This window comes from Streptomyces sp. NPDC093984, assembly GCF_044764595.1.
Classification (GTDB): domain Bacteria; phylum Actinomycetota; class Actinomycetes; order Streptomycetales; family Streptomycetaceae; genus Streptomyces; species Streptomyces cynarae.
This window is the reverse complement of record NZ_JBIWIM010000006.1, coordinates 408,516-465,068: the sequence shown is the minus strand read 5'-3', so window position 1 is coordinate 465,068 and position 56,553 is coordinate 408,516. Positions and strand designations below refer to the sequence as shown.

Sequence of the window (56,553 nt, the reverse complement as noted above, 5' to 3'; positions counted from 1 at the left end):
GGGCTGGGGCAGGCACGGGGCAGCACAGCTTGCGGTGCGGGATCCCCGTCGGCTTAATTTCTGCAGCTCAGTGGGGTGGATGCCGTAGTTCCGCAACCGCCGGCCAGGCCGTCGCGTCCCATTCCTCGGGCACGCCGTACAAAGAATTGGACAGGCGGGCCGGGGTCGGCCGCATGATGGAAAAGTCTCGGTCAGGCAACACGCACGCAAAGATCACGAGAGGGAGTCGCCGTGAGGGTCGGAATCGTCGGAGCGACCGGTCAGGTCGGCACGGTCATGCGCAGGATCCTCGCGGAGCGCGACTTCCCGGTCACCGAGCTGCGGCTGTTCGCCTCGGCCCGTTCGGCGGGGACCATCCTCGACGGGGTGACGGTGGAGGACGCGGCGACGGCCGACTACACCGGCCTGGACATCGTGCTGTTCTCGGCGGGCGGCGCGACCTCCAAGGCGCTGGCCGAGAAGGTCGCCTCGCAGGGCGCCGTCGTGATCGACAACTCCTCCGCCTGGCGCAAGGACCCCCAGGTTCCGCTGGTGGTCTCCGAGGTGAACCCGCACGCCATCGCCGACCGCCCCAAGGGCATCATCGCCAACCCGAACTGCACGACGATGGCCGCGATGCCGGTGCTGAAGCCGCTGCACGAGGAGGCGGGGCTCGAGGCGCTGGTCGTCGCCACCTACCAGGCGGTGTCCGGCTCCGGCCTCGCGGGCGTGGCGGAGCTGCACGGGCAGGTGCAGAAGGTGGTCGCCGAGGCCGACAAGCTGACCCACGACGGTGAGGCGGTCGACTTCCCCGAGCCGCAGGTCTACAAGCGCCCGATCGCCTTCAACGTCATCCCCTTCGCCGGCAACCTCGTCGACGACGGCCTGAACGAGACCGACGAGGAGCAGAAGCTCCGCAACGAGTCCCGCAAGATCCTGGAGATCCCCGAGCTGAAGGTCTCCGGCACCTGCGTGCGCGTCCCGGTGTTCTCCGGCCACTCCCTCCAGGTCAACGCCCGCTTCACGCGTCCGCTGTCGGTGGAGCGCGCGACGGAGCTGCTGGCCGGCGCGCCGGGCGTGGCCCTCTCCGACATCCCGACCCCGCTGCAGGCGGCCGGCAAGGACCCGTCGTACGTGGGCCGCATCCGCCGCGACGAGACGGTGGAGAACGGCCTGGCCCTGTTCGTGTCCAACGACAACCTCCGCAAGGGCGCCGCGCTGAACGCCGTGCAGATCGCGGAGCTGGTGGCGGCGGAGCTGAAGAAGTAGGGAAAACCCTCACGCCGAGATGGGGCGCGCACCGCTGCCGGTGCGCGCCCCTCGCTGTGCGTCCGGTCATCGCTTCGCACGGCGGTGACGTGGAAGGATGACGGAACCGACACATCACGAGGAGATGACCGCGTGCCTGGCACAAACCTGACTCGCGAAGAGGCGCAGCAGCGGGCGAAGCTGCTCACCGTTGACTCGTACGAGATCGATCTCGACCTCTCCGGCGCGCAGGAGGGCGGCACCTACCGGTCCGTGACCACGGTGCGCTTCGACTCCGCCGAGAACGGCGCGGAGTCCTTCATCGACCTGGTGGCCCCGACCGTCCATGAGGTCACCCTCAACGGCGACGCCCTGGACCCCGCCGACGTCTTCAAGGACTCGCGGATCGCCCTGCCGGGGCTCCTTGAGGGCCCCAACATCCTCCGCGTCGTCGCCGACTGCGCCTACACCAACACCGGCGAGGGCCTGCACCGTTTCGTCGACCCCGTCGACAACCAGGCCTACCTCTACACCCAGTTCGAGGTGCCCGACGCCCGGCGGGTGTTCGCCTCCTTCGAGCAGCCGGACCTGAAGGCCACCTTCCAGTTCACCGTGAAGGCACCCAGCGGCTGGACCGTCATTTCCAACTCGCCCACCCCCGAGCCCAAGGACGACGTCTGGGTCTTCGAGCCGACGCCGCGGATCTCGACGTACGTCACGGCGCTGATCGTCGGCCCGTACCACTCCGTGCACAGCGTGTACGAGAAGGACGGCCAGAGCGTCCCCCTCGGCATCTACTGCCGGCCCTCCCTCGCCGAGTACCTCGACTCCGACGCGATCTTCGAGGTGACCCGGCAGGGCTTCGAGTGGTTCCAGGAGAAGTTCGACTACGCGTACCCGTTCAAGAAGTACGACCAGCTCTTCGTGCCGGAGTTCAACGCGGGCGCGATGGAGAACGCGGGCGCGGTCACCCTGCGTGACCAGTACGTGTTCCGCTCGAAGGTCACGGACGCGGCGTACGAGGCCCGGGCCGCCACGATCCTGCACGAGCTGGCCCACATGTGGTTCGGCGACCTGGTGACCATGGAGTGGTGGAACGACCTGTGGCTGAACGAGTCGTTCGCCACCTACGCCGAGGCCGCCTGCCAGGCGCTGCACCCCGAGTCGAAGTGGCCGCACTCCTGGACCACGTTCGCCAACCAGATGAAGACGTGGGCGTACCGGCAGGACCAGCTGCCCTCCACGCACCCGATCATGGCCGAGATCCGCGACCTGGACGACGTCCTGGTCAACTTCGACGGCATCACGTACGCCAAGGGCGCGAGCGTCCTCAAGCAGCTCGTCGCGTACGTCGGCATGGACGAGTTCTTCCGCGGCGTGCAGGCGTACTTCAAGCGCCACGCCTACGGCAACACGCGCCTGTCGGACCTGCTGGGCGCCCTGGAGGAGACCTCCGGCCGGGACCTGAAGACGTGGTCCAAGAAGTGGCTGGAGACCGCGGGTATCAACATCCTGCGGCCCGAGATCGAGACGGACGAGCACGGCGTCATCACGTCCTTCGCGATCCGCCAGGAGGCCCCCGCCCTGCCCGCCGGCGCCAAGGGCGAGCCGATCCTGCGTCCCCACCGCATCGCCATCGGCCTGTACGGCCTCGACGAGGACAGCGGCAAGCTGCTGCGCGACGAGGACGGCCGGATCGAGGTGGACATCGACGGCGAGCTGACCGCCGTGCCGCAGCTGTCCGGCCGGCGCCGCCCGGACGTCATCCTGCTCAACGACGACGACCTGTCCTACGCCAAGGTCCGCCTGGACGAGAAGTCGCTGGCCTTCGTCACCGAGCACCTGGGCGACTTCGAGTCGTCGCTGCCGCGCGCCCTGTGCTGGGCCTCGGCCTGGGACATGACCCGGGACGCGGAGCTGGCTACCCGCGACTACCTCTCGCTCGTCCTGTCCGGCATCGCCAAGGAGTCCGACATCGGTGTCGTGCAGTCGCTGCACCGCCAGGTGAAGCTGGCGATCGACCTGTACGCCGACCCGTCCGCGCGCGAGGCGCTGCTGACCCGGTGGACGGACGCGACCCTCGCCCATCTGCGCGCCGCCGAGCCGGGCAGCGATCACCAGCTCGCCTGGGCGCGCGCCTTCGCGGCGACCGCCCGCACCCCGGAGCAGCTGGACCTGCTGGAGGCGCTGCTCGACGGTTCGCAGTCGGTGGAGGGCCTGGTCGTGGACACCGAGCTGCGCTGGGCGTTCGTGGAGCGGCTCGCCGCGGTGGGCCGCTTCGACGAGGCGGAGATCGCGGGCGAGCTGGAGCGCGACAAGACCGCGGCCGGTGAGCGGCACGCGGCCACCGCGCGGGCCGCCCGCCCGACCGCGGAGGCCAAGGCGGAGGCGTGGGCGTCGGTCGTGGAGTCCGACAAGCTGCCGAACGCCGTGCAGGAGGCGGTGATCGCCGGCTTCGTCGACACCGACCAGCGGGAGCTGCTCGCCCCGTACGCGGAGAAGTACTTCGAGGTGGTCAGGGACATCTGGGACTCGCGTTCGCACGAGATGGCCCAGCAGATCGTGGTCGGTCTCTACCCGTCGATCCAGGTGTTTGAGGACACGCTGGCGAAGACCGACACCTGGCTGGCCTCCGCCGAACCGCCCCCGGCACTGCGGCGCCTGGTCTCGGAGGCCCGCGCGGGCATCGAACGGGCACTGAAGGCCCAGGCGGCGGACGCGGCCGCGGCCTGATCGCAGGCGGGAGGGGCGCCCGGCTCGTGCCGGGCGCCCCTTTTTTCAGTGGCCGGGTTCTCAGTGGCCGCGGTGGCCGGTCGGTCACGCCTCTTCGCTCGCCGGTACGGTCATCCCCGGCCCGTCCAGCTGACCAGCGCGGCCTCGACCTGCGCGGCGTCGGGCGCCTCGGCGGCCCAGGCGACATAGCCGTCCGGCCGTACCAGCACGGTCGTGCGCCGTCCGCCCGCCCAGTGCTCCACGGCCAGCCGGTCCTTGCGGCCGTCCGCGTCGTACGGGCCCGGGGTGATCAGCACGAACCGGCCGCCGCGCAGGGCCTCGTAGAGCCGGCCGCCGGTGAGGGCCACGTCCGGGATGCGCCTGCCGGTCAGGGGGTGAGCCCCGCGGGGAGCGGCGTAGGCGTAGCCGATGCCGGTGACCTGGCCCGTGACGCGCCGCCGGAGGGGGCCGACATGGGTGACGGCGGCGGCGAGCACGGTGCGCAGCGCGAGGGTCCAGGGGCGCTTGGCCATGGCGAGGCGCACGATGCCGCCGCTGCTGCGCAGCACCGACCTGCCGACGGGGTGCCGCTCGGACTGATAGGTGTCCAGGAGGGCGGGGTCGGCGTGGCCGCGCAGAACGGCGGCGAGCTTCCAGGAGAGGTTCGCGGCGTCCTGGAGGCCGGTGTTCATGCCCTGCCCGCCGGCCGGGGTGTGCACATGTGCCGCGTCCCCGGCGAGGAACACACGGCCGACGCGGTAGGCGGGCGCCTGGCGCTCGTCGCTGTGGAAGCGGGACATCCAGCGCGCGTCGCGCATGCCGTAGTCGCGGCCGAGCGCGAGGCGGACGGTTTCGCGGACCTCGTCGAGGTCGAGCGGCGCGTCGTCGGGGACGTCGCGGCCGCGCTGCCAGGCGATGATCCGGTGGTAGCCGTCTCCGAAGGGCGCGATGAAGGCGAAGGCGTCACCGACGGCGTTGGCGGTCAGGATGTGCTCGGGCCGCTCGTCGAGGAGGACGTCGGCGAGGACGACGGAACGAATGACGGACTTGCCGGGGAAGGGCAGGCCGATCGAGGCGCGTACGGCGCTGTGGATGCCGTCGGCCCCCACGGCGTAGGCGGCGCGCAGTTCGCCGGGCTCGCCGTCGGGGCGGCGGACGTGCAGCGTCACACCGTCGGCGTCCTGGTCGACGCCGGTGACCTCGGTCTCGTACAGGAACCGCACCCCGGCCTCGGCCGCGCGCCGCTCCAGCGCCTTCTCCACCTCGTACTGCGGCAGGACGAGCAGGTGGCGGAAGCGGGAGGGGAGGGTGTCGAGCCGGATGGAGAGCCCGCCGAAGAGCCGGATGTCGGAGAGCGGCTGTCCCTTGGCCTCGAGGTCGTCGGCGAGGTCGCGGGCGTCGAGTTGCTCCAGGGTGCGGGCGTGCAGGACGAAGGCGCGGGAGAGGTTGCTGATCTTGTGGGGGCGCCTCTCGACGAGGGTGACGGGGACGCCGGCGGTGGCGAGGTCACCGGCGAGGAGGAGACCCGTGGGGCCGGAGCCGACGACGAGGACGCCGGTGGGGGTGGCCTCGCCGTCGCCGCCGCCGGGAGCGGTGGTGACGGTGGTGCGGGGCGTCTGTGCCATGGCTGCCTCCTGATGCCAACGCGTGTGGGCCAACGCTCGTTTGCCAACATATGTTGACCATCACTGGACGGTCAACAGTTGTTGGCCTACGTTTGTTGGCATGCCCGAGAAGCCCCCGCCCCGCCGCTCCGACGCCACCCGCGGCGCGATCCTCACCGCCGCCCGGGAGCGCTTCGCCTCCGACGGCTACGAGCGCACCACCATCCGCGCGATCGCCCGGGACGCGCGGATCGACCCGTCCATGGTGATGCGCTACTACGGCTCCAAGGAGGGCCTCTTCGACGCGGTCCTCGACGTCGATCTGCGCCTGCCCGACCTGGGGGGAGTGCCCCGCCACGATGTGGGCGTGGTGCTGGCGAACCACTTCCTCACGCTCTGGGAGGAGAACTACGACGCGCTCACCGCGCTGCTGCGCGTCGGCGTCACCAACCCGGCGGGGGCCCGGCGGCTCCAGGAGATCTTCCGGGACCAGTTGCTGCCGGTAGCGCGGCAGACCTGTCCCGACCCCGAGCAGGCGCCCACCCGGGCCGGGCTCGCCGCCTCGCAGGTCATCGGGATGGCGTTCGCCCGGTACGTCCTGAAGATCCCGCCGGCCGTCGCCCTGGCCCGCGAGGAGGTGGTGGCCTGGCTGGCCCCTACGCTGCGGCGCTACCTCACCGCACCGCATCCGTAGACCCGAAGGCGTGGAGAACGGCAGGCCAGCGGAGCCGCGGGCCTACGGACACGCCGCGGGCCTGGAAACACGCCGAGGGAGCCCACGCACCCGCCCGGTGCGCGGACTCCCTCGGCGGAAATTACGACCGTGTGGGCGTCAGCCCTGCTTGGTCTCCTTGCGGGTCTTGTCGGTCATCATGACCAGACCCGCGATGACCAGGAACAGCACGATGGGCGCCGCCACGAACAGCCCCAGCGTGTCGGCCACGCTCAGGCCCTTGCCGGGGTCGTCGCCGTCGTCGCGCGTCAGCGCGAGCGCGGGGGACGACATGAGCAGCATCATCAGCGTCGTACCGGCGGCCAGGGCGCCGGCGCGAAGGGCGTTCTTCTTGTCCACGGTGCAAAAGTAGCGAACGCCCGAACGGCCCGCGCGCCCGGGGTGCCGTACCGGGGCCGCCGGGGTGCCGTAAGGGGGCCGCCCGGGGTGCCTTACCGCGGCCGCCCGGGATGCCTTACCGCGCCTACCGGCCCCGTACCACGTCCATCAGCGCGTACAGCCGCGGCGACGCCGCCAGGTCATCCAGCGTCACCGGGCGCCCCTGCGCGTCCGCGATCGGCAGGCGCCAGTTCGGGTACTGGTCCCAGGTGCCCGGCAGGTTCTGCGGACGGCGGTCGCCCACCGCGTCGGGCAGCCAGACGCCGATCAGCCGGGCGGGGGTGCGCAGCAGGAAGCGGTGGACGGCCTGGATCTCCCTCTCCTCCGACACCGCCGAGTTCCCGCCGCTGCCCCCTTCGAGCAGGCCGAGCCGCGACAGCAGGGCGAGCCACTGGCCGGTCTCGGCGGCGGCCTCGGCGCGCTCCTCGGCCAGGGGCCGGGAGAGCAGGCCGAGCCGGTCGCGCAGTTCGACGTGCTCTCCGCTGAGCCGGGCGGCGGTGGGCGGCAGGTCGTGGGTGGTGGCGGTGGCCAGGCAGTCGGCGCGCCAGCGTTCGGGCGGCAGCGGCTGCCCGTTGCCCTCCCAGTCCCGTTCGAACCACAGGACGGACGTGCCGAGCACCCCGCGCTCCTGCAGCGCCTCACGCACCCCGGGCTCCACCGTCCCGAGGTCCTCGCCGATGACCAGGGCCCCGGCGCGCGAGGCCTCCAGCACCAGGACGGCGAGCATGGCCTCGGCGTCGTAGCGGACGTAGGTGCCCTCCGTGGGCGGCTGCCCCTGCGGCACCCACCACAGCCGGAACAGGCCCATGACGTGGTCGATGCGCAGGGCCCCCGCATGCCGCAGCAGGGCGCGCAGCAGCCGGCGGTAGGGGGCGTAGCCGGAGGCGGCGAGCCGGTCGGGGCGCCAGGGCGGCAGGCCCCAGTCCTGGCCGCGCGGGTTGAAGGCGTCCGGTGGGGCGCCCACCGACATCCCGGACGCCAGGAACTCCTGCTGGGCCCAGGCGTCGGCACCGCCCGGATGCACGCCGACCGCGAGGTCGTGGATCAGCCCGATCGGCATTCCGGCGTCGCGGGCGGTGCGCTGGGCGGTGGCGAGCTGGGCGTCGGTGAGCCAGGCGAGCCGGCTGTGGAAGTCGACGCGGTCCATCAGCTCGGCGCGGGCGCGGCCGGTCGCGGCCGAGCGGGGGTCGCGCAGCCGGCTGGGCCAGGTGTGCCAGTCGGGGCCGTAGAGCTCGGCGAGCGCGTACCAGGTGGCGTGGTCCTCCAGTTCCTGGCCCTGCTCGGCGAGGAAGTCGGCGTAGGCGGCGCGCCGTCCGGGTCCGAGGGGGACGGCGTGCACGAGCTCCAGCGCCTCGCGTTTGAGCTCCCACACGGCGTCGCGGTCGATCAACTCGCCCTTGTCGAGGACGGATTCACGCAGCCGCGCGGCGCGCTCCAGCAGCGCCCGGATGCGGGAGCGGTCCTCGGCGTAGGGGAACTCGGGGATGTCCTCGACGCGCAGGTGCACGGGGTCCGGATAGCGGCGGGAGGAGGGGCGGTAGGGGGACGGGTCGGTGGGAGCGCCGGGTACGGCCGCGTGCAACGGGTTGACCTGTACGAAGCCCGCGCCGAGCGCACGTCCGGCCCAGGCGGTGAGCTCGGCCAGGTCGCCGAGGTCGCCCATGCCCCAGGAGCGGCGGGAGAGAAGAGAGTAGAGCTGGACGAGCAGTCCGTAGGCGCGTCCCGGCGGCGCGGGCAGCCGGGCGGGGGCGGCGATGAGGTGGGCCTCGGCCGTGCGGCCGTCGGGGGCGGTGACGTGGAGGGTGTGGACGCCGGGCGGGAGGCCGTCGGCAGAGGGGCGCGTCCCGCCCTGTTCGGTCTCGACGCGTAGCCGGGTGCCGTCCGGGAGGGCGGCGAGCGCGGCGGGCGGCTCGCCGCCCCAGCCGACCACGGTCGGGGGCAGCAGCCGTTCCCGCAGCTCGCTTTCGCGGGCGGCCAGTGCGTCGCGTACGGCGTCCGCGGTGCTCGCGTCCACGCCGAGCGCGGCGAGGGCGGCGGTGACCGCGGTGTCCGAGGCCGTGACCGTACGGTCCGGCGAGGGGCGGTAGGAGGTGGCGACGCCGTGCAGCGCGGCGAGCCGGGCCAGGGGCGTGTCGTCGCGCGCGGGGTCCGCCGGTGTCATCTAGTACCCCATGGGGTCCGGGCCGGCGGCCAGAGGCTCACTTGTCAGGGGGGCGACGTCGGCGAGCGGGGGTTCGCTGGTGAGGGGCTCGGCGTCGGGCAGGGGCGGCTCACTCGTCAGCGGCGCATGGGTGCGGGCGCCCTCCGCGCTGAGGACGCCGATCGGGGCCCGGGGGTCGGCGGAGCATGCGACGCGTTTGGACAGGGTGGGGAGCGGATGGTGTGCCGGTGCGGGTGCGGCCACGGGGGCCTCCTTGTCGTCGTGCGACGTTCTGCGGGTGAGTGCAGCCCTACCCAGTGGGCGCGTGCGCAGACGTGCGAGGACGGACAACGTGGGTCTGGTCACAAAACGTACTGCCGCGCCGTCTCCCCGGGTCGCCGACACCCCACAACAAGGTAAAGGCCAGGAAAACAAACGTTGTTGACAAGGTGAAGAAGTTAAGTGATCTTTAAGGGCCCCTCCGGACCCTGCCCGGTCCGAAGGGGCCAGGAGGCACACATCCGCCTCCTGAGCACATGATCCGCAACCTGGTGAGGACTAACAGACATGCGTTCCGTGACCACCATACGCCGGGCGGCTCTGGCCGCCGCCGCCGTGGCTTCCCTCGGCCTGATCAACGCGCCCTCGGCCGCCGCCAACTGGACCAGCTACATCAGCAGCTGGACCGACGGCAACGAGTCCCGCCGCTGGGCGGACGAGAGCTACTCGCAGGTCCAGTTCACCAACTGCTTCGCCCAGTACGGCACCCAGGACTCGGTCGTCGTCAAGATGTGGCAGGACAAGCCGCTGCAGACCGACCCGAGCTACGGCAGCAAGACGTTCACCAACTGCTTCAAGGGCTCGGGCTACACCAGCAACGGCGAGTGGACCGGCCTGCCGTCGGGTGACTTCTACTTCGAGGCGGACAAGATCGCCCAGGGCGGCTCCTGCTGTCTGCTCAACGTCAGCACCGTCTACGTCGACACCACCCAGGCGGACTGAACGGCCGACCACCCGAGGAGGGGAGGGGCGTTCACCGGGCACCACCCGGGGAGCGCCCCTCCCCCGCCCCCCCACCCAAGGACATCCGTGAGACTTCGCACGCGGCTGCGCGCCAGCAGCGCCTTGTGGGCCTCCCCCGTCGCGATCGCGCTGGCCCTCTTCTACTACTACGAGGTCACCGCCGGCCCGATCTCCGCGTCGAGCTACGCCTACGCCCCGACCCTGGTCGCCTACCCGCTGGCGTCCATGTACCCGTTCGCCTACGCCCTGGCCGCCGCCCTGGGCGCCTGGGAGAGCGGGCGTCTGACTCAGGGCGCCGTCTGGCAGCTCGCCCCGGCCCGCTCCCGCTACCGGATAGCCGCCGATGCGCTCGGGCCCGTGATCGCCGTGGCCTGGCTGCTGCTGCTCCTTCCGGTGGTCATGGCCTTCGCCCAGGAAGGTGCGACGCCCACCCTCGTGAGCCTGCGGCCGCTGCTGATGGCCATGCTCGTGTGCGTCGCGCACTCGGTGATCGGCTTCGCCGTGGGACTGCGGACGAAGCCCGTCTTCGCGGCTCCCGTCCTGGCCGTGGCGGTCTGGCTGCTGGTGGCGACGTCGGTCACCCTCGACACGTTCTGGTGGCGCCAGATCAGCGGCCAGTACCCCGCGACCCTGGGCTTCGGCGAAGCCGCGACCTGGACATCCATGCTCGCCCAGTCCCTGCCGACCTGCGGTCTGGCCCTGGCGGTCGCGCTCCTGTGGTCGTCCTGGTCCGCGCTGCGCCGGCCCGCGCTGCGCGGGGCACTCGCCGTCTGTCTCGCGGGCGCCTGTGCGGTGAGCGCCTTCTCCATCACCCGGGACTGGGGCCCCGTGCCCCCCTTGGCCAAGGGTGAGGTCGCCATGTCGTGCACGGGCACGGCGCCACAGGTCTGCATGCCGGAGGTGACGGCGGACGACCTGGACGCCGTGCACACCGACGTGGCGAGCGCCCTCGAGGACCTGGCCGCCGCGGGCATCACGCGGACCCCTCCGAAGCTGGTCACCGACACGCTCGCCGACGGACCCGACCACCCGGTCTCCGCCGGGAGCACCTGGCGGGTGGGGCTGACGAAGGGCGCCAAGCGCGGAACCGTCCGCTACCAGATCGTGCGCAGCGCGATCGCCTTCCCCTGCCGCCGGCCCGACCTCGCCACCACCCGAGTCGTGGTCGGATGGGCGGCCGAGCGGACCGGTGAGTCGAAGACGCTCGAGAAGCTCCTGGCGCAGGACCCGTTCTACGGCACCGAGCAGCGCTCCGCGCTCCAGCGGCAGGTGCGTGCCGTGCTCGGCAAGCCCGGGCCGGAGCAGACCCGCTGGTACCGCCAGCAGCTGACCGCGGCGTGCGCGAAGGCCGAGAACGGAGGGGCCGCATGATCTGGTGGCTCAAGGCGCGCCAGGCCCACGTGGTGCTTCCCGGGAGCCTCGCCGGACTGGCCGCACTGACGCTCGTCTTCCAGGACACGACGGCCCTACTGCCGTCGATCAGCCTGTCGGGCGGCACCCAGACCCAGGTGATGACCTTCGTCGCGATCGTGCCGGTCGCCGCGGTGGCACGCTGCCTGGACTCCCGGCTCCCGGCGCCGGAGGGCTCGGGGATCCGGCCGGTACGACGGCTGGACACCCTGCTGATCCTTTCGGTCGTCGCGGCCTCGTTGCTCGTCGGCTTCGCGATCGGCGCCCTCACGGGCTCCTCCGCCGCCTGGGCCGTGGGCCGCAACACCGCCTTCCTCACCGGTCTGATGCTCTGCTTCCACGCCCTGGTCGGCACGCCCGCCGTCATGGTGCCCGTCGCCTGGGTCATGGCCGTCGTCCTGGTGGGCTTCCGCACCTTCACGGACCCGTACCTCTGGGCGATCGTCCCGGAACCGCTCGGCGCTCCGCACGCCGCGATCGCCGCCGTCCTGGCCCTCGCCGCCGGCATCGCCGCCCAGCTCCGCTCCCCTAGGAATCAGCCATGACCCTGGTACTCGCCGACTGCACCTACTCCTACGGGCGGCGCAAGAGGCCCGTGCTCAGCGACTTCAGCTACGAACTGCCCGGCGGCCTGACCATCCTGCTCGGTCCCAACGGCGCGGGGAAGTCGACGCTGCTGAAGATGTCCGCCTCCGTCGTCGTCCCGGAGTCGGGCTCGGTCTCCTTCGGCCGGCTGCGCGCCGGCAGCAAGGAGTTCCGCAAGGCCGTCGCCTGGATGCCGCAGACCATCACCCCGCTCGCCTCCCTGACGGCACGGGAGTACGTCGCCTACATCGGCTGGCTCAAGGGGATGAACCGCGGCGACGCCTGGTCGCAGGCGCGCCGGGCGCTGCAGCGCGTGGAGCTGTCCGACAAGGCCGACGAGCGCACCACCCGCCTCTCCGGCGGCCAGCTGCGCAGGGTGGGGGTGGCGGCGGCCCTGGTGCACGACGCCAGGGTGCTCCTGCTGGACGAGCCGACGGCCGGCATGGACCCGCGTCAGCGCCGGGTCTTCCGGGACATCCTGGCCGGTCTGAGGGAGGACGTGCGCGTGCTCATGTCCACGCACGACGTCGCGGACCTCGCCGAGGAGGCCGACCACGTCACCGTTCTGGAGGCCGGCCGGATCCTGCACTCCGGCACCACCGAGTCCTTCCTCGCCCACACCCCGGCCGGCGTCCCCCAGGGACGTGCCGCGGAGGGCGCGTACACCGCTCTCCTGGGCCTCGGGGAGCCGTAGGGCAGGACAGCCCGGGGGCGGTCGACGGCATGCCGCCGCGGGTCGCCCCCGGGAACACGAAGGCCCGGATCCTCAGGCTGAAATGCCGTCGATCCGGGCCAAGGCGTCGTCCGCGCCGTACGGCTGCAGGTATGGCAGCCAGCGCGGGTCCCTATGGCCGGTGCCGATGATGCGCCAGGCCAGGCCGGTGGGCGGGGCGGGTTTGTGGCGCAGCCGCCAGCCCAGCTCGACGAGGTGGCGGTCGGCCTTGACGTGGTTGCAGCGGCGGCAGGATGCCACCACGTTGTCCCAGACGTGCTGACCACCGCGGCTGCGCGGGATGACGTGGTCGACGCTGGTTGCGACGCCACCGCAGTACATGCACCGGCCGCCGTCGCGGGCGAAGAGCGCGCGACGGGTGAGAGGAACGGGCCCCCGGTAGGGAACCCGTACGAATCGCTTCAGCCGGACCACGCTGGGTGCGGGGACAGTGACGGTCGCGCTGTGCAGGTAGGCGCCGGACTCCTCGAGGCAGACGGCCTTGTTCTCGAGGACGAGGACGAGCGCGCGGCGGAGCGGTACGACGCCGAGTGGCTCGTACGACGCGTTGAGGACCAGGACGTGCGGCACGGATGCCCTCCTTGTACGCCGGCGGCGCGTGGCTCGCGCCGGGACGATCTGAGAGCCAGTCTCCCCTCATGCCTGGTGGAAGCGCCACCATGTCCCGGTAACGGGCTGGGAGTGTTTTCGACCACACCCGGTGCGCCACCGGCCGCGCGCCCCCTGCTTCACCTGGTGAACCCCCAGGTGACACGGTCTCTCCACGGGACATCGTCATGATCCCCACACGATGCCCCGTTAGTGTGGTGCTCCTGCCGTCCGGTGACCTTTCCGTGACCTCGACGACCTTGACCGCCCCCGCCGGAGGCAGACGCACAGGAGGTACCCGCCGTGTCCCTGCCCGCCCTACTGGCCGCCGGAGCCACACCGGCTCCGTCCCCCACGGAGTCGACGGCCCCGGCGGTTCCCACGCTCCAGGACGCCCAGGAGAGCGCGAACCACGCCGCGAGCTGGGTCGAGCAGAACTGGTCGACCTGGCTCGCGATAGGCCTCAGGGTCATCCTGATCCTGGTCATCGCGGCAGTGCTCAGAGTGGCGGTACGGCGCGCGATCACCCAGCTCATCGAGCGCATGAACCGCACCACCGAGGCGACGGCGAACGGCACCTCGCTGGGCGGCCTGCTGGTCAACGCCGAGCGCCGCCGGCAGCGCGCGGCGGCCATCGGATCGGTGCTGCGCTCGGTGGCGAGCTTCCTGATCCTCGGTACCGCGGCGCTGATGGTGCTGGCGACCTTCCAGATCAACCTGGCCCCGCTGCTGGCCTCTGCGGGTGTCGCGGGTGTGGCGGTCGGTTTCGGCGCCCGCAACCTGGTCACGGACTTCCTGTCCGGCGTGTTCATGATCCTCGAGGACCAGTACGGCGTCGGCGACACCATCGACGCGGGTGTGGCCTCGGGCGAGGTGATCGAGGTCGGCCTGCGCGTGACGAAGCTGCGCGGTGCCGACGGCGAGATCTGGTACGTCCGCAACGGCGAGGTCAAGCGCATCGGCAACCTCTCGCAGGGCTGGGCGACGGCCGGGGTGGACGTCACCGTCCGCGCGAGCGAGAACCTGGACCGGGTGAAGGGGGTCCTGGACGCGGTGGCCGAGCGGATGAGCAAGGAGGAGCCCTGGAACGAGATCCTCTGGGGCCCGGTCGAGGTGCTCGGACTGGACAGCGTGCTGATCGACTCCATGGTGATCCGTCTCTCGGCGAAGACCATGCCGGGCAAGGCCCTGGCGGTGGAGCGGGAGCTGCGCTGGCGCGTCAAGCGGGCCTTCGACGAGGCGGACATCCGCATCGTGGGCGGCCTGCCCACCACCCTCACGGGGGAGGAAGCCGCCGACGCCGCGGTCCCGGTGGCACCCCCGTCGGCCCACGCGAACCCCGAGTCCCCGCAGTCGGAGGCCGCCTCACCGATCCCGCCACCGCGCCCGGCGGCCAAGTAGCACGGCCGACGGCTCGTACGACCCGCCCCAGGGCGCCCGGAAATCTCCGGGCGCCCTTTTCCGTGGGGTATTGACGCCTCCGGGACACGGCGCCTACCGTCCTCTCACCAATAGGAAACTTTCCTAACAGTGACCGGAAACGATCGCTCGGTGGACTTCCCCGCGCCCTCACTGAGAAGCTGGTCCGTCGAAAGGCAGGTGGCGACACGCATGGCAGGATCCGCCGGTACACCGGGCACCCCCCGGGTGCTGCGCGCCATGAACGACCGCGCCGCACTGGACCTGCTCCTGGAGCACGGCCCGCTCAGCCGCACCCGCATCGGCAAGCTCACCGGCCTGTCGAAGCCCACCGCCTCCCAGCTGCTGGCCCGCCTCGAGGCCGCCGGACTCGTCCTGATGACCGGCACCAGCGAGGGCCGCCCGGGCCCCAGCGCCCAGCTGTACGTCGTCAACCCGGCCGCCGCCCATGTCGCCGGCCTCGACGTCACCCCCGAGCGCATCCTCGCCGCCGTCGCCGACATCACGGGCCGGACGGTCGGCGAGTACGAGCTGCCCACCCCCGGCCGCCGCGCGGCGCAACCCGTCGTGCGGCAGGTCACCGACGCCCTCGACGGCGCCGTGAAGGCCGCCGGGCTCGCCGCCTCCGACGTGCACCGGGTGGTCATTGGCACCCCGGGCGCCTTCGACCCCAACACCGGCCGCCTGCGCTACGCCTCCCACCTGCCCGGCTGGCACTCCCCCACGCTGCTGGAGGAACTCGCCGCCGCCCTGCCGATGCCGGTCGAGTACGAGAACGACGTCAACCTCGTCGCCCTCGCCGAGCAGCGCCTGGGCGCGGCCAGGGGCCACGACGACTTCGTGCTGCTGTGGAACGAGGGCGGTCTCGGCGCCGCCCTGGTCCTCGGCGGCCGGCTGCACCGCGGCTGGACCGGCGGCGCCGGCGAGGTCGGCTTCCTGCCGGTGCCCGGCGCCCCGCTGGTCCGCCAGGTCACCAAGGCCAACAGCGGCGGCTACCAGGAACTGGCCGGCTCCCAGTCCATCCCCAAGCTCGCCCGCGAACTGGGCATCGAGGACCTGCCGACCGGCCCGTACGCCGAGGTCGCCGCCACCCTCGTCGCCCGGGCCGCCGACAGCGCCACCGGCCCCCACCGGCGGCTCCTTCAGACGTACGCGACCCGGCTGGCCACCGGTCTGGCCTCGCTCGTCTCCGTGCTCGACCCCGAACTCGTCGTCCTCAGCGGCGCCTCCCTCACCGCCGGGGGCGAGCCGCTGCGGGGCCTGCTCCAGGCCGAACTGGAGGAGCTGGCCGCATCCCGGCCACGCCTCGTCGTCGGCGACGTACGTGAACACCCCGTGCTGCGCGGGGCGCTGGAGAGCGCCCTAGCCACCACCCGCGACGAGGTCTTCGACACCTCGCGCTGAGTCCCCGGGTCCCCACCCCGGTTCCACCCCGCCCCGGCACCCGCTCCGGTCGAACCACGCCCCCGCCCGTCCCAGGGAGACCCCGTCATGCCCGAAACAGTCCGAAAAGTCGCCTTTGCCCTGACCGCCTCGGTCGCTCTCCTCACCACCGCCTGTACCGGCCAGTCCTCCTCCGGCGCGAGTGACGACGCGTCCAAGCAGACCACCATCAACTTCTGGCACGCCTGGAGCGCGCCGAACGAGACCAAGGCCGTGAACGCGCTGATCGCCGGCTTCGAGAAGGCGCACCCCAACATCCACGTCAACGTCGTCGCCAACATGACCGACGACAAGATCAACCAGGCGCTGCGCACCGGCGGCGACAAGGCCCCCGACGTCATCTCGTCCTTCACCACGAACAACGTCGGCAAGTTCTGCTCCTCCGGCGCCCTGGTCGACCTCAACCCGTTCTTCAAGAAGGCCGGCATCGACCCGGCCACGACGTTCCCGAAGGCGATGAACGAGTACACCCAGTTCGACGGCAACCGCTGCACGGTGCCGCTGCTGGGCGATGCGTACGGGCTCTACTACAACAAGACCGCCTTCAAGAAGGCGGGCATCACCGCCCCGCCGAAGACGTGGTCCGAATTCGAGACCGACGCCAGGAAGCTGACCCTCCCCGACGGGGACGGCTACAAGCAGCTCGGGTTCATGCCGGACTACCACGGCTGGGAGACCACGACCGAGCACTACTTCGCGCAGTTCTCCCCCACCTACTTCGACAAGAACGGCAAGTCGAACCTCGCCGAGGACCCCGCCTTCACCGCCGGCTTCACGCTCCAGAAGAAGCTGGTCGACGAACTCGGCGGCTACCGGAAACTGGAGAGGTACCGCTCGAAGCTCGGTGACGAATGGGGGCCCAAGCACCCCTTCCACACCGGTCAGGTCGCCATGCAGCTCGACGGCGAGTGGCGCCTGGGCATGGCCCTGGACGCCAAGCCGAACTTCGACGTCGGGGTCGCCCCGCTGCCCGTCCCCGACGACCAGGCCTCGCAGTACGGCAAGGGCTACATCACCGGCACGATCGCCGGTATCGCCGCCACCAGCACCAAGCAGAACGCGGCCTGGGAGCTGGTGAAGTACATGACCACCGACACGGACGCGGTGGTGAACTTCTCCAACGCCATCCACAACGTGCCCTCCACCCTGGCGGCCCTGAAGTCCCCGAAGCTGAAGTACGACCCGCGCTTCAAGACGTTCCTGGACATCGCCGCGAACCCGAACTCCACCACCACGCCCGCATCGGTCAACGGCGGCGTGTACCTCACGACGATCCAGCAGCTCGGATACGACTACGAGAGCGGCAAGGTCACCGATCTGAAGGCCGCTCTGCGGAAGACCGCCCAGCAGATCGACACAGACATCGCGCAGGCGAAGTAGCGATGAGCACGATCACTCTCGCGTCGAAGCGCCGCAAGGCCGGCCTCGTGGCGAAGCGCAGAAAGAGGGCACTGCGCACGGCCGCCTTCATGTCGCCCTGGCTGATCGGCTTCGCGGTCTTCTTCGCGTACCCGCTGATCTCGACGGTCTACTTCTCGTTCATGCACTACGACGGCTTCCGGCCGCCGACATGGAGCGGAACGAAGAACTGGACGTACGTCTTCGAGAACTACCCCTACTTCTGGCCCGCGTTGCGCAACACCCTGTGGCTGGTCGTCGTCATGGTCAGCCTGCGGGTCGTCTTCGGGCTCGGCGTCGGACTGCTGATCACGAAGATCAAGACGGGGACGGGCGTCTTCCGCACCCTGTTCTACCTGCCCTACCTCGCCCCGCCCGTCGCCGCCACCATGGCGTTCGCCTTCCTCCTCAACCCGGGTACGGGCCCGGTCAACTCGATCCTCGAGAAGATCGGCATCCCGGCACCGGGCTGGTTCAACGACCCCTCCTGGTCCAAGCCCGCCCTCACCCTGCTCGCCCTGTGGGGCATCGGCGACCTGATGGTCATCTTCATGGCCGCCCTGCTCGACGTGCCGCAGGAGCAGTACGAGGCGGCCGAACTGGACGGCGCGTCGGCCTGGCAGCGCTTCCGGTACGTGACGCTGCCGAACATCTCGCCCATCGTGATGTTCGCGGTGGTCACCGGAGTGATCCAGACCATGCAGTACTACACACAGCCCCTGATCGCCGGGAAGGTCGCCTCCGGTGTCATCCAGGGCGCCGGGACGCAGTTCGAGCCTGGCTACCCCGAGAAGTCCACGCTCACCCTGCCCCAGCTCGTCTACAACCTCGGCTTCCAGCGCTTCGACTACGGCTCCGCCTGTGTGGTCGCGCTCGTGCTGTTCGCCCTGTCCATGGTGTTCACCGCGTTCCTGATGCGGCGCCGGGGCGGCCTCAACCTGGCAGGTGACTGACCATGACCCAAGTACTCGACAAGCCGGTGGGGGTGCGGGCGCCCGTCTCGCCGGCCGCGCGCACCGCCCGCCGCAGGGCCGCCCTGGAGTGGGTCGCGGTCCACTCCCTCGGCGTGGCCGCCGCCCTCTTCTTCACGCTCCCCTTCGTGTTCGTGCTCCTGACCTCGCTGATGAGCGACACCCAGGCACTCAGCCGCGACCTGATCCCGCGCACCTGGGAGTGGGGCAACTACAAGAGCGTGCTCGACACGCCCGGCTTCCTCACCTGGTGGAGGAACACCCTCGTCTACGCCGGCCTCGGCACCGTCCTGACCGTCGTGTCGTCCGTTCCGGTGGCGTACGCGCTCGCCAAGTTCCGCTTCCGGGGCCGGAATCTGTCCCTCATGCTGGTGATCGCGATGATGATGCTGCCGCCGCAGGTGATCATCATCCCGATGTACCTGTTCTGGGCGAAGCAGCTGGATCTGGCGGGCACGCTGTGGCCGCTGATCATCCCGATGGCGTTCGGTGACGCGTTCTCCATCTTCCTGCTGCGCCAGTTCCTGATGACCATCCCGAACGAGTACCTGGACGCCGCGAAGGTCGACGGCTGCGGTGACCTGCGCACCCTGGTGAAGGTCGTGCTGCCCATGGCCCGGCCGGGCATCGCCGCCGTCGCGCTCTTCCAGTTCTTCTACGCCTGGAACGACTACTTCGGCCCGCAGATCTACGCCTCCGAGAACCCGGGCGCCTGGACGCTGAGTTACGGCCTGGAGTCGTTCAAGGGCGCGCACCACACCGACTGGAACCTGACCATGGCCGCGACCGTGCTGGTCATGGCCCCCGTGATCCTCGTGTTCTTCTTCGCCCAGCGGGCGTTCGTCGAGGGCGTCACGCTCACCGGAGTGAAGGGTTAGTCAGCCTCACATGAAACTCACCGTGGTCGGCGGAGGGTCGACCTACACGCCTGAACTCATCGACGGATTCGCACGGCTGAGGGACACGCTGCCGGTCGAGGAGCTGGTCCTCCTCGACCCGGCCGTCGAACGCCTGGAGCTGGTGGGCGGGCTGGCCCGGCGGATCCTCGCCAGGCAGGGGCACCCCGGGCGGGTCGTCACGACCGGCGCCCTGGACGAGGCGGTCGAGGGGGCCGACGCCGTGCTGCTCCAGCTGCGCGTCGGCGGCCAGGCCGCGCGGGAGCAGGACGAGACCTGGCCGCTGGAGTGCGGCTGTGTCGGCCAGGAGACGACCGGCGCGGGCGGCCTCGCCAAGGCGCTGCGCACCGTGCCGGTGGTCCTGGACATCGCCGAACAAGTGCGCCGCCGCAACCCGAAGGCCTGGATCATCGACTTCACCAACCCGGTCGGCATCGTCACCCGCGCCCTGCTGAAGGAGGGCCACCGGGCGGTCGGGCTGTGCAACGTGGCGATCGGCTTCCAGCGCAAGTTCGCCGCCCTGCTCGGGGTCACACCCGCCGATGTGCACCTGGACCATGTGGGCCTGAACCATCTCACCTGGGAGACCGGTGTGCGTCTGGGCGGCCCCGAGGGCGAGGACGTGCTGCCCAAGCTGCTCACCGAGCACGGCGAGGCGATCGCCGCCGATCTGCGCCTGCCCCGGGCCCTCGTGGACCGGCTCGGCGTGGTCCCGTCGTACTACCTGCGCTACTACTACGCGCATGACGAGGTCGTACGGGAGCTGAAGACGAAGCCTTCCCGCGCCGTCGAAGTCGCCGCGATGGAACGGGAGTTGCTTCAGATGTACGGCGACCCGGAGCTCGACGAGAAGCCCGCTCTGCTCGCCCGGCGGGGCGGCGCCTACTACTCGGAGGCCGCGGTCGACCTCGCGGCGGCGCTGCTCGGCGGGTCCGGGTCGCCGTACCAGGTGGTCAACGCGTACAACCAGGGCACGCTGTCCTTCCTTCCGGACGACGCGGTGATCGAGGTGCAGGCGGCCGTCGGCCCGCACGGACCGACCCCGCTGCCCGTACCGGCCGTGGACCCGCTGTACGCGGGGCTGATGGCGAACGTGACGGCGTACGAGGAGCTGGCCCTGGACGCCGCCCTGCGCGGCGGCCGGGACCGCGTCTTCCGCGCCCTGCTCTCCCACCCCCTGATCGGCCAGTACGACTACGCCGACGCCCTCACCGACCGACTGATCGCGCACAACCGGGAGCACCTCGCGTGGGCCTGACCGCAAGTGTCCTCGCCATCGACGCGGGCAACAGCAAGACCGACGTCGCCGTGGTGGCCGCCGACGGCGAGGTCCTCGGCACCGCGCGGGGCGGGGGGTTCCGGCCGCCGGCCGTGGGCGTGGAGACGGCGGTGGACGCCCTGGCGGAAACCGTCGAGCGGGCCTGCGCGGCGGCGGGGGTCGCCTCGGTCGCCCATGTCTCGGCCTGCCTGGCCAACGCCGACCTGCCGGTGGAGGAGGAACAGCTGGCCGCCGCGCTGCACGCGCGCGCGTGGGGCACGACGGTGGAGGTGCGCAACGACACGTTCGCGATCCTCCGGGCCGGGGTGGCCGAACCGAGAGGCGTCGCCGTGGTCTGCGGCGCCGGCATCAACTGCGTCGGCATGCGCCCCGACGGACGCACCGCCCGCTTCCCCGCACTCGGCCGCATCTCCGGTGACTGGGGCGGCGGTTGGGGCCTGGCCGAGGAGGCCCTGTGGTGGGCGGCGCGCGCGGAGGACGGCCGCGGCGGCCCCACCGCCCTGGCACGCACGCTGCCGGCGCACTTCGGCCTCGCCTCGATGTACGCGCTCATCGAGGCGCTGCACCTGGGGCACATAGCCCACGCCCGGCGCCACGAGCTGACCCCGGTGCTGTTCACGACGGCCGAGGAGGGCGACCCGGTGGCCCGCGCGGTCGTGGACCGGTTGGCGGAGGAGGTGGTCACGATGGCGACGGTGGCGCTGAGGCGGCTGGACCTCCTGGAGGAGGAGACGCCGGTCGTACTGGGCGGCAGCATCCTGGCGGCCCGGCACCCCCAACTGGACGACGCGGTAAGGGACCTCCTGGCGTCCAAGGCCCCGAAGGCGGTCCCCCAGGTGGTCACGGCCCGCCCGGTCCTGGGAGCAGCACTACTGGGCCTGGACCACGAGAACGCCCCGAGAGAGACCCAGACACGGGTACGGGCGTACTACGAGGGACCGCAACGCGGCTGAGCCGACGAGGAGTCGTACCTGCGCAGCTGCGGACGCCCGAGCACCGGGCGCCCGCCCACCCAGCCGCGGCAGCGAAGCCACCGGGCGGCGCCCAGCCACCGCGAGGCCGCCACCGCGGCTGTCGCGCCTGTCGTAGCCGCCGCGGCTGAGCAGCCGCGACAGCTGGCGCAGCCGCGGGCAGCCGCCATAACCGCCGCAGCCGCCCCGGCTGCGGGCAGTCGTGCCTCCCCCAGAGCCTTAACGCCCTGGGAGGTACCCCCAGGGGCGGCACGGGTGGGCGCAGCGGCACGCCGTAAGCGCCGGGCTGCGCAACCTCCCCCCGGCCCACCCCACCCCCGGGAACCGAACACCCTCACGACGCGTATTCAAGACCGGGGGGGCACCACAACGGCACAGCTCAGCAACAAGATCGCGTGAAGCCCTGTGCGGACAGCACCCCCGCGGCGATACTTGCCGCGACGGATGGCCAAGGGGGAGGTCAGGTGACACAGCTGCAGCACGGCGTCGCCCCACCGGCGACGCCCCTCGCACCCCGCCGCACCGCCTTCGCCGAGGGCGCCGACCGCCTGCGCGCCGCCGCCGCCACCGAACCCGGCCGGCTCCGCGTCATCGGCGCCGTCCTCGCCCTGCTCGTCGTCTCCTTCGGCGCCGTCACCGCCTGGCAGATGACCGACCGCGCGGGCGCCGCCGACGACGTACTGCACCGCAGCCAGCCGCTCAGCGCCGGCGCCGCCGACATCTACCGCTCCCTCGCCGACGCCAACACCGCGGCCTCCAGCGGCTTCCTGGCGGGCGGCCAGGAACCCCCGGCGACCACCCTCCGGTACGAGAAGGACATCCGGACGGCCGCCGCCAAGCTGGTGACCGCCGCGGCCAACGCCGAGCCCGGCTCCCCCTCCGCGGCCACCATCACCAAGCTCAACACCCTGCTCCCGGAGTACAAGGGCCTCATCGAACGCGCCCGCGCCAACAACCGCCAGGGCTTCCCGGTCGGCGGCGCCTATCTGCGGGCGGCGAACGAGAAGATGCAGCGGGAGATGCTGCCGGCCGCCCAGGACCTGTACACCAAGGAGAACCAGCGGCTGCGCTCCGACTACAAGAGCGCCACTCCGTATCCCTGGTTCGCCCTCGCCCTCGGCGTCCTCGCGCTCGCCGCCCTCGGCTGGGCCCAGCGCCGCCACTACCTGCGGACCAACCGGGTGCTCAACCACGGTCTGGTCGCCGCCACGGCCGCCTCCGCGATCGTCCTGCTGTGGCTGGTGGCCGGCCACAGCGTCGCCCGCGCGGGCCTGAACTCCTCGTACGCGCACGGCATCCGCTCGCTGGACGTGCTGCACGACGCCCGTATCGCGTCCCTGAACGCGCGCGGCAACGAGAACCTGACCCTGGTCAGCCGCGGCGCCGAGACCAAGAAGCTGCCTAGCGGGGCGGTCGAGGACGCCTACGACTACGCGTTCCAGCAGGACATGGACGCACTCGGCACGACCCTCGCCAAGGCGGCCTCCCTCGCCGACGACCGGGCGGGCGAGCAGCCCGTGAAGGCCGCCACCGGCAACATGAAGGTGTGGCAGGAGCGCCACAGGCAGGCCCGGGCGGCCGACGACGACGGCAACTACCAGGCGGCCCTGAACAAGATCATCGGATCCAGGGCGGACCAGCCCACCGGCGAGTGCTTCGACAGCGTGGACGCGAACCTGGCGAAGGCGCTGGACCACGAGGAGAGTGAGTTCGTGCAGGCGGCGAGCGGTGGCCGGGACGCCATGACCGGGCTCCCGGTGGGCGCGGCCGTCCTCGCCGTGCTGGGCGCCTCCGGCGCGGTGCTCGGCATCGGGCGCAGGCTGTCGGAGTACCGGTGAGAGGGGGAGCGGTGAGAGGGGGAGCGGCGATGATCGCACGGCGTCTGAGGGCGAGCCTGAAGGGCTGGGGCGGCGTGGCGGCGATGCTCGTCGCCTGCGCGCTCACCCTGGTCCTCGCGCTGCTGCTGCCGCTGACCCACCCGCCCGGGAGCGGCTCCACGGCCACCGGCGGCCCGGGCCTCGCCCGGGCCACCCAGGCCAAGGACGACTCCTGCGGCGGCCACCCGGAGCGGATGAGCCCGCCGCCGTCGAGCGACGAGAGCGGCCCGGCGGTCACCGCCATCAAGCAGCGCGGCTATCTCTCGGTGGGCGTCGACCAGAACAGCTACCACTGGGGCTACCGCGACCCCAACACCAAGGGCAGCGACCTCGAGGGCTTCGACATCGACCTCGCCCGCGAGATCGCCCGGCAGATCATCGGCAGCCCGGACGCCGTCCGCTTCCACGCCATCCCCACCAACCAGCGCATCCCGGCGATCAAGAACCACCAGGTGGACATGGTGGTGCGCACCATGACGATCACCTGCGCCCGGCTGGCGGACGTCTCCTTCTCCGAGCCGTACTTCACGACCGGGCAGCAGGTGCTCGCGCCCAAGTCGTCCCCGATCACGGGCTATGACACGTCGCTCGCCGGCAAGAGGATCTGCTCGGCCCAGGGTTCGACCGCGGGCGCGAAGCTGACCGAGGACAGGAAGTCCGGCCGGCTCGCCGCGTCCGCCGACATCTCCACCACCGTCCCCAACCAGCTCGACTGCCTGGTGAAACTGCAACTCGGCGAGGTCGACGCGGTGGTCACCGACGGCGCGCTCGCCGCGAGCCAGGCCGCCCAGGACCCGACCGTCGAGCTCAAGGGGAAGCCCTTCACGACCGAGTACTACGGCGTGGCGATGAACAAGGATGACAAGGATCTGGTACGCCGGGTCAACCAGGTGCTCGAGGACTACCGCAGGAACGGCTGGCAGGCCTCGTACACCAGGTGGCTGTCCCAGACGCTGGGCAAGGACTCGACGCCGTCACAGCCGCCTTCCACCTGAACCGGCACAACCGACCTGGTACCACTGGAGAGTTGCCCCGGCGCACCGGACACGCGCGCGGGGAACGACGAGAGCGAGAGGTGATCGATGGGCGTCACGGGACCCACCGGGCCGGTGCTGGACCGGGACGAGGTGGACCGTGCGCTGGCGCGGCTCGGTGCGGAGCACGAGGCCATAGAGACCTCGCTCCTCGCCCTGCAGGACCACGCGGGCCGCAGACTCCTCGAGGGCGCCGAACTGACCGGCGTCACCAAGGAGCGGTGGGCGTCGGCGGAGGCGTCGATCACCCTGCTGTGGGCGTACTTCGACGCCTACACGGACACGCTGCGCACCGCGCGGGAGATCCGCTCCCGCAGGCGCTGGTCGAGCCGCGAGGACCTGGCCGAGCTGACCGAACTGCTGCGCGGCCCGAGCGTCACCGTCGCGGGCGGCACCACGGCGACGGCGAACGCGCCGACCCTGGCGGGCACCGGACGGCTCAGCGAGCAGTTCACCCTGGAGCAGCTCGTGGACCGGATGAACGACCTGTACGCGTCCTCCCTGGACATGGTCGTCGCCGCCGACGCGGTGTGGTCGGCGCTGCCCGCCCGGATCGATTTACTGGCCGCGGAGTTGCAGCGCACGCGTCAGCTCGCCCACTCGGTGGGCGTACGCCCCGGCGAGCATCCGGCGGGTGACGACCTGGAGCGCATCACCCGCACGCTGACCAGGCTGCGCGAGCAGGTGGTCTCCGACCCGCTGGCCTACTGGGTCCCTGCCCAGGGGAGTTCGGCGCCCGGCGGCGGCAGGCCGGACACCACGGTGTACGACCGCCAGGCACGCGCCCTGGAGGACGTACGCCGGGAGATCGACGCCGTGCTGACGGTGCGCCAGGACGCGGAGCAGCGGCTCGTCAGACTGCGCGACCTGCTCAGCCGCGCCGACCGCACCCTGGCCGAGGCCCGCAGCGCGCGCGGTGAGGTGCTGGCGAAGATCGCCGCCTCGGAGGTGCCCGCCGTCAGCGGCCCGCCCACCGCGCTGCAGGAGCAGCTGGCGACGGCCGCCGAGTACCGCAGGCACGCCCAGTGGCACCGTCTCTCGCCGCTCCTGGACTCGCTGGAGCAGAGGGCGGAGGACGAACTCCAGCGCGCCCGCGAGTCGCTGACGGCGGTCACCGCGCCGCTCGCGGTCCGCGCCGAGCTGCGCGGCCGCCTCGACGCGTACAAGGCGAAGGTGGCCCGGCACGGCCTGGCGGAGGACCCGCTGCTGGTCGAGCGGTACGACACGGCCCGCCGCATGCTGTGGAGCGCGCCCTGCGACCTGAGGGCCGCCGAGCAGGCGGTGCTGCGCTACCAGAGGGCGGCCGCGGAACTGCTCGGCGCGCGCGTGCCCGAGCCGGGCGCACCGGCCGACCGGAGGGGGGAGGCATGAGCCAGGCGGGGCGGACGTGCCAGCGGCCCGGCTGCGAGGGGGCGTACGAGGACGTGGGCGGCGGCGAGCTGTACTGCGACACGTGCGGGCTCGCGCCGGTCGTCTCGGCGAAGGGCGCGGAGGGCTCGCCGCCTGCGGGGGGCACCGCGGACGGCAAGGGCTCCCAGGGTTCGGGAACCGGCGGCGCGCGGCCCGGTTCCGGGGCGTCGTCGCGGTCGTCGCAGTCGAGGCGGTCCTCGCAGTCCCGGCGGTCGGTGTCGGGCCGGCTGTCCGGGAAGTCCACCGGCCGCTCGGTGTCGGTGCGCAGCTCCGGTTCCACGGCCGGGAGTTCGGGTCGCAGCCGGCTCGGCCTGGGCCTGGTGCAGGTCCCGGCGGTGCCACGGCCCGACCCGCGGGCCATGGTGCTGGAGCGCGCGGAGGTGCCCGAGCGCAAGCGGTTCTGCTCGCGCTCCGACTGCGGGGCCCCGGTGGGGCGGGGGCGCGGCGACCGGCCCGGGCGCACGGAGGGCTTCTGCACCAAGTGCGGCCACCCCTATTCGTTCGTCCCGAAGCTGAAGGCCGGCGACATCGTGCACGGCCAGTACGAGGTCGTGGGCTGCCTGGCGCACGGCGGGCTCGGCTGGATCTACCTGGCGGTCGACCGTGCCGTCTCCGACCGCTGGGTGGTCCTCAAGGGCCTGCTGGACACCGGCGACCAGGACGCGATGGCCGCGGCGATCTCCGAGCGGCGCTTCCTCGCGGAGATCGAGCACGCCAACATCGTGCGGATCTACAACTTCGTCGAGCACCTGGACCAGCGCACCGGCTCGCTCGACGGCTACATCGTGATGGAGTACGTCGGCGGCAAGTCGCTGAAGGAGATCGCCAACGAACGTCGCGCACCGGACGGGCGACGCGATCCGCTGCCGGTAGAGCAGGCGTGCGCGTACGGCATCGAGGCGCTGGAGGCGCTCGGTCATCTGCACAGCCGGAACCTGCTGTACTGCGACTTCAAGGTCGACAACGCCATCCAGACCGAGGACCAGCTCAAGCTGATCGACATGGGCGCGGTGCGCAGGATGGACGACGACGAGTCGGCCATCTACGGCACGGTCGGCTACCAGGCGCCCGAGGTCGCGGAGGTCGGCCCGTCGGTGGCCTCCGACCTGTACACGGTCGCGCGCACCCTGGCGGTGCTCACCTTCGACTTCCAGGGCTACACGAACGCCTACGCGGACTCCCTGCCCGACCCCGACACCATCGAGGTGTTCCGCCGGTACGAGTCCTTCTACCGGCTGCTGGTCCGCGCCACCGACCCCGACCCGGCGCGCCGGTTCGCGTCCGCGCAGGAGATGTCGGAGCAGCTGACGGGGGTGCTGCGCGAGGTCGTCGCGCTTCGGACGGGCCGTCCGAGGCCCGCGCTGTCGACACTCTTCGGTCCTGAACTCAAGGTCACGGACACGGAGTTGTTCCCGAAGCAGGCCGGTGAGGTGTCGCGGCTGGGTGCACGGGTGGTGCCGGCGCGCCGCCTGCGCCGGGCGGCCGGGGGTGCCCTGCCCGCCACACCGGGAACGCCGGGCTCCGGCACCGGGGGTGCGCTGCCCGCCACGCCGGGCTCCGGAACCGGGGGTGCCCTGCCCGCCACGCCGGGCACGCCTGGCTCCGGCGCCGTGGGAGCCGCGTCCGCCCCTGCCGTCGCAGCCCCTACCCCCGCCGCCCCTCCCGCCGTCTCCGGCTCCCCCGCCGCCGGGAGAAGTCCGGGAGCGGCCGGGAGCACGGGTGGCGGGGCCGCCGCCGGCGCCCCCGCCGTGGTCAAGCCGGTCGACGCTCCTGCCGCCGCGCTCGCGCTGCCCGTCCCGCATGTCGACCCCGGCGACCCCAACGCCGGTTTCCTGGCCGGTCTCATGGCCTCCGCCCCCGCCGAGCTGATCGTCGCTCTGCGGAGCGCACCCGCCGCCTCCCCGGAGCTGCGGCTGCGCGAGCTGCGCGCCCGGCTCGATATGGGCGAGACGGCAGGTGCCGGGCAGGCTCTCGCGGCCCTGGAGGCGGACCACGCCGACGACTGGCGGGTCGTGTGGTACCGGGGCGTCACCGCGCTCGTCACGGGCGACCACGAGGCCGCCGCGCTCTCCTTCGACGCGGTCTACGACGCCTTCCCCGGCGAGCCCGCGCCCAAGCTGGCCCTCGGCCTGTGCGCGGAGGTCCTCGGCCAGCTCGACAACGCCGCCGAGTACTACCGACTCGTCTGGACGACCGACCCGAGCTACGTCAGCGCGGCGTTCGGTCTGGCCCGCGTCCAGTTCGCCGCCGGTGACCGCCAGGGTGCCGTGCGTACCCTGGAGTCCGTGCCGGAGGCGTCCATCCACTACACCGCCGCCCGCGTCGCCGCCGTACGGGCGCGGCTGCGGCAGCGCACCGGCCGGGGACCGGACCCGGCCTTCCTGGACGACCTGGTGGCCGCCGCGGGACAGGTGCAGGCACTGGAGGCGTACGGTCTGGACGCCGTGCGGCGCGAGCAGTTGTCCACAGAGGTCCTGGGCTGTGCGCTGGACTGGGTACTCTCCGGTGGCCAGGGCTCCGCGCCGCCCGCGGCCGACGGGCGGGCGCTGCTCGGCAGCGACCTGGACGAGCGCGGCCTGCGCTTCGGCCTGGAGCGCTCGTACCGGACGCTGGCCAGGCTCGCACAGGGCGGCGAGGAGAGGATCGACCTGGTGGAACGTGCAAACCGTTACCGCCCCCGGACGTGGGTGTGATCGATGTCGCAGATGCCCCGGTCGACGGCGCTTTCGCGGTGCCCCAGCTGTGAGGAGCCCCTGGAGTCGGGCGACCTCTACTGCGGTGCCTGCGGGTACGACCTGTCGGTGGTGCCCGCCCCGCCGTCCGACCCCCCGACGCTGACCATGAACGGCACGGTGCCGCGGCCCTCTTCGGAGGAGCCCCCGGTGGACTGGCCGGCCGCCCCGCCGGCGGGCGGCCCCCAGGCGCCCGCCCCGGTGCACCTGCCGACCGACCTGCCGGGCACGGACCTGGGCGGCGCGGAGCCGCCCGGCACGCCCGCCGGGAGGGGCGTGCGGTTCGACCGTCCCGCGGAACCCGACGACTACCACCTCGCCTCCCCCCAGCACTCGACCCCTCCCGAGCAGGGGGGACCCCCCTCTCAGCCGGTCGACCCGCGCACCGCCGTGCCTCCCACGCCTCCCGCCGGCACGAAGGTCTGCGTGGCCTGCCGCGCGGGCACCGTGGACAGCGACGGCTACTGCGAGAACTGCGGCCACGCCCAGCCGCGCGAACGCGACCACTTGGAGCAGGAGTTGGGCGCGGTCGCGGCGGTCAGCGACCGCGGCCTGCGCCACCACCGCAACGAGGACGCGTTCGCGGTCTCCTCCACCGCGCTGCCCGACGGCTCGCCCGCGGTCGTCGCGGTCGTCTGCGACGGCGTGTCCTCGGCGACCCGCCCCGACGACGCCTCTCTGGCCGCCTCCCGGGCGGCGAGCGAGGCGCTCCTCGACGCCCTGCCGCGCGGCACGCACCCGCAGCAGGCCATGCACGACGCGATCGTCGCCGCCTCGCACGCCGTCAACTCCCTGGCCGCCGAGCCCGAGACGGCCCAGGAGCACGCCCCGCACCAGAACGCGCCCGCGTGCACCCTGGTCGGCGCCGTCGTCACCGCGAGTCTGCTCGTCGTCGGCTGGGTCGGCGACAGCCGCGCCTACTGGGTCCCGGTGGACCGCGCCGCGCCGCCGGCCCGGCTCACCGAGGACGACTCCTGGGCCGCGCAGATGGTCGCCGCGGGCCTGATGAGCGAGGCCGAGGCGTACGCCGACGAGCGTGCCCACGCGATCACGGGCTGGCTCGGCGCGGACGCCTACGAACTGGACCCGCACACCGCGTCGTTCAAGCCGGACCGGCCGGGTGTGGTGGTGGTGTGCACCGACGGGCTGTGGAACTACGCGGAGGCCGCCGAGGAGATGGCCGAGGTGGTGCCGCTCGACGCCGGGCTCCGCCCGCTGCACGCCGCCCGGGTACTGCTGGGCCACGCCCTGGACGGCGGCGGGCACGACAACGTAACAGTGGCGGTCCTCCCGTTCCCGGCCCTGCCGCAGGGGGCAGGATCCGCCTGAGAGGTGTGCCGGGGCACCGCGAGGGTGCCCCTGGACGCGCCCGGGGCCGGCGGGGGTCGGCCCTGGGTCCTGTCCTGTCGTGGGAGTTCGACGGCAGGACACAGGACCGGAGGGGACCGGTCCACCACCAGTCGTCACCCACCGCGGTGGGGTTCTCAAGGGGGATCCGATACGGCCATGGCCAATTTCTCGAAGTCGAACGTGCCGCAGTTCTCGGTGGACGTCTACCAGAACGAGTACCTGCCGGAGGGGGGCCGCGAGGTCAACGCCATCGTCACGGTGACGGCGACCGGCGGCGGCACGATCGGAAGCGCCGTCACGGCGCCCCACCTCTACGCGCCGGGGCAGGGCCCGGACGCGGCCGTGGCGATCATGGTCGACTGCTCCGGGTCGATGGACTATCCGCCGACCAAGATGCGCAACGCGCGCGAGGCGACCGCCGCCGCCATCGACACCCTGCGCGACGGCGTGCACTTCGCGGTGATCGGCGGCACCCATGTGGCCAAGGAGGTCTACCCGGGCGGCGGGCGGCTCGCGGTCGCCGACGCGACCACCCGGGGCCAGGCCAAGCAGGCGCTGCGCCGGCTGAGCGCGGGCGGCGGCACCGCGATCGGCACCTGGCTGCGGCTCGCGGACCGGCTGTTGTCCTCGGCGGACGTCTCCATACGCCACGGCATCCTGCTCACCGACGGCCGCAACGAACACGAGTCCCCCGACGCGCTGAAGGCCACGCTGGACGCCTGCGCCGGCCGGTTCACCTGCGACGCGCGGGGAGTGGGCACCGACTGGGAGGTCAAGGAGGTCACCGGGATCGCCTCCGCGCTGCTCGGCACCGCCGACATCGTCGCCGATCCGGCCGCCCTCGCCGCCGACTTCACACAGATGATGGAGACGGCCATGGGCAAGGAGGTAGCGGACGTCGCGCTGCGGCTGTGGACACCCGTCGGCACGGAGATCAAATTCGTCAAGCAGGTGGCGCCCACCGTCGAGGACCTGACCGCCCGACGGGTCGAGGCGGGTCCGCGCGCCGGGGACTACCCCACCGGCTCCTGGGGCGACGAGTCCCGCGACTACCACGTCTGCGTCCGGGTCCCGCCCGCGAACATCGGCCAGGAGATGCTGGCCGCGCGCGTGTCCTTGGTCATACCCCAGAGCGACGGAAGTGCCCAGAGCCTCGGCGCCCAGGGGCTCGTACGAGCCGTGTGGACCGACGACATGGCGGCGTCCACGTCCATCAGTCCCCAGGTCGCACACTACACAGGCCAGGCCGAACTCGCCCAAGTCATCCAGCAGGGGCTGGATCTGCGCAAAGAGGGCGATTTCGATGGCGCAACGGCCAAACTGGGCCGCGCCGTTCAGCTCGCGAATGCCTCAGGGAACGCGGATACTGCGAAACTGCTTGCGAAGGTGGTGGACGTGGTCGATGCCGCGACAGGTACTGTGCGACTGAAGGCGAAGGTCGCGGAGGCCGACGAGATGACACTCGAGACACGGTCCACAAAGACTGTTCGTGTAAAGAAGTGACATAACAGCCAGCCCGACCCCCAGGGGTTGGAGAACCACGCCGGTCCCGGTGGCCGGGAGAAGGAGAGGGGGACGCGCCGACATGCCGACCTGCCCGAACGGACACCAGTCGGGTTCCGACGACTGGTGCGAGGTCTGCGGTCACCGTATGGCCGGTGCCGTACCCCCGCCGCCTCCACCGCCGCCCGCCGCCGGTTACGGCTACCCGCCGCCGGGTTCGCCCCCGCCGCCTCCGGGCGCGGGCGGCCGCCTGGGGGGACGCCCGCTGTCCGCCGCACCCGATTCCGAGCCGGAGCTGTGCCCGCAGTGCCGTACGCCCCGCGAGGGCGGCGCCCCGTTCTGCGAGGAGTGCCGGTGGAACTTCCTGACCAACACGGCGACCTCGTACACCCCCGCCGCCCCGCGCACGCCGGCGCCGGGTCTGCCGCCGCACTTCCAGCAGGGCGGACCGGCCAGGCCCGGCCCGGACTCCTACGACTACGAGAGGTCCCGGCCGTCACAGGTCAACCGGCCTGCGGAACCGATTCCGCCGTCGCCGCCGTTCGGCAGCGAGCCGTCCGGGCCGACGCGGTTCGGCCCGGACCCCTCGCGCCCGTCCGGTCCGCCCGGCTTCGGTGCCGATCCCTCGCGTCCGGTTCCGCCGCCGCCCGGGCCCACGTCCGGTGGCCCTGGCGGTCCCGGTGGCCCTGGCGGACCCGGTGGCCCGGGGGGACCCGGCGCGTCCGGTGGTCCGCAGACCACGGCTCCGGGTGCCCCGTCGGGCTACCCGCAGGGCGCACCGCCCTCCGCCTTCCAGCGACCCGGTCCGCCGCCTCCCCCGCCGCCGACCCAGGGCTTCCCGCCGCCCGCCCCGCCGCAGTCGGGCGGTCCGTCCTTCGGCGGCGGTGACGACGACTGGGTGATCTCCCCGCCGTCGTCCGGCCCGGCGCCCGGTGGCCCAGGCGGTCCCGGTGGCCCAGGCGGCCCCGGCGGCACCGGTGGCCCGGGTGGCCCCGGCGGCACCGGTGGCGGTCGGGGCGGTGCCTACGGCTACCCGCAGCCCGGTGCCACCCAGGCCCCGCCGCGCCCGTACGAGCAGCAGCAGCCGGCGACCTGGACCGCGACCATCGGTCCGGACCGCGAGTACTTCATGGCGATGATGCAGCGCTCCGGCCCCGAGGCCGCGGGCCTCAACCTGCCCGCGTACTCCCCGGAGCAGCAGCGCACGCTCACCGGCAACCAGGTCACCATCGGCCGCCGCCGCCACTCCACCGGCGACACCCCCGACATCGACCTGTCGGTGCCGCCGGAGGACCCGGGCGTCTCGCACCAGCACGCGGTGCTCGTGCAGCAGCCGGACGGGTCCTGGGCGATCGTCGACCAGAACTCCACCAACGGCACCACGGTCAACGGCTCCGAGGAGCCCATCCAGCCCTTCGTGCCGGTGCCCCTGCAGGACGGGGACCGGGTGCACGTGGGCGCCTGGACGACGATCACCATCCGCCGGGGCTGAAGGGCTGAAGGGCTGAACGACCGACGCTCAGGGGAGGGGCCAGGCGTACGGCCCCTCCGGGTCGTCCAGCCACGCCCAGGAGCGGTCGCCGCCGACCGTGATGCCGTACCGCTCCCGCCCGGGCTGTTCCTCGCGCTCCCACAGCGTGTAGGCCTCGTACGGGTCGAGGCTGCCCCGCGTCAGGGCCAGCAGGAACCGGAACCGGTCGTCACCCCGCGCCCGCTGCGGCAGCCCGCCCAGATCCCGCGGCTCCGCTTCGGGACGGGTGCCCCCGCGCAACGGCACGAAGAAGGCGGGCGTACGCAGGAAACGCCCCTCGGCGTGCCCCGCGTCCCGTACCCGCAGGGCGATCAGCCCCGTGGCGAACGGCGTGAGGATGCGCGCGCCCGGAGTGCACTGCGCGAGCCAGGCGCCCGGGATCGCACTCAGCGAGCAGGTCGCGATGACCCGGTCGAAGGGGGCGCGTTCCGGTACGCCGCGCGCGCCGTCGCCCGTGACCACGGCCGGGTGGTGTCCCGCGGCCGCCAGGTGCTGCCGGGCGGACTCGGTGATCTCCGGGTCGAGGTCGATGGTGGTGACCCGGTCGTCGCCGAGGCGGTGGGCGAGCAGGGCCGCGTTGTAGCCGGTGCCGGCACCGATCTCCAGTACGGCGTTCCCGTCCTCGACGCGCAGCTCGGTCAGCATCTCCGCCATCAGGGAGGGCTGACTGCTGGAGGAGACCAGCTCGCCGTCGCGCACACGGGTGGCCAGCGGGGTGTCGGTGTACGCGCCGCGCAGCCACTGTTCCCTGCGCTCCGGGTCGGGGTCGCCGCACCATCGGCGCTCGTAGCCGCCCCTGACGCCGATGTAGTAGTACGGCACGAAGAGATGGCGCGGCACCGCCTCGAACGCCTCCCGCCACACGGGATCCGCGCTCCAGGCGCCGCTCGCGTCGATCTCCCGCACGAGTTCCGCCCGTGCGGACGCGGCGAGGTTCTCCAGATCCTGGTCGAGAGCGTGCGTGGCCATACCTCCACTGTGCTGCGGCACACAGTCCGAAGCGAGCACGCCGCGCTCCTGATCCGGAATCCGTCCTCCAGGCCGTCCCCCTGGTCCTAAGCCTTGCGTCCTCGGTCGGCGTGTCTGAGACCATGGAGCATGTGAAAGAGATTCGGCGCGGCACGCTTCAGGAGCAGACCTTCTACGAGCAGGTCGGCGGTGAGGAGACCTTCCGCCGCCTGGTCCACCGTTTCTACGAGGGAGTCGCCGAGGATCCGATCCTGCGGCCCATGTACCCCGAAGAGGACCTGGGCCCGGCAGAAGAGCGCCTCGTCCTGTTCCTGATCCAGTACTGGGGCGGCCCGACGACGTACAGCGAGCAGCGCGGCCATCCCCGTCTGCGCATGCGCCACGCTCCGTTCGCCGTGAACCAGGCCGCGCACGACGCCTGGCTGAAGCACATGCGGGTCGCGGTGGAGGAACTCGGCCTCTCCGAGGAGCACGAGACCACGCTGTGGAACTACCTGACGTACGCCGCCGCGACGATGGTGAACACTCCGGGGTGAGCCTCGGGGTAAGGCTCCGCTGAACGTCAGCGGACGCTGACGTTCAGCGCGCCGAGTCCGGCCCTGCGCACGGCGATCGACCCGTACGGTGTACGCAGCCGGAGCCATGCGCCCGAAGAGAGCAGCGCAACCGGTTCCTCGGTGGACGCCTGCGGGGCCGGGCGCAGGAAGCCCAGTGACTGCGCGGCGTGCACGGCCCGCACCGGCAGCCCGGTGTCCCCCACCGTGCGGGACCAGATCTCCCGGCCGATCCGGTCGAGTTCGGCACGGGTGCGCCGCTCGGCCGGCAGCTCCTCCGTACGGCACCTGAACTCGGCCACCGCCGCCGCCACGGTCGCCCGCAGCGCGTCGGGCGCCCCGAGCCCCGGCTCGGGCCGCCAGCCGGCGCGCGGCGGCAGGACTCCCGCCCAGGGCGGCCCGGTGACGGCGGCGGGCACCGCCGCCGTGGCCGCCGACTCGTCGACGGACTCCAGGAGTTCACCCGCCGACACGGTCACATCGAGCTGGACCTCCAGCCCGTCCTCGTACGGCTTGGCGAGCCGCACCGCGCGGACCGCGAGCACCTCGAACGACGGCGGCCGCCCGAAGACCGCCAGCGCCGTCCCGGTCGCCTGCAGACGTACCGCGGCGCCGCGGTCGTAGTGGAGCAGCCGGGCCAGGAAGGCGGCGAGGTCCGCCGCCTCCCCGTCGTCGGCGAGGTGGAGCACCGTCATGCGGCGACGGCCTCCTCCTCGTCGTCCCGGTAGTCGTCGAGGAACTCGCGCTCCTCCGCCGTGATCCGGCGGGGCCGCTGTGCCTCGAAGTCGAACGGCACGACCACCGTCGAGGCCCGGACGCAGACCTGGTCGCCGTCCTTGACCTCGTAGGCGACCGTGAAGGACGCCGCCTTGATCTCCGTCACCCACAGCTCGATGTCCACCGGCTCGGGCCGGTGGACGAGCTGCCGCTTGTAGTCGATCTCGTGGCGTGCCACCACGGATCCCTGCCTGAACTGCTTGTCCGGGCGGCTCAGGAAGTCGATCCGGGCTTCCTCCAGGTAGCTGAGGAACACCGCGTTGTTGACGTGGCCGTACGCGTCCATGTCCGCCCAGCGCAGCGGGCAGCGGTAGATGTGGCGCAAGATCAGCCCCGGGTCAGCTTCCGGTAGGTGGCACGGTGCGGACGGGCCGCGTCCGGGCCGAGCCGCTCGATCTTGTTCTTCTCGTACGACTCGAAGTTGCCCTCGAACCAGAACCACTTGGACTCGCCCTCGTAGGCGAGGATGTGGGTGGCCACACGGTCGAGGAACCAGCGGTCGTGGGAGACGACGACGGCGCAGCCGGGGAACTCGAGCAGCGCGTTCTCGAGCGACGACAGCGTCTCCACGTCGAGGTCGTTGGTCGGCTCGTCGAGGAGCAGCAGGTTGCCGCCCTGCTTCAGGGTGAGCGCGAGGTTGAGGCGGTTGCGCTCACCGCCGGAGAGGACACCGGCGGGCTTCTGCTGGTCCGGGCCCTTGAAGCCGAAGGCGGAGACATACGCCCGGGACGGCATCTCGACCTGGCCGACGTTGATGTAGTCGAGCCCGTCGGAGACGACCTCCCAGAGCGTCTTCTTCGGGTCGATGTTGGCGCGGGTCTGGTCGACGTACGAGATCTTGACGGTCTCGCCGACCTTGATGTCACCGGAGTCCGGCGTCTCCAGCCCCTGGATCATCTTGAAGAGCGTGGTCTTGCCGGCGCCGTTCGGGCCGATGACACCCACGATGCCGTTACGCGGCAGCGTGAACGAAAGGCCGTCCACGAGGATCTTCTCCCCGAAGGCCTTGTGCAGGTCGTTGACCTCGACCACGACGCTGCCCAGGCGCGGGCCCGGCGGGATCTGGATCTCCTCGAAGTCCAGCTTCCGCATCTTCTCGGCCTCGGCGGCCATCTCCTCGTAGCGGGCCAGACGCGCCTTGGACTTGGCCTGGCGCCCCTTGGCGTTGGACCGCACCCACTCGAGCTCTTCCTTCAGGCGCTTCTGCCGCTTGGCGTCCTTCTGGCCCTCGACCTTGAGGCGGGTGGCCTTGGTCTCCAGGTAGGTGGAGTAGTTGCCCTGGTAGGGGTAGGCGCGGCCGCGGTCCAGCTCGAGGATCCACTCGGCGACGTTGTCCAGGAAGTACCGGTCGTGGGTGATCGCCACGACGGTGCCCTCGTACTTGGCCAGGTGCTGCTCCAGCCAGTTCACGGACTCGGCGTCGAGGTGGTTGGTGGGCTCGTCGAGGAGCAGCAGGTCGGGCTGCTCGAGGAGGAGCTTGCAGAGCGCCACGCGGCGCTTCTCACCACCGGAGAGGTTGGTGACGGGCCAGTCGCCGGGCGGGCAGCCCAGTGCGTCCATGGCCTGCTCCAGCTGGGAGTCCAGGTCCCACGCGTTGGCGTGGTCGAGGTCCTCCTGGAGCTTGCCCATCTCCTCCATCAGCGCGTCCGTGTACTCGACCGCCATCTGCTCGGCGATCTCGTTGAACCGGTCGAGCTTGCCCTTGATCTCGGCGACACCCTCCTGGACGTTCTCCAGGACGGTCTTCTCCTCGTTCAGCGGGGGCTCCTGAAGCAGGATGCCGACGCTGTAGCCGGGCGTGAGGAACGCGTCACCGTTCGACGGCTGCTCCAGCCCCGCCATGATCTTCAGCACGGTCGACTTACCGGCACCGTTCGGACCGACGACGCCGATCTTGGCACCCGGCAAGAAGTTCAGGGTGACGTCGTCGAGAATCACCTTGTCGCCGTGCGCCTTGCGCGCCTTGCGCATGGTGTAAATGAACTCAGCCAAGAGAAACCGTCCGGCAGCTTGAAATCTGGCAGTGGGCAGATACACCCCATCTTGCCGTACGGCCACCCCTGGGCGGAAACGCGTATGGTCCGAGCGCTCTGACCTGGGGTTTCGCTGTTGCGGCTGGGGCTCGTCTGTCACTGTCGGTCGCTGTTGAGTGCTCCCGGGCGCCCTCGCACGGCCCAGGGACGGCCCAGGGGGCGAGAGGGCCACTCCCCCGCCGCGCCGGGGCTATGGTGCCGCTGTGACAAGCGCAGCGGAGCGCCCCATCCTCTTCCTCGACGTCGACGGCCCACTCATCCCGTTCGGAACGTCGCCCGGTCACCCCCAGGCTGCTGTTTCCGGCTCCCCGGCGTCCGTCGATCAGGGAAACCCGCTGCTTGAGCGGCTTGACCTCGGGATCGGGCCGCGCCTCATGACCCTGGGCTGCGATCTCGTCTGGGCCTCGACATGGATGGATGACGCGAACGAGGCCGTCGCCCCACACATCGGACTGCCACCGCTGCCCGTCGTGAAGTGGCCGGACGCCTGCGCCGACGACAGCCCGCGCGGCCTGCACTGGAAGACCCGCCACCTCGTCGAGTGGGCCGACCGCCGGCCGTTCATCTGGATCGACGACGAGATCAGCTCCATGGACCGCCTCTGGGTCGCTGCCCAACATCCTGGGCCATCGCTTCTTCATCGCGTCGACCCGACAAAAGGCCTCGTAGATGCCGACTTCTCCGCGCTCGCTGGTTGGCTCCGTGCTGTTGTGCTGAGCCGAGTCACCAGCACAGGCGATTAAGAAGACGCGGGCACGCCCTGGTGGCCCGGTGCCACCAGGGCATGTCGCTACCGTGACGGGCTGCCGGGCGCCGCTGCCGTGGCGATGCGCGGCTCGCCGACGACGCGGTGCTTCACCTCACTGCCGCGCTTGCTGCTCTCACCGTGATCGAAGCACCCGCCGAAGTCGCGGGAATGCTCCTGGAGAACCAGGGGCAATGGGAACTCGCCCACTGGAGGTCGGCAGACAGCGTCTGGATCAACGACGGCGGGCACTCCTACCGGAACCCCTGTAACGCCTTCGCTCTGTCGGAAGGGCGCCTACGGGAGATCAGCAACGCTTTTGACGACGAGGAGTGACAGCCGCACCGGGCATCTCACTGAAGTTCTGAGCTTGGGAAGCCGAGGTATTCTATCAGTTGTGGCGGAGCTGACCTGTACGACAGCGGTGCAGGCGCGTTGCGTGCGCGGAGTTTAGTCTCCGCTGTACCTCCTGGCTCCCCGCACGATATGGGACACGTCTGGCACGGTCAGGGAGGTTACAGACCAGGTTAATCTCCGATCATGGCTTTGCGACCTGATGAGTTCTACGACCACGCACGTGCGGCCGCGGATGGTGAGCTTCGGCTTCCGCTGGCTCGGATGACCAGCTGGGACATAAGCCCGTTCGAACCTGATGGACTTCGCGTCGCACCGCTGCGGCCACCTGTTCTGCCCGAGCCAGAACGACACGGCGAGGACCCGTCGAACTGCGACGTGTGCAGCGCCCGAGACGAAGGCATCTGGTTCAACGAACGCTGGCGACTGGACCGGGTCACGGGCGTCGGTGTGCCCCTGGTGCTGATGCTGTACTCCCGCGACCACTACGACATGGCGGATCTGTCCGACGAAATGGCCGCCGAACTCGGGGTGCTCACCACTCACATCGTCCGCCACGTGCAGGCACTACCGCACATCTCGCGAGCCCACGTCTACCGGATCGGGGACGGAGCTGCACACCTGCACATCTGGTTCTTCGCCCGGCCCGAGGGGCAGGCCCAGCTGTATGGGTCGTGGATGCCGGTCTGGGACGACCTACTGCCGGAGTACCCGGCGGACGTGGCCGACGCAGACGCGGCCGCGGTCGCTGACGCATTGGTCACCTCGTACGGAGGCCGCCGCTCGGCCACCGACGAACAGTAGGAGTACCGCTGGGCACCGAAGGCCCAGAGGGGAGGACCGGCGATCTCGGAGGGAGGGAGCGAGGAGAGGTGCGACTTCCCCAGGCGGATGACATGCTCGGTGCCGATTCGGATGGCTGGCCGGAAGATCCTCCGCCACGTCGTCCCGTGCCCGCCGCCGGTCCTTCGTCCCGGACGACTGGCAGCGACTGCAGAGTCTCAAGGCGACGTACGACCCGGACGGCGTCTTCTGGTCTTGTCTGTCACCGGAGGACGCCTCTCCATGACGTTCCATGACATTCGTGACATTCAGTGACATCCGTTACCCTGACGGCTTCGTATCGCTCAGTCATGCGTCGGCGTCTGCTTCCTGCGGACCAGGAGCAGCGCCGCGCCGCCGATCACGACCAGGGCTATCGCCGTGCCCGCGATGAGCGGGGTGGCGTTCGACGTGCCCGTTTCGGCGAGGTTGGTGTCCGTTGCCGTGCCGCCCGCCATGGCCGCCGGGCTGGGCTCGCTGAGCGTCTGGATCTTCAGGCCGCCCGCAGCGGTCTCCGTCTTGCAGTCGAGGACGCCCTTGACCCACTTCCTGTAACCTGCCGGGCCCTTGATCGTGAAGTCGTAGGGCTGGTCCTCCAACAGCGGGATGGTCACCTTCTGTGACGCGCCTGCGGGGATCGTGTGCTCCGCGCTCATCAGATCGAACGTGAACGCCTTGTCGCCCTTGTTCACCGCGGTGATGTCCACAGCGCCCTCGGCGCAGTTCTTCTCGGCCGACAGGGCCGGTATGGCGCCCTTCTTGGCCCAGGCCGCCGTGGTCACGGCCGAGACGGTGGACTCGCTGGAGCCGGCGAGTATCTGCGTCTGGCTGCGGGTCTCCGAGGTGAGAGCCCGGCCGACCGGCACAGTGGTCGACGCCTGGACAGTCAGCTCTGCCCAACCGTCCTGCGCCGTCTTCGGCACCTGGAAGTAGATCCGGCTGCCGTCGGCCGCGGTCGTGACCGGTTTGCCGTCCTTGTCGACGATCTTCACTTTGGTGGTGGCGGCATCCGCCGGTGGGGTCACCGTCACGCTGTCCGCGTTCGTGTGCACCGTGACCGGGCCGAGCCGCTCGTCCGGGTGGCCCGCCACGGCCGGCGGGTCGAGGGTCAGGGACGCCGCGGGCTCCGGGAGGTTCCGCGCGTGCTTCTGCAGGTAGTCCGCGAGTCTCTCGGCCTGCGGGTCGACCGCGTCCACGTCGGCGCCGTCCGAGAAGCGCCAGATCGCCACCTGGGTGCCGGCAGCCGCGTCCTGCTCGGTGAGGCTCTTGGCCCCGGCCTCGGCCGCCAGCCGCGCCAGGTCGTTCACCTGCGGGTAGGAGTTCTGCAGGATCCAGCGGATCTTTCCGGCGTTCTTGTTGCCGTTCAGGGACGTGCCCCTCCAGGACGTCTCGTGGTACCTGGCCTCCTTCTGCGTGGGGTTGTGGATGTCGATGCCGTACGTCTGCAGGGTGCCGCCGTTGTCGACGGACATCTCGAACAAGCCCGCCGACACCTGTTCGTCCGTGCCGCCGCCGTGGACGACGGCGGCCCCGTAGGTCTTGAGGCCCCCGATGGTCGCGGTCGCCCCGCCCTCGCTCTGCGGCGTCCCGTCGGCGGCCGCCGCCCCCGCGGCGGCCAGCGAGCCCGCCGCGACGAGTCCGGACACCAGCGTCGCGGCAGCGAGACGGGCGGCCCCTCGACTGCGCGCGGACGACGCAGAGAACGCAGCAAACACAGAATTCCCCTTCGAGCAGGACCCGTTGACGTGGGGGGGGTGTGGTCCCACCAGCAGAATCAGAAGCCCCGAGAGCTATGCCCGGCATCCTAGGGACGCCGCGCACCCTGCTCCCCGATCATGTGACCCAGCGGCCGATCCGACTCGTAATCGTTATCGCTCACACAGCCTGTGAGCTGCGCCTATCGCCCTTTGGGCAGGAAGCGTCGGGATATTGGCCGACACTTGCGGTGATAAGCGGCAGTTGGGCCAGGACGGATGCACCGCTGTGTCTGACGTCACGTCACCCCTGCTGGCTCCAGGGGCTGTTGCTCCGCCTCTTCTCGCGGCTGCGTCTCCTCCGGCACCCGACTCGCCGGTTCCGTCTCCCAGTTGGGCTCCGGCTGCGCCGTCACTCCGGTCTGCGCCTCGGGCCGGGACGACCGCCGGAAGGCCGACGTGCCGCGGGACAGGTCGTGGCCGATCGCCGCCGCGTCGAGGTCCGCAGACAGCCAGCCCTGCCCGTCGCGCTGCTCGGTCCGCACCTTCAACCGGCCCTGAACGACGAGCGGATCCCCCACCGCCACCGATGCGGCGACGTTCGTGGCCAGCGAACGCCGGGCCCACACCGTGAAAAAGTTGGTGTGCCCGTCCGTCCACACGTTCTTCTCGCGGTCCAGATACCGCGCCGTCACCGCCAGCCGGAAGCGGGCCGTGGGGCCCGTCGGCGACTCCCGGTACACCGGCTGTGTGGCGACGTTGCCGACCACGCACACCATCGTCTCGTTCATGGCGAATCCCCTCCCTCGCTCCGGCCACGCGCCGGAGCGGAACGCGTACGGGCCTGTCCCGCACGGATGCGTCTGCCGCGGCGCCACGCCCTGTCGCCTGCCGCCGCCGTACGGCGACCGCGTCGTCGGCGATCGCCGCGAAGCCAGACTGCCTTCCGTCGACCCGAGCCCGCTGGGCCCTGTGGGCTACCGCCCGGTTGTGGAAAACTCCGCCACCCGAACGAGTGCCTCCGCCACCGCCTGCCCCTGCCCCTGCCCGTGCCTGCCCGACGCCTCCGTCGGCTCTCCGGCGCGACGGCCGCACGGCGCTCACCCCACCCGCGCCCCCATCCCGGCCCCCGCCACCTTCGCGTACTGCTCCCGCACTTCCCGGTACCGCAGCAGTTCCGCCGCCACCGGATCCAGGACCCGGGCCCGCCCGCACGCGGCTGCCGCGTCCCTCAGCCGTCGTTCCGCCTCGAGCCCGTACCGCCGGGCCGGTCCGCGTGCCGCCATCCCGCAGCCCCATTCGACGGCCGGACCACCGGCCAGGCCGACCAGCAACATCAGCAGCGGCATCCCGAGGCTCGACGGCATGAACCCGGCGACCTGTCCCACCAACCACACAGAACCCAGGAGTTGCAGAAGCGTCATCGACGCCTGGGCGAGCACGGCGCCCCGCCACCAACCGGGCCGGGGCGGCCGACCCGACGGCAGGGTGGTGCGCACCGCCAGCTCGTCCAGCGCCTCCGGCAGCCCTTGCGCGCCCCGTACCGCGGCCTCGCGCACCGCCTGGGCCCAGGGCGCCGGCAGCCCGGCCGTCGCCCGGTCCGCCACCGTCCGCACGGCCTGCTCCACGCACTGTCGCGCGGTCGCCTCCTCGTCCGGGGGCGCGGGCACCGGCAGGCGTCCCGTGGAGGGTTCGCGCCTGTCCCGGTACCACCGCCACAGCCGCAGCCACGGCGTGCCGCACGCGCGGTTGGCGTGCCGCAGCCAGGCTCGTTCGGCGGCCTCCCCCGCGGCGGTCGCGCCGACCGCGTCCGCGAGCCGCCCGGCGAACTCCTCGCGTGTCTCCTCGGTGAGCCCGGCGCGGCCCGCGGTGGCGTAGACGGGCCGCAGCCGGGCGGCGGCCACGTCCACGTCCGCGGAGACACGGCGCACGGCAGCCCCACGCTCGGCCACGAACTGTCCGAGAGCCTCGCGCAGGTCGCCCACGCCCTCGCCGGTGAGCGCGGACAGCGCGAGCACGGTCGCGCCCGGCTCGCCGTACTCCCCCAAGGCGATCCCGTCCCCGTCGAGCAGCCGCCGCAGATCGTCGAGCACCTGCTCGGCGGCCTCCCCGGGGAGCCGGTCGACCTGGTTGAGGACGACGAACATGACCTCGGCGTGTCCGGCCAGGGGCCGCAGATAGCGCTCGTGCAGGACGGCGTCGGCGTACTTCTCGGGGTCGACGACCCAGATGACGGCGTCCACGAGGGCCAGGATGCGGTCGACCTGCTGCCGGTGTTCCACGGCCGCGGAGTCGTGGTCGGGCAGGTCTACCAGGACGAGGCCGCTCAGCCGCGCCTCGCCCTCGGGGTTCGGCAAGGGGCGTCGGCGCAGCCTCCCTGGAACGCCCAGGCGGTCGAGCAGCGGGCCCGTGCCGTCGCTCCAACTGCACGCGATCGGCGCGGCGGTGGTCGGCCGGCGCAGCCCGGTCTCGGAGAGAGGCACGCCGGCGAGCGCGTTGAAGAGCGTCGACTTGCCGCTGCCGGTGGCGCCCGCGACGGCGACCACGGTGTGCTCCCCGGAGAGCCTGCGACGCGCGGCCGCCTCGTCCAGGACCCGGCCCGCCTCCTCGAGCGTGCGGCTGTCCAGCCGGGTCCGCGACAGACCCACCAGTTCGCGCAGCGCGTCCAGCCGGGAGCGCAGGGGCCCGTCGTAGGCGAGCGGCGCGGGCAGCCGTACGGCCGCGTCACCGGGCTCGCCCGGTGTGGTGCCGTCCGGCGGGACGGCCGTACCGGGCATGCGGCGGGCGATCAGTCCGTCGTCCCAGACGGTCAGGAACTCCGTATCCGCCGCCGGATCACCGTGCTGCACGCGCGCGTGCCGGTCGTCGTCCGCCGGGTCCTCGGTCGGGGACGTCGCCTTCGGGACGCCCATCGGTGAGCCGTGCGGCACGCCGGTGTCCGCACCGGTCTGTTCCGCCGCGGAATCGTGCTCCCCGCGCGCGTACTCGCCGGCTGACCGCCCGTCGCCCACCCGCTCCTCGGTGGTGGTGGCGGCCCCTTCCGCGAGCTCGTGTTCGGGGAATTTTGCGTGACCCATGTGATCGGTGTGATCCGTGGCGGCGGTCACCGCGGTCACCTCTCCTTCTCGAGTACGGACAGCGCGGCGATGAGTTCGGCCTGGGGCTCGGCGTGGACGTCGAGGGCGTCGAGCGGGGCGAGGCGGCGTTCGCGTTCGGTGCGCAGGGCCCGGTCGAGGTACTCCGAGAGCAGCCGCGCGGCGCGGTCGCGCAGCCGTAGCGCCCGATGTGCGCCGATCCGCTCGGCGAGCCCCTCGCCGGCCGCCCGCGCCCGCCGTCCGCCGAGCAGGGCCGTGGCGACGAGGGCGGCCACCTCCTCGGCGTCCGGGGCGGTGCTCTTGTCCAGGTCGCGCACCGATTCCTCGGAATACTCCTCCAGGACGCGCCGCCAGCGTCGTACGGTCATCCCGATGCGGTGCTCGGCGCTCTCCAGCGTGGGGTCGTGCTGCGTCAGTTCCGGGACCGCGGCGGCGGGTTCGCGCCGCCAGGCCTCCTCGACGCGCTCGTCGGCGGCTGCGACCGCGCACAGCAGCAGGGCGCCGAGGCTGTCGACGAGGGCGTCCAGCAGTTCCCCGGCGGTGCAGTCCACGGGGTGGCCGCGCCAGCGTTTCAGGGCGTCGCCGGCGAGGACGGCCCCGGACTCCAGACGCTCCCGCACGCGCGCGTACTCGCTGTCGTACGCGGTGTCGACGGCCGCGGTGAGCCGGAGGGCGGCGGCGTACTGGGCGGCGGCGGCGCCGGCCAGTTCCGGCAGCCGGGCCCTGAGCGAGTCGAGGACTCCCTGGGCCGTCCGTGTCATGGCGGCCTCCCGGGCGGCGGGATCCCGGACCAGGTTCTCGAGCCACAAGCGCAGCGGCTCGACGGCGGTGGCGGGAAGCAGCCCCCCGCCCCAGGCGGACTCGGGCAGCTCGGGCACGGTGAACCGGGGAACGTCACCGAGCCCGGCCTTGGTGAGCAGGGCGCCGTACTGCCGCGACACCTCGGACACGACCTGGTGCGGTACCCGGTCGAGGACGGTGACGAGGGTCGCGCGGTACTCCTTGGCGGTGCGCAGCAGGTGCCAGGGCACGGCGTCGGCGTAGCGGGCGGCGGTGGTGACCAGGACCCACACGTCGGCGGCGCAGATCAGCTCGGCGGCGAGGATCCGGTTGCCCGCGACCAGGGAGTCGATGTCGGGTGCGTCGAGCAGGGCGAGCCCGCGCGGAAGCGTGTTGGCGGTCTCGATGCGCAGCACCCGCTCCTCGCGGCCCACGGCGGTGCGTGGATCGTCGCCGGACTCCTGCTGGGGCACCCACACGCGCGGAAGGGTGGGCAGGACGCGCATACGGCTGAACCAGTGGTGGTCCCCCGGATGGCAGACGAGGACGGGCGTTCGGGTGGTGGGCCGCAGTACACCCGCCTCGCTGACCTTGCGCCCTACGAGGGAATTGACGAGCGTCGACTTGCCGCTCCCGGTCGATCCACCGATGACGGCCAGCAGGGGCGCTTCAGGGTCTCTCAGCCGGGGCACCACATAGTCGTCGAGCTGTGCAAGAAGCTCGTCGCGGTTCGCACGCGCGCGTGGAGCCCCGGCCAGGGGCAGCGGGAAGCGTGCGGCGGCGACACGGTCGCGCAGGGCGGAAAGTGCGTCGAGCAGCTGAGGCCGTACGTCCAAGGTCACCACAAGCGAAGAATGCCCAATTTTGGACGCTTTCTGAAGCATATGGCAATGTCTGCGCGCCGAAGGACAGACGGGACGGAAGGGGCGACTGGGACGCAGGCATAACGAGTGCACAACACCCGGGGCGTCGAACGCCAAAAGCGATGCACGATTCGCACCTGCCTGCGATTATCGGACCGCTTCACCGAACCTCCACACGGAGCCACGGAGGCGAAGCAACAGGGACAAGGGCCCGGGGAGCCCTATCCTTGTCCCCGGCAAGGTCACGGATCAGCCCGTCCGGGCCCCACGACAGGCCATCACACAGGCCCCCGTAGCTCAGTGGATAGAGCAGGCGCCTTCTAAGCGCTTGGCCGCAGGTTCGAGTCCTGCCGGGGGCGCCAGTTTCCGCCCTCCCTCCGGGGAGGGCTTTTTGCTGGTCAGGGGCGGTGGCACTCGACACGAGTCAGCCCGGAAACCCCACCGCGCGTTTGAGAGTCCCCGGAAAATTTCGGTGAGCCTTTGCCTGCCCCTGGTTACCCTGCCTTGTCCTGAACAGGCCAGGGAGGTCGCCACCATGATCAGCGCCATGTCCTTTCCCGAGCGGATCGAGCTCTCGGGGGAGGGCCTCGTTCTCCGCGACTGGACGGAGGCGGACCTGGCCGCGATGCCGGAGTTGTTCGACCACCCCGACATCGCGTACTGGACACCCATCGTCTCCCCCTTCGACGAAGCGGCCGCCCGCGCACGACTGGACCGGGACCGGCAGCTGCGAGCGGAGGGCACGACCATCCTGCTTGCCATCACCGTCGACGGCGGCGCACCGCTCGGCGAGGTGATGTTGCGGCGTACCCCCGAGGGTCCGGAGCTCGGCTATGCGGTCGGCCCGGCGCACCGCGGCCAGGGGCTGGCGGCGCGGGCGGTGCGGGTGATGGCCGCGTACGCCTTCGAGCAACTGGGCGCGGAGAAGGTGATCCTGGAGCTCGAGGCCGAGAACGCCGCCAGCGTCGCCGTGGCCACCAAGGCGGGCTTCGGACTGCTCGACGTGCCGCTGATCAGGGGTGAGGAGAAGGGGCGGCCCTACGCCCTGCAAACGTGGGGTCTGAACCGCCCCTGATTGACGGCCGCATGCCCCACTGGGGTCCTGCCCCACCTGCGGATCGTCGACATCTGACATTCGCGTCTGACGTCAACGGCAGCGGCCGTAGGCAGCCTTGAGGTACCTCTCATGACCGATGGCTCCCCAACTCCTCACGGCTGGGGCCGCGGTGGATCGAACTCCAAAGCGGGTGTCGTGCGCCGCCAACTCGCCTGGGCAGCCGGGCTCGAGGGTGATCGGCTGCCGTACGAGCGCACGCGTCATGTCGTGGGGGTATGCAGCTGTTGTGCCACTTCAGCGACTGCGTGCTCGGAATGTCGCACGGCGCAGTCGCGCAGTTCCCAGCGCCGACGGCGGGGCAGTAGCCCGGGTCAGCCCTGATCCCGCTCCGGATCCGGCTCCGGTTCCGGTTCCTTGCCGTTCCACGAATAAAGGTGCTCCGGACGGCCGGCGGCGCCGTAACGCTGCTCGATGCGGATCGTGCCGTCCGCGGCCAGGTCGGCCAGGTAGCGCTGGGCCGTCGTCCGGGAGATGCCCAGGCGTTCGGCGAGGGCGCTGGCGGTGACGGACCGTCAAGGGAGGCGACGGACTCCGGCATCAACGCCGCGATCGGCCAGGCCGCCCAGCATCTGCACATCTCCCTGCTCCTGCTGGCCTGGCTGGTCGCCGCCCTCATGCGCACGGCGACCGGCTCCGGCACGGTGGCCACCGTGGCGGCGGCGGGCATCATCGGCCCGATGGCACAGGGCCTCGACTCCCCGCACGCGGCCCTGCTCGCCCTGGCGCTCGGCTCCGGAGCGGCCTTCCTCGGGCATGTCAACGACGCCCGTTCTGGATGTTCAAGGAGTACTTCGGGCTTTCCGTGGGCGGTACGCTCCGCACCTGGACCGTCTCCCACACGCTGCTGTCCCTGACCTCCCTGGGCGCCATTCTGCTGCTGAACGCCGTCGTATGACGGGCCCGCACACCGAGCGCCGGCCGGAGCGCTGCCGACATGCGGGGCGCGCCGACGGACGAGCCGGCGCCCGACGGCCGGCGTCGAACCTCAGGCCTTGAGGGAGCGGGCGAGGCGTTGCGCGTGGGCGGTCTGGGCGTACGGCGTGTGGCCGGGCTGGGCCCGCAGTCGCAGGCGCGCGTCCCCGACGCGGAAGTGCGCACGGGCCCGGGCCACGCCGTCCCCCCTCGGGCAGAGCCGACACGGCCGTCTCGACTTCGGAAAGGATGATCGAGCTCGGCCGCGCACGGCGCCGACTCATGGTCCAGGACGTCCTGGCCGACCGGCTCACCCCGGCCGACCTTCGCGGTCTGTCGGACGCATGTCGCGCTCGACATGGGATGCCCAAAGACGCGTGTCAGCCCGTCGTCCAGGCGCGGAGTTTATCGGGGTTGAGTACGGCCCAGATGTGGGTGATCTGATCGCCCGCGACGTCGAACGCGTACACCGCCACGGTGCGGTCGTCTTGCTGAGCGACCAGGCCGGGCCGGCCGTTGACCGTGCGTTCCACGACGGTCACGCTGCCGGGTGCCCTCGCGAAGAGGTCGGTCAGGTAGTGCGCGATCCGCTCGCCGCCTTCGATGGGGTGGAGTGAGGCCCTGGTGAGGCCGCCGCCGTCGGCGATCACTGTGGCGTCGGGGTCGAGGAGGCCGATGAGGGCACTGATGTCCTTGGCCTGCCATGCCTGTTTGAAGTCCCTGACGATGTCGGCCTGGTGGGCCGCCGGGGTCGTGGGCGTCCGGGAGGCGCGGATGCGGCGGCGGGCGGACGAGGCCAGCTGACGGCAGGCGGCGGGTGTGCGGCCGACGACCTCGGCGACTTCGGCGAAGGAGTAGCGGAAGACGTCGTGCAGGATGAACGCGACCCGTTCGGCCGGGGTCATCGATTCGAGGACGACGAGAAAGGCCATGTTGACCGACTCGTCGAGCGTCACCCGGTCGGCCGGGTCGGCCGTGGCGCCGCCTGCCGGCCCGGTGGTCCATCGGCTGGATTCGGGCAGCGGCTCGGGGATCCATTCACCTACGTAGCGCTCGCGCCGGGCCCGTGCCGAGCCGAGCAGGTCCAGGCAGATGCGGCCCGCGACCTTCGTCAGCCAGGCGCCGGGGGACTCGATGGCGTCCTGCTGCCCGCGGGACATGGCGTACCAGCGGGCGTAGGTCTCCTGGACGGCGTCCTCGGCCTCGGCCAGGGAGCCCAGCAGCCGGTAGGCGAGATTGATCAGCCGACGCCGCTCGCTCATGATCGCGCCCAGGCTCTGATCGTCTCCGGTGGTCACGGTCCTCCCCTTGCCCTGTGTCGGTCGGATGCGCACTCACCGGATCGACGAGACAGCGCACCGGAATGTGAGGTCGACGCCCCGCCTGACATTCGGGGGAGCTGCGCCGTCGTACTGCTGACACCGGCACAGCACCCCCGTGGGTGTGACAGGGAGGAAACGATGAGCGACTTTCAGGCGATCGCGGACCGGGTCGAGATCGAGGCGCTGCGCGGTGAGTTCACCGACGCGGTGATGATGCGCGACTACGAACGTGTCGCATCGCTGTTCACACCGGACGGCGTGTGGCGGATGCCCGACATCCCCGCCGAGATGACCGGCCAGGAGCAGATCCGCGCCTGGGGCCGACGGGTACCGGATTTCGTGGACTTCCTGGTGCAGAACACTCATCCGGGCCTGATCCAGCTCGACGGTGACACCGCGTCCGGCCGTGCGTACATGTCCGAGGTCGGGCGCGGCCGCGACGGCAGGTCCGGGGTGAACTACGCCATCTACCACGACCGCTACCAGCGCACCGAGGGCGGCTGGAAGTTCACCGAACGCGTCTACGAGATCCGCTACCTCGACGAGAGTCCCCTGACTGGCTCCGTGCCCCCGCGCGGCGCGGACGCCCGCTGACGGATTCGTCGCACCACCAACCGGTGCACCACCAACAGGTGCACCACCCACAGGTGCACCACCGACAGAACAGGAGAATCGGACATGATCAGGATCGGCATCATCCTCGGCAGTACCCGCCCGGGCCGCAACGGTGAACAGGTCGCCACGTGGGTCCAGGAGACCGCATCGCGCCGCACCGACGCCGAGTTCGAGTTGATCGACCTGCGTGACCACCCGCTGCCCCACCTGGACGAGCCGCTGGGGGCCATGCACGGTCACTATCAGCACGCGCACACGCGGGCCTGGGCGGCCAGGATCGCTTCATTCGACGGGTTCGTCATGGTCACCCCGGAGTACAACCGCTCCACCTCCGGAGTGCTCAAGAACGCCCTCGACCACCTCTATGCGGAATGGAACAACAAGGCGGTCGGGTTCGTCTCCTACGGCGTCGTCGGTGGCGCCCGGGCGGCCGAACAACTACGGCTGGTCTGCGGCGCGCTGGACATGGCCTGCGTGGGCCGGCAGGTCACGCTGTCGCTGATGAGCGAGTTCGAGAACTACACCGCCCTCAAGCCGGCCGACCACAGCGCCACCGCGCTGGACACACTGCTGGACCAGGTCGTCGCCTGGAGCACCGCGCTCGCGCCGCTGCGCGCCGCTTCCCAGGCCGCGGCCGCCTGAGCAACGCCCAGGATTCGCGTTATGACCCGCGGGGGTCCGCGCCCGGTTCCTCGCCCGGAGCGGACCGCCACCGTATCGGCGCGCACCGTCCCGGCGGAGTGTGTTTGGCGTTCACGCGAGCGGCAACGCGAAGTCCATGAGTCAATCGAACAGCGGCACGAATCAAGATTCCGCATCCAAGCGGAGTGCAACTGCCAAGGCCCGGCGGGCCACGAAGAAGGCGACTGCTCCCGCGTCGCGCGCGGCGGACAAGGCAGCCGAAAAGACCGATGACGTCGCGTCAGCGGCCGAGAACGCGGCCGAGCATGCGGCCGGGACGGGCACCGCGGTCGTGCACAGTGCGGCCGAGCGTGTCCAAGCCGGCCGCCAGGCCGTCATCGCCGCCTCGGGGCAGGCCGTGGCCTTCGCCAAGACGGCATGGACGGTGATCGCCCATCGAAAGCTCCTCGCCGCCGGTGTGGGTGCGGGCTTGTCGGCGTTGGGTGCCACGTCATACCTGGCGGGTCGCCGTGCCGGGCGCCGCACGCACGGTCCGATCACCCGTCTGACCGGCGGGCGGATCTGAAGCGAGAGGCGAGCCCCGTCACTTCGTGGCGGGACCGGGAGGGATGCCCGGGCCGCTCGAGCGGCGCGTCTTGGGCGCGGTCAGCGTCAGCCGGCCGTTGACCCGCTGAAGGTCCGTACGGATTTGCAGCGATCCGCCCCGTCCAGGTCAACGGGGGCCGTACTCCCCCGGTGGGAACTGGCCCCGGCCCGGGGGATGGTAAGCCGGGGCCAGGGCTGTCAGGCCGTTGGCGGCTGCGGGATGTTGTGGGTGTGGCGGAAGAGGTTCTGGGGGTCCAGGGTCGACTTGAGGGACTGGAGACGGGCGTAGGTCTCCGGCTCGAACAGGTCGCGGACCTGGGGCTCGGGGACAGGCGTGCCGTCGTTGTAGACGAAGTTGAGGCTGCGGCCCACCGTCCACTGCTTGAGGGCGTCGTAGACGCGCTGGTGGACCGGGCGCGCGGCCTCCGGCGGGGCCGCCATGCCACCGGTCATCAGCCGGAGCACGTACTGGGCCGAGCGGCCGCCGACCGCGCTGGGGCGGGCAGAGGGGCGGGAGAGGGCGCCGCCCAGGTGACGGATGTCGATGATGCACGGGACCGGGGTGCCCGGGCCCGCCAGGTCGATCAGGGTCTGGAGGGCGATGGGGTCCAACTCCCGCAGCAGCACGTTGCCGCCGAAGTAGGCGTGCGAGAACGTCGGGTCGTTGTAGACCGATCCCGCCTCCTCGTACGGCATCTCGCGTACCGAGTCGATCAGTCGGGGGCCGAGCGCACGCAGCGGCTCCACCAGGCGCTCGCCGTCCTCCGCGCTGCCGTTGAAGACGAGCCGCACATGGGCGACGTACTTGCCGCGCAGCGGCTCGGGGAACGCCGGGGCCGGCGGGTAGCCCATCAGCCCGATCGACGAGGTGAGTTGCTCCGGTACCGTCAGCGTCCACTCGTGGTACGCCCGCAGCAATTCCACCGGGTCGTCCGCCTCGAAGTACAGGCCGCCGCCGTAGAAGCGTGCCACCGGGACCAGTTCGGTCTCCACAGCGGTCACCACTCCGAAGGCGCCACCGCCGCCCCGCAGCGCGAAGAACAGGTCCGGGTCCGACTCCGCCGTGACGTGGCGCAGGGTGCCGTCCGGCGTGACCACGTCGAGGGAGCGGACGAGGTCGGAGGCGTAGCCGAACTCACGTCCCATCAGTCCCGTGCCGCCGCCGAGCAGATAGCCCACCACGCCCACATGGGGCGCCGAGCCGTTGAGCGGGGCCAGGCCGTGCGGGGCCGCGGCCTTGATCACCTGTTCCCAGCGCACGCCCGCCTCGACCCGTACGGTGCGGGCCTCAGCGTCCAGTTCGAGACCGGCCATCCGGTGCGTGCTGATCAGCACCCCCTCCCCGCGCAGCGCGGTGACGATGCCGTGACCGGTGGAGTGCACGGCCACCGGCAGGCCGAGGCCGGCGGCGAACCGCACCGCCGCGCGCACGTCGTCAGCGCACGTCGCTCCGACGATCACGGAGGGCTCGTGCCGGAAACCGGCCTGGAAGCCGGACCGCTCCTCGTCGTAGCCCTCGTCGCCCGGCCGCAGCACAGGGCCTTTCACCTGCCCGGTCAGGCCTTCCAGGTCGATGTCGACACTCATCTGCTCGTTCCTTTCCAGGGGGGTCGGCTGCCACCCTGCCGTTGTCTGTGTCGGCAGTCGATGGATGGGCTTGTTTGCACACCGGGCCGGTTGCTCGGCTCGGGTCGGTCGGTGATGCGGCCGGCGGTCAGTCGGTGAGCCGGCCGACTGGCGGTCGGTCCGTGGTCCGGCCGTCGGCCAGTCCGTGGTCCGGCGGTCGGTCAGTCCGTGGTCCGGCCGTCGGCCAGTCCCTGGTCCGGCCGTCGGCCAGTCCCTGGTCCGGCCGCCGGTCAGTCCGTGACGCGGTGCCATCGGAGTACGCGCAGTTGGGGGCGGCCCACCAGGGCCCGGCCGCGCAGCTCCAGTTCGTCCCGGGCGACGAAGACCAGGTCCCGGATCTGGTCCGTGCCCAGCCACGACCGCTCCGGCGCCAGGTCGATCGTGTGGACGACGCGGTCGCCGTCCCGGCGCCAGGTGCCCGCGTAGCTCATGTAGTCGGGCCGCCCGGGCTGCGCGGGACCGGTGCGCATCATCGTCACGGAGAGCCGGCCTCCCGGGGCGTAGACCAGCAGGCCCGTAGGCGCGGGGCCGAGCGGGCCCTCGTGCACGGTGCCGTCGTCGTCCAGGTCGTGGAAGGACCGCAGGGACCAGACCCCGGTCAGGTCCTCGTCGGTGTCCCACGGGCCGGCCGCGCGACCGGTGGTGTCCGGTGCCGTGCGGCGGGCTGCGCGTCCCGTACTGTCCGGTGCCGTGCGGCGGGCTTCGCGTCCCGTGCTGTCCGGTGCGGTGCGCTGTGCTGTCGGCGTGGGGTGCATCGGCGTCTCCCTTCCGGGGCGCTCAGGCCGCGGGAGCGGCGGGTTCGGGGGTGTCGTCACCGGTCATGCCGCGCTGGGCCCGGCGGGTCGTCTCCTCGAGCGGCTCGGGCGGCAGGGCGCTCACCTCGTCGAGGCGGGCGGTCTGCTCGTCGGTGAGGCGAAGGTCGAGGGCGGCCAGATAGTCCTCCAGATGGGCGGGGGTGCGCGGGCCGATCACCGGCACGAGCGTGGTGCCGCTGCGCCGGGCGCGGTGCAGGACCCAGGCGACGGCGACCCGTGAGGCGGGCTCTCCCGTCTCCGCGGCGACGGCCAGGACGGCGTCCACGACCGCGGTGACGCGGGCGCTGGACTCCGTACGGATGACGCGTCCGCCCAGGTCGGTCAGGCGGCCCGCGCTGCTCGTGCGGTACTTGCCGGTGAGCAGTCCACCGCCGAGCGGCGACCACAGGGCCGCGCCGAGGCCCAGGGCCTCGGCCATGGGCAGCAGGTCGCGGTCGGCGGTGCGTTCGGCGAGGCTGTACTCGGTCTGGATGCCGATCAGCGGCGACCAGCCGCGCAGTTCGGCGATGGTGGCGGCCCGGGAGACCCGCCATGCGGGGAAGTTGGACAGACCCGCGTACAGGATCTTCCCGGCGCGCACCAGGTCGTCGAAGGCGGCCAGGATCTCCTCGACCGGGGTCACCGGGTCGGGGAAGTGCGCCCAGTAGATGTCGATGTGGTCGGTGCGCAGCCGTCGCAGGCTCGCCTCCAGCGAGCGGATCATGCTCTTGCGGCTGTTGCCGGGGCGGGGGCCGGCGCCGCGGGCCGCGTCCCCGGAGGCCCCGGAGGCCCCGGTGCCCAAGGTGTACTTGCCGGACAGCACGAACGCGTCGCGGTCCGCCCCGACGAACTCGCCCACCAGTTCCTCGGCCTGGCCGCTCTGGTAGTAGTCGGCGGTGTCGATCAGGGTGCCGCCGGCCTCGGCGAAGCGCTCGAACATCCGGCGGGCCACGGCCGGCTCGGCCCCGGCTCCCCAGCGGGTGCCGAAGTTGACGGTGCCGAGCCCGTACTGGGAGACCCTCAGGCCGGTCTTCCGTCCGAAGGCAGGACTGCGCATGGCGGGCCTCCTCAGGCGGCCAGGGGGTGGGGGATGGTGGGCCGGTCGCCGGGCACGGCGCCGAGGGCGGCCCAGTCGACCGGGGCGCCGGCCGTCCACAGCGTGCCGAGCGTGGTCAGCAGTCCGGCGGTTTCGGGAGTGCGGGCGCCGGGGTGCGGCAGCGACGAGAGGGCGGTGGTGCCCGGGGGCAGGTCGGAGCGTCGTTTGACGAGTCCGGTGAGGGCGGGGCCCGGGCCGGTCTCCAGAACGACTCCGGGGACGTCGGCGAGCAGGGTGGCGACGGCGTCGGAGAACCGCACGGTCTGCCGCAGGTGCCGGGCCCAGTAGTCGGGGTCCGTGGCCTGCTCTGCGGTGATCCAGGCACCGGTGACGCCGGAGACGAACCTCTCCGTGGGCGGGCGCAGACCGATCCTCGCGGCGGCCTCGCGCAGCCGGTCCACGCAGCCGTCCATCATCCTGCTGTGGAAGGCGTGCGAGACGCGCAGGCGGCGGCCGGGTGTGCCGGCGGCGAGCCTCTCCTCGACGCGCGCGACGGCCTCCTCGGTTCCGGCCAGCACACACGAGTCGGGGGCGTTGACCGTGGCCAGGTCGGTGCCCTCGGTGAGGTAGGGGGCGAGTGCGTGCTCGGGGAGCGGGACCGCGAGCATCGCTCCGGGCGGCGCCTGCTGCATGAGCCGGGCGCGCAGGGCCACGAAGCGCAGGGCGTCCGGGAGTTCCATGACCCCGGCCAGGGTGGCGGCGACGTACTCGCCGAGGCTGTGCCCGATCATCGCGGCGGGCCGCACGCCGAGCGCGATCAGGGTGCGGGCCAGGGCGTACTCCAGGGCGAACAGGGCGGGCTGCGCGACCTCGGTCTGCCGGAGTCCGGCTCCCGTCGCGTCCTGGAGGACGGGGCGCAGGTCCATCCCGGCGGCGCTGTGCAGCAGGTCGAGGCAGCGGTCCAGTTCCGCGCGGAAGAGCGGGAGGTCGCGGGCGAGGGCGAGGCCCATGCGGCCGTACTGGGAGCCCTGGCCGGGGAAGAGGAAGGCGATGGCGGGCGGTCGGCCGTCCGGTTGCGCCCCTCCCTGTGCCGTCGGCGCCCCTCCCGGTCCCGCCGGCGCCCCTCCCGGCCCCGCCGGCGCTCCTCCCGTTACCGCCTCCGAAGCGGCCGGCCGGAGCTCATGCCGTGCCTTCTCCCGTGCCCGCTGCAGTGCCTCCGCCAGGTCCTCGTCGGTCTCCCCCACCGCGAAGGCGCGATACGGGGGTGCCGGCGCGGTCACCGCCACCACCCGGTGGGCCCCGGCCCTGACGTGCACCGTCTCGCCGGACGGCTCCTCCACCAGGAGGCCGCGGATCCGGGCGAGCAGCCGGTGCCGCTGGTCCGGGGCGCGGAAGTAGAAGTGGCCCCCGGGCAGGTGGACGGTCTCGAACGGCCCCTCGGTGTGCTCCTGCCAGTTCTCCACGCGCAGGGTCTCGCGCTCCTGCTCGCCCGCGAAGACGGTGAGCGGGATGTCCAGGGACGGGCCCGGCTCGAAGTGGTACGTCTCGAAGATCCGCAGGTCGGCGCGGAAGCTGCCGAGCACCATGGCGCGCAGGGCGGCGTCCTCGTGCACCTGGGCGGGCAGGGCGCCCCAGCGTCGCTCGACCTCGGCGAGCAGTTCGTCGTCCGGGAGGGTGTGGACGGTGGTGGCGGCGCGCGGGTGGGGCGGGGGTGGGCTGGAGGACAGCAGCAGCCGGGTCGGCAGCGGCCGGCCCAGGCGGCGCAGGGCGCGGGTCACCTCGAAGGCGACCAGGCCGCCCAGGCTGTGACCGAAGAAGGCGAACGGGCGCTGCGGGTCCAGGACGGCGACCACCGCGTCGACCAGCTCGGGCATGCCGGTGACGGGGGGCTCGGCGTGCCGCGCGGCACGGCCGGGGAGCTGGACGCCGTGGACCTCAAGCTCGGGCAGTTCGTCGCCGAAGCGGACGTACTCGCCGGGCGAACCCCCTGCGTGGGCGAAGCAGTACAGGTCCGCGACGGCGTCGGGGCGGCGGGTGCGGGTGACCAGCCACCGGCCGCGTGGCGTACCGGCGTTCATGGGTGGTGCTCCTTTCGGGAGGCGGGGGCGGGGGCTCACGGCGGGGGCCGTCAGGCGACCGGGGCCGGTTCGGGTGTGCGCCCGCCGAGCCGGCCGGCGACCAGGGCCGCGAACTCGGCCGGGGTCTGCGCGTCGTACAGCACCGACGACTCCAGCTCCACCCCGAACGACTCACGCGCCAACGCCACCAACT

At 71.9% G+C, this 56,553-nt stretch carries 51 protein-coding genes, 1 tRNA gene and 1 pseudogene; 33 read left to right on the top strand and 20 right to left on the bottom strand.

What is annotated here, in order from left to right; genetic code table 11:
* The first annotated feature begins 231 nt into the window (after positions 1–231).
* Both ACIRC0_RS24030 and pepN read left to right on the top strand, forming a co-directional pair.
* Complete coding sequence (locus ACIRC0_RS24030; protein ID WP_403618939.1) at positions 232–1,248, top strand: aspartate-semialdehyde dehydrogenase; 1,017 nt, start codon at positions 232–234, stop codon at positions 1,246–1,248.
* A 132-nt stretch (positions 1,249–1,380) separates the two neighbouring features.
* Positions 1,381–3,960, top strand: coding sequence for an aminopeptidase N (pepN, locus tag ACIRC0_RS24025; protein ID WP_403618936.1), 2,580 nt, complete (start codon positions 1,381–1,383; stop codon positions 3,958–3,960).
* A 110-nt stretch (positions 3,961–4,070) separates the two neighbouring features.
* Here pepN and ACIRC0_RS24020 read toward each other — a convergent pair whose 3' ends face one another.
* Positions 4,071–5,564, bottom strand: coding sequence for an FAD-dependent monooxygenase (locus ACIRC0_RS24020; RefSeq protein WP_403618933.1), 1,494 nt, complete (start codon positions 5,562–5,564; stop codon positions 4,071–4,073).
* Positions 5,565–5,664: 100 nt separating this feature from the next.
* Here ACIRC0_RS24020 and ACIRC0_RS24015 point away from each other — a divergent pair, with 100 nt between their 5' ends.
* Complete coding sequence (locus tag ACIRC0_RS24015; RefSeq protein WP_403618930.1) at positions 5,665–6,237, top strand: TetR family transcriptional regulator; 573 nt, start codon at positions 5,665–5,667, stop codon at positions 6,235–6,237.
* Between the two features lie 138 nt (positions 6,238–6,375).
* Here ACIRC0_RS24015 and ACIRC0_RS24010 read toward each other — a convergent pair whose 3' ends face one another.
* From ACIRC0_RS24010 to ACIRC0_RS24000, 3 genes are all read right to left on the bottom strand, one after another.
* Positions 6,376–6,615 carry a hypothetical protein gene (locus ACIRC0_RS24010; protein WP_388986154.1) on the bottom strand — a complete coding sequence of 80 codons (240 nt, stop codon included), beginning with the start codon at positions 6,613–6,615 and terminating at the stop codon, positions 6,376–6,378.
* A 124-nt stretch (positions 6,616–6,739) separates the two neighbouring features.
* Positions 6,740–8,815: a 4-alpha-glucanotransferase gene (gene malQ, locus ACIRC0_RS24005; protein ID WP_403618927.1), complete on the bottom strand. Its 2,076-nt coding sequence runs from the start codon at positions 8,813–8,815 to the stop codon at positions 6,740–6,742.
* Entirely contained in the window at positions 8,816–9,058 is a 243-nt protein-coding gene (locus ACIRC0_RS24000) for a hypothetical protein (protein WP_403618924.1), read from the bottom strand.
* A gap of 303 nt (positions 9,059–9,361) precedes the next feature.
* On the opposite strand from ACIRC0_RS24000, the gene ACIRC0_RS23995 reads away from it, so the two are divergent.
* From ACIRC0_RS23995 to ACIRC0_RS23980, 4 genes are all read left to right on the top strand, one after another.
* On the top strand, positions 9,362–9,796 hold the full coding sequence (locus tag ACIRC0_RS23995; RefSeq protein WP_403618921.1) for a hypothetical protein: 435 nt from the start codon (positions 9,362–9,364) through the stop codon (positions 9,794–9,796).
* A gap of 87 nt (positions 9,797–9,883) precedes the next feature.
* Positions 9,884–11,188, top strand: a complete 1,305-nt coding sequence (locus ACIRC0_RS23990; RefSeq protein ID WP_403618918.1) for a hypothetical protein — start codon at positions 9,884–9,886, stop codon at positions 11,186–11,188.
* Positions 11,185–11,772 carry a hypothetical protein gene (locus ACIRC0_RS23985; RefSeq protein ID WP_103845272.1) on the top strand — a complete coding sequence of 196 codons (588 nt, stop codon included), beginning with the start codon at positions 11,185–11,187 and terminating at the stop codon, positions 11,770–11,772. Before ACIRC0_RS23990 ends, ACIRC0_RS23985 begins: the two co-directional genes overlap by 4 nt.
* On the top strand, positions 11,769–12,506 hold the full coding sequence (locus ACIRC0_RS23980; RefSeq protein WP_403618915.1) for an ATP-binding cassette domain-containing protein: 738 nt from the start codon (positions 11,769–11,771) through the stop codon (positions 12,504–12,506). Before ACIRC0_RS23985 ends, ACIRC0_RS23980 begins: the two co-directional genes overlap by 4 nt.
* 72 nt (positions 12,507–12,578) lie before the next feature.
* On the opposite strand, the gene ACIRC0_RS23975 is transcribed toward ACIRC0_RS23980, so the two are convergent.
* Positions 12,579–13,115: an HNH endonuclease gene (locus tag ACIRC0_RS23975; protein ID WP_200417413.1), complete on the bottom strand. Its 537-nt coding sequence runs from the start codon at positions 13,113–13,115 to the stop codon at positions 12,579–12,581.
* A 321-nt stretch (positions 13,116–13,436) separates the two neighbouring features.
* On the opposite strand from ACIRC0_RS23975, the gene ACIRC0_RS23970 reads away from it, so the two are divergent.
* The 14 genes from ACIRC0_RS23970 (at position 13,437) to ACIRC0_RS23905 (ending at position 32,908) form a co-directional block, all read left to right on the top strand.
* Positions 13,437–14,534 carry a mechanosensitive ion channel family protein gene (locus tag ACIRC0_RS23970; RefSeq protein WP_403618912.1) on the top strand — a complete coding sequence of 366 codons (1,098 nt, stop codon included), beginning with the start codon at positions 13,437–13,439 and terminating at the stop codon, positions 14,532–14,534.
* A 210-nt stretch (positions 14,535–14,744) separates the two neighbouring features.
* Entirely contained in the window at positions 14,745–15,956 is a 1,212-nt protein-coding gene (locus ACIRC0_RS23965) for an ROK family protein (protein ID WP_403618909.1), read from the top strand.
* Positions 15,957–16,043: 87 nt separating this feature from the next.
* Positions 16,044–17,375: an ABC transporter substrate-binding protein gene (locus ACIRC0_RS23960; RefSeq protein ID WP_403618906.1), complete on the top strand. Its 1,332-nt coding sequence runs from the start codon at positions 16,044–16,046 to the stop codon at positions 17,373–17,375.
* A 2-nt stretch (positions 17,376–17,377) separates the two neighbouring features.
* Positions 17,378–18,346, top strand: coding sequence for a carbohydrate ABC transporter permease (locus ACIRC0_RS23955; RefSeq protein WP_403618903.1), 969 nt, complete (start codon positions 17,378–17,380; stop codon positions 18,344–18,346).
* Between the two features lie 2 nt (positions 18,347–18,348).
* Positions 18,349–19,242, top strand: a complete 894-nt coding sequence (locus ACIRC0_RS23950; RefSeq protein ID WP_403618901.1) for a carbohydrate ABC transporter permease — start codon at positions 18,349–18,351, stop codon at positions 19,240–19,242.
* A 10-nt stretch (positions 19,243–19,252) separates the two neighbouring features.
* Positions 19,253–20,518, top strand: a complete 1,266-nt coding sequence (locus ACIRC0_RS23945; protein WP_403618898.1) for a 6-phospho-beta-glucosidase — start codon at positions 19,253–19,255, stop codon at positions 20,516–20,518.
* Positions 20,509–21,492 (top strand): N-acetylglucosamine kinase, encoded by a 984-nt coding sequence (locus tag ACIRC0_RS23940; RefSeq protein ID WP_403618896.1) that lies wholly within the window; start codon positions 20,509–20,511, stop codon positions 21,490–21,492. Before ACIRC0_RS23945 ends, ACIRC0_RS23940 begins: the two co-directional genes overlap by 10 nt.
* Positions 21,493–21,974: 482 nt before the next feature.
* Positions 21,975–23,348, top strand: a complete 1,374-nt coding sequence (locus ACIRC0_RS23935) for a hypothetical protein (protein ID WP_403618893.1) — start codon at positions 21,975–21,977, stop codon at positions 23,346–23,348.
* Between the two features lie 29 nt (positions 23,349–23,377).
* On the top strand, positions 23,378–24,382 hold the full coding sequence (locus ACIRC0_RS23930; protein WP_403618890.1) for a glutamate ABC transporter substrate-binding protein: 1,005 nt from the start codon (positions 23,378–23,380) through the stop codon (positions 24,380–24,382).
* Between the two features lie 87 nt (positions 24,383–24,469).
* On the top strand, positions 24,470–25,792 hold the full coding sequence (locus tag ACIRC0_RS23925) for a hypothetical protein (RefSeq protein ID WP_403618887.1): 1,323 nt from the start codon (positions 24,470–24,472) through the stop codon (positions 25,790–25,792).
* A complete protein-coding gene (locus tag ACIRC0_RS23920; RefSeq protein WP_403618884.1) occupies positions 25,789–28,524 on the top strand; it encodes a tetratricopeptide repeat protein in 2,736 nt (911 codons plus the stop codon). Before ACIRC0_RS23925 ends, ACIRC0_RS23920 begins: the two co-directional genes overlap by 4 nt.
* A gap of 3 nt (positions 28,525–28,527) precedes the next feature.
* Positions 28,528–29,892: a protein phosphatase 2C domain-containing protein gene (locus tag ACIRC0_RS23915; RefSeq protein ID WP_403618881.1), complete on the top strand. Its 1,365-nt coding sequence runs from the start codon at positions 28,528–28,530 to the stop codon at positions 29,890–29,892.
* A 177-nt stretch (positions 29,893–30,069) separates the two neighbouring features.
* Entirely contained in the window at positions 30,070–31,416 is a 1,347-nt protein-coding gene (locus ACIRC0_RS23910) for a VWA domain-containing protein (protein WP_403618878.1), read from the top strand.
* Positions 31,417–31,498: 82 nt separating this feature from the next.
* Positions 31,499–32,908: an FHA domain-containing protein gene (locus ACIRC0_RS23905; RefSeq protein WP_403618875.1), complete on the top strand. Its 1,410-nt coding sequence runs from the start codon at positions 31,499–31,501 to the stop codon at positions 32,906–32,908.
* A gap of 27 nt (positions 32,909–32,935) precedes the next feature.
* On the opposite strand, the gene ACIRC0_RS23900 is transcribed toward ACIRC0_RS23905, so the two are convergent.
* Complete coding sequence (locus ACIRC0_RS23900) at positions 32,936–33,916, bottom strand: methyltransferase domain-containing protein (protein ID WP_403618872.1); 981 nt, start codon at positions 33,914–33,916, stop codon at positions 32,936–32,938.
* A gap of 122 nt (positions 33,917–34,038) precedes the next feature.
* Here ACIRC0_RS23900 and ACIRC0_RS23895 point away from each other — a divergent pair, with 122 nt between their 5' ends.
* Entirely contained in the window at positions 34,039–34,452 is a 414-nt protein-coding gene (locus ACIRC0_RS23895) for a globin (protein ID WP_366024561.1), read from the top strand.
* A 26-nt stretch (positions 34,453–34,478) separates the two neighbouring features.
* On the opposite strand, the gene ACIRC0_RS23890 is transcribed toward ACIRC0_RS23895, so the two are convergent.
* From ACIRC0_RS23890 to ettA, 3 genes are read right to left on the bottom strand one after another with little or no spacing between them, the layout of a single operon-like run.
* Positions 34,479–35,165, bottom strand: coding sequence for a hypothetical protein (locus tag ACIRC0_RS23890; protein WP_403618869.1), 687 nt, complete (start codon positions 35,163–35,165; stop codon positions 34,479–34,481).
* Positions 35,162–35,572 carry an acyl-CoA thioesterase gene (locus ACIRC0_RS23885; protein WP_403618866.1) on the bottom strand — a complete coding sequence of 137 codons (411 nt, stop codon included), beginning with the start codon at positions 35,570–35,572 and terminating at the stop codon, positions 35,162–35,164. Before ACIRC0_RS23885 ends, ACIRC0_RS23890 begins: the two co-directional genes overlap by 4 nt.
* A 2-nt stretch (positions 35,573–35,574) precedes the next feature.
* Positions 35,575–37,239, bottom strand: coding sequence for an energy-dependent translational throttle protein EttA (gene ettA, locus ACIRC0_RS23880; RefSeq protein ID WP_403618863.1), 1,665 nt, complete (start codon positions 37,237–37,239; stop codon positions 35,575–35,577).
* Positions 37,240–37,483: 244 nt separating this feature from the next.
* Here ettA and ACIRC0_RS23875 point away from each other — a divergent pair, with 244 nt between their 5' ends.
* The 4 genes from ACIRC0_RS23875 (at position 37,484) to ACIRC0_RS23860 (ending at position 39,448) form a co-directional block, all read left to right on the top strand.
* Positions 37,484–38,023: an HAD domain-containing protein gene (locus ACIRC0_RS23875; RefSeq protein WP_403618861.1), complete on the top strand. Its 540-nt coding sequence runs from the start codon at positions 37,484–37,486 to the stop codon at positions 38,021–38,023.
* A 143-nt stretch (positions 38,024–38,166) separates the two neighbouring features.
* Positions 38,167–38,361 (top strand): hypothetical protein, encoded by a 195-nt coding sequence (locus ACIRC0_RS23870; RefSeq protein WP_403618858.1) that lies wholly within the window; start codon positions 38,167–38,169, stop codon positions 38,359–38,361.
* A gap of 396 nt (positions 38,362–38,757) precedes the next feature.
* Positions 38,758–39,183, top strand: coding sequence for a hypothetical protein (locus ACIRC0_RS23865; RefSeq protein WP_403618855.1), 426 nt, complete (start codon positions 38,758–38,760; stop codon positions 39,181–39,183).
* A gap of 115 nt (positions 39,184–39,298) precedes the next feature.
* Positions 39,299–39,448 carry a BBE domain-containing protein gene (locus ACIRC0_RS23860; RefSeq protein WP_403619095.1) on the top strand — a complete coding sequence of 50 codons (150 nt, stop codon included), beginning with the start codon at positions 39,299–39,301 and terminating at the stop codon, positions 39,446–39,448.
* A gap of 58 nt (positions 39,449–39,506) precedes the next feature.
* Here the strand turns inward: ACIRC0_RS23860 and ACIRC0_RS23855 are convergent, their stop codons facing one another.
* The 4 genes from ACIRC0_RS23855 to ACIRC0_RS23840 all read right to left on the bottom strand — a co-directional run bounded on the left by ACIRC0_RS23855 (position 39,507) and on the right by ACIRC0_RS23840 (position 45,615).
* Positions 39,507–40,916: a TQXA domain-containing protein gene (locus ACIRC0_RS23855; RefSeq protein WP_403618852.1), complete on the bottom strand. Its 1,410-nt coding sequence runs from the start codon at positions 40,914–40,916 to the stop codon at positions 39,507–39,509.
* Positions 40,917–41,194: 278 nt separating this feature from the next.
* The gene (locus tag ACIRC0_RS23850) at positions 41,195–41,686 is read right to left on the bottom strand and encodes a single-stranded DNA-binding protein (protein ID WP_403618849.1); all 492 of its coding nucleotides are present in this window, start codon (positions 41,684–41,686) and stop codon (positions 41,195–41,197) included.
* A 309-nt stretch (positions 41,687–41,995) separates the two neighbouring features.
* Positions 41,996–44,011 (bottom strand): GTPase, encoded by a 2,016-nt coding sequence (locus tag ACIRC0_RS23845; RefSeq protein WP_403618846.1) that lies wholly within the window; start codon positions 44,009–44,011, stop codon positions 41,996–41,998.
* Positions 44,008–45,615 carry a dynamin family protein gene (locus ACIRC0_RS23840; RefSeq protein ID WP_403618843.1) on the bottom strand — a complete coding sequence of 536 codons (1,608 nt, stop codon included), beginning with the start codon at positions 45,613–45,615 and terminating at the stop codon, positions 44,008–44,010. The genes ACIRC0_RS23845 and ACIRC0_RS23840 overlap by 4 nt, the downstream gene beginning before the upstream one ends.
* Before the next feature lie 304 nt (positions 45,616–45,919).
* On the opposite strand from ACIRC0_RS23840, the gene ACIRC0_RS23835 reads away from it, so the two are divergent.
* Both ACIRC0_RS23835 and ACIRC0_RS23830 read left to right on the top strand, forming a co-directional pair.
* Positions 45,920–45,995: transfer RNA gene (locus tag ACIRC0_RS23835), tRNA-Arg, on the top strand.
* A 173-nt stretch (positions 45,996–46,168) separates the two neighbouring features.
* The gene (locus ACIRC0_RS23830) at positions 46,169–46,708 is read left to right on the top strand and encodes a GNAT family N-acetyltransferase (RefSeq protein ID WP_403618840.1); all 540 of its coding nucleotides are present in this window, start codon (positions 46,169–46,171) and stop codon (positions 46,706–46,708) included.
* Between the two features lie 353 nt (positions 46,709–47,061).
* Here ACIRC0_RS23830 and ACIRC0_RS23825 read toward each other — a convergent pair whose 3' ends face one another.
* The gene (locus ACIRC0_RS23825) at positions 47,062–47,223 is read right to left on the bottom strand and encodes a hypothetical protein (RefSeq protein WP_403619093.1); all 162 of its coding nucleotides are present in this window, start codon (positions 47,221–47,223) and stop codon (positions 47,062–47,064) included.
* Between ACIRC0_RS23825 and ACIRC0_RS23820 the strand changes: the two are divergent.
* A pseudogene (locus ACIRC0_RS23820) lies at positions 47,155–47,505 on the top strand (hypothetical protein); the annotation flags it as partial. The gene ACIRC0_RS23825 and the pseudogene ACIRC0_RS23820 overlap by 69 nt on opposite strands.
* Before the next feature lie 20 nt (positions 47,506–47,525).
* Positions 47,526–47,645 (top strand): hypothetical protein, encoded by a 120-nt coding sequence (locus tag ACIRC0_RS23815; protein ID WP_403618837.1) that lies wholly within the window; start codon positions 47,526–47,528, stop codon positions 47,643–47,645.
* A 90-nt stretch (positions 47,646–47,735) separates the two neighbouring features.
* On the opposite strand, the gene ACIRC0_RS23810 is transcribed toward ACIRC0_RS23815, so the two are convergent.
* Together ACIRC0_RS23810 and sigJ are read right to left on the bottom strand one after the other, a co-directional pair.
* Positions 47,736–47,861, bottom strand: a complete 126-nt coding sequence (locus tag ACIRC0_RS23810) for a DUF6415 family natural product biosynthesis protein (RefSeq protein WP_403618834.1) — start codon at positions 47,859–47,861, stop codon at positions 47,736–47,738.
* 181 nt (positions 47,862–48,042) lie between these two features.
* Positions 48,043–48,924, bottom strand: a complete 882-nt coding sequence (gene sigJ, locus ACIRC0_RS23805; protein WP_403619090.1) for an RNA polymerase sigma factor SigJ — start codon at positions 48,922–48,924, stop codon at positions 48,043–48,045.
* 198 nt (positions 48,925–49,122) lie between these two features.
* Between sigJ and ACIRC0_RS23800 the strand changes: the two genes are divergently transcribed.
* From ACIRC0_RS23800 to ACIRC0_RS23790, 3 genes are all read left to right on the top strand, one after another.
* Entirely contained in the window at positions 49,123–49,578 is a 456-nt protein-coding gene (locus ACIRC0_RS23800; RefSeq protein ID WP_403618831.1) for a nuclear transport factor 2 family protein, read from the top strand.
* Between the two features lie 84 nt (positions 49,579–49,662).
* Complete coding sequence (locus tag ACIRC0_RS23795; RefSeq protein ID WP_403618828.1) at positions 49,663–50,241, top strand: NADPH-dependent FMN reductase; 579 nt, start codon at positions 49,663–49,665, stop codon at positions 50,239–50,241.
* 136 nt (positions 50,242–50,377) lie between these two features.
* The gene (locus tag ACIRC0_RS23790) at positions 50,378–50,806 is read left to right on the top strand and encodes a hypothetical protein (protein WP_403618825.1); all 429 of its coding nucleotides are present in this window, start codon (positions 50,378–50,380) and stop codon (positions 50,804–50,806) included.
* A 218-nt stretch (positions 50,807–51,024) separates the two neighbouring features.
* Here ACIRC0_RS23790 and ACIRC0_RS23785 read toward each other — a convergent pair whose 3' ends face one another.
* The 4 genes from ACIRC0_RS23785 to ACIRC0_RS23770 all read right to left on the bottom strand — a co-directional run bounded on the left by ACIRC0_RS23785 (position 51,025) and on the right by ACIRC0_RS23770 (position 56,360).
* A complete protein-coding gene (locus ACIRC0_RS23785) occupies positions 51,025–52,413 on the bottom strand; it encodes an FAD-binding oxidoreductase (RefSeq protein WP_403618822.1) in 1,389 nt (462 codons plus the stop codon).
* A gap of 269 nt (positions 52,414–52,682) precedes the next feature.
* Positions 52,683–53,207, bottom strand: a complete 525-nt coding sequence (locus ACIRC0_RS23780) for a lipocalin-like domain-containing protein (protein WP_403618819.1) — start codon at positions 53,205–53,207, stop codon at positions 52,683–52,685.
* 22 nt (positions 53,208–53,229) lie between these two features.
* Positions 53,230–54,303 (bottom strand): aldo/keto reductase, encoded by a 1,074-nt coding sequence (locus ACIRC0_RS23775; protein ID WP_403618816.1) that lies wholly within the window; start codon positions 54,301–54,303, stop codon positions 53,230–53,232.
* Positions 54,304–54,314: 11 nt separating this feature from the next.
* Complete coding sequence (locus ACIRC0_RS23770; protein WP_403618813.1) at positions 54,315–56,360, bottom strand: acyltransferase domain-containing protein; 2,046 nt, start codon at positions 56,358–56,360, stop codon at positions 54,315–54,317.
* Positions 56,361–56,553 lie beyond the last annotated feature (193 nt).

What these genes read in the sequence shown, in the direction of transcription:
- ACIRC0_RS24020 (WP_403618933.1), bottom strand. Translation starts at nt 5,564, where the DNA reads ATGGCACAGACGCCCCGCACCACCGTCACCACCGCTCCCGGCGGCGGC.
- ACIRC0_RS24015 (WP_403618930.1), top strand. Translation starts at nt 5,665, where the DNA reads ATGCCCGAGAAGCCCCCGCCCCGCCGCTCCGACGCCACCCGCGGCGCG.
- malQ (WP_403618927.1), bottom strand. Translation starts at nt 8,815, where the DNA reads ATGACACCGGCGGACCCCGCGCGCGACGACACGCCCCTGGCCCGGCTC.
- ACIRC0_RS23995 (WP_403618921.1), top strand. Translation starts at nt 9,362, where the DNA reads ATGCGTTCCGTGACCACCATACGCCGGGCGGCTCTGGCCGCCGCCGCC.
- ACIRC0_RS23985 (WP_103845272.1), top strand. Translation starts at nt 11,185, where the DNA reads ATGATCTGGTGGCTCAAGGCGCGCCAGGCCCACGTGGTGCTTCCCGGG.
- ACIRC0_RS23980 (WP_403618915.1), top strand. Translation starts at nt 11,769, where the DNA reads ATGACCCTGGTACTCGCCGACTGCACCTACTCCTACGGGCGGCGCAAG.
- ACIRC0_RS23965 (WP_403618909.1), top strand. Translation starts at nt 14,745, where the DNA reads ATGGCAGGATCCGCCGGTACACCGGGCACCCCCCGGGTGCTGCGCGCC.
- ACIRC0_RS23960 (WP_403618906.1), top strand. Translation starts at nt 16,044, where the DNA reads ATGCCCGAAACAGTCCGAAAAGTCGCCTTTGCCCTGACCGCCTCGGTC.
- ACIRC0_RS23955 (WP_403618903.1), top strand. Translation starts at nt 17,378, where the DNA reads ATGAGCACGATCACTCTCGCGTCGAAGCGCCGCAAGGCCGGCCTCGTG.
- ACIRC0_RS23950 (WP_403618901.1), top strand. Translation starts at nt 18,349, where the DNA reads ATGACCCAAGTACTCGACAAGCCGGTGGGGGTGCGGGCGCCCGTCTCG.
- ACIRC0_RS23945 (WP_403618898.1), top strand. Translation starts at nt 19,253, where the DNA reads ATGAAACTCACCGTGGTCGGCGGAGGGTCGACCTACACGCCTGAACTC.
- ACIRC0_RS23930 (WP_403618890.1), top strand. Translation starts at nt 23,378, where the DNA reads ATGATCGCACGGCGTCTGAGGGCGAGCCTGAAGGGCTGGGGCGGCGTG.
- ACIRC0_RS23925 (WP_403618887.1), top strand. Translation starts at nt 24,470, where the DNA reads ATGGGCGTCACGGGACCCACCGGGCCGGTGCTGGACCGGGACGAGGTG.
- ACIRC0_RS23920 (WP_403618884.1), top strand. Translation starts at nt 25,789, where the DNA reads ATGAGCCAGGCGGGGCGGACGTGCCAGCGGCCCGGCTGCGAGGGGGCG.
- ACIRC0_RS23915 (WP_403618881.1), top strand. Translation starts at nt 28,528, where the DNA reads ATGTCGCAGATGCCCCGGTCGACGGCGCTTTCGCGGTGCCCCAGCTGT.
- ACIRC0_RS23910 (WP_403618878.1), top strand. Translation starts at nt 30,070, where the DNA reads ATGGCCAATTTCTCGAAGTCGAACGTGCCGCAGTTCTCGGTGGACGTC.
- ACIRC0_RS23905 (WP_403618875.1), top strand. Translation starts at nt 31,499, where the DNA reads ATGCCGACCTGCCCGAACGGACACCAGTCGGGTTCCGACGACTGGTGC.
- ACIRC0_RS23900 (WP_403618872.1), bottom strand. Translation starts at nt 33,916, where the DNA reads ATGGCCACGCACGCTCTCGACCAGGATCTGGAGAACCTCGCCGCGTCC.
- ACIRC0_RS23895 (WP_366024561.1), top strand. Translation starts at nt 34,039, where the DNA reads ATGGAGCATGTGAAAGAGATTCGGCGCGGCACGCTTCAGGAGCAGACC.
- ACIRC0_RS23890 (WP_403618869.1), bottom strand. Translation starts at nt 35,165, where the DNA reads ATGACGGTGCTCCACCTCGCCGACGACGGGGAGGCGGCGGACCTCGCC.
- ACIRC0_RS23850 (WP_403618849.1), bottom strand. Translation starts at nt 41,686, where the DNA reads ATGAACGAGACGATGGTGTGCGTGGTCGGCAACGTCGCCACACAGCCG.
- ACIRC0_RS23830 (WP_403618840.1), top strand. Translation starts at nt 46,169, where the DNA reads ATGATCAGCGCCATGTCCTTTCCCGAGCGGATCGAGCTCTCGGGGGAG.
- ACIRC0_RS23815 (WP_403618837.1), top strand. Translation starts at nt 47,526, where the DNA reads ATGTTCAAGGAGTACTTCGGGCTTTCCGTGGGCGGTACGCTCCGCACC.
- sigJ (WP_403619090.1), bottom strand. Translation starts at nt 48,924, where the DNA reads ATGAGCGAGCGGCGTCGGCTGATCAATCTCGCCTACCGGCTGCTGGGC.
- ACIRC0_RS23800 (WP_403618831.1), top strand. Translation starts at nt 49,123, where the DNA reads ATGAGCGACTTTCAGGCGATCGCGGACCGGGTCGAGATCGAGGCGCTG.
- ACIRC0_RS23795 (WP_403618828.1), top strand. Translation starts at nt 49,663, where the DNA reads ATGATCAGGATCGGCATCATCCTCGGCAGTACCCGCCCGGGCCGCAAC.
- ACIRC0_RS23790 (WP_403618825.1), top strand. Translation starts at nt 50,378, where the DNA reads ATGAGTCAATCGAACAGCGGCACGAATCAAGATTCCGCATCCAAGCGG.
- ACIRC0_RS23785 (WP_403618822.1), bottom strand. Translation starts at nt 52,413, where the DNA reads ATGAGTGTCGACATCGACCTGGAAGGCCTGACCGGGCAGGTGAAAGGC.
- ACIRC0_RS23780 (WP_403618819.1), bottom strand. Translation starts at nt 53,207, where the DNA reads ATGCACCCCACGCCGACAGCACAGCGCACCGCACCGGACAGCACGGGA.
- ACIRC0_RS23775 (WP_403618816.1), bottom strand. Translation starts at nt 54,303, where the DNA reads ATGCGCAGTCCTGCCTTCGGACGGAAGACCGGCCTGAGGGTCTCCCAG.
- ACIRC0_RS23770 (WP_403618813.1), bottom strand. Translation starts at nt 56,360, where the DNA reads ATGAACGCCGGTACGCCACGCGGCCGGTGGCTGGTCACCCGCACCCGC.